General features: G+C 67.5%; 54 protein-coding genes and 1 tRNA gene (2 of these 55 cut by a window edge). 25 read left to right on the forward strand and 30 right to left on the reverse strand.

Annotation, left to right across the window (positions count from 1 at the left end; all coding sequences use genetic code 11):
* The 3 genes in view from NQV17_RS19920 to NQV17_RS19930 are tightly spaced (at most 18 nt apart) and all read left to right on the forward strand, a layout consistent with a single transcriptional unit that may run on beyond the window.
* On the forward strand, window positions 1-821 hold the 3' portion of the coding sequence (locus tag NQV17_RS19920; protein WP_257773564.1) for a heme A synthase. The gene continues 292 nt to the left of window position 1, outside the view; the window shows 821 of its 1113 coding nt (coding positions 293-1113); its start codon lies off the left edge, out of view; the stop codon is at window positions 819-821.
* Between the two features lie 8 nt (window positions 822-829).
* Window positions 830-1732 carry a heme o synthase gene (cyoE, locus tag NQV17_RS19925; RefSeq protein WP_257773565.1) on the forward strand — a complete coding sequence of 301 codons (903 nt, stop codon included), beginning with the start codon at window positions 830-832 and terminating at the stop codon, window positions 1730-1732.
* A gap of 18 nt (window positions 1733-1750) precedes the next feature.
* The gene (locus tag NQV17_RS19930) at window positions 1751-2368 is read left to right on the forward strand and encodes an SCO family protein (protein ID WP_044848210.1); all 618 of its coding nucleotides are present in this window, start codon (window positions 1751-1753) and stop codon (window positions 2366-2368) included.
* Between the two features lie 158 nt (window positions 2369-2526).
* On the opposite strand, the gene NQV17_RS19935 is transcribed toward NQV17_RS19930, so the two are convergent.
* Window positions 2527-2817: a YciI family protein gene (locus NQV17_RS19935; protein WP_044848209.1), complete on the reverse strand. Its 291-nt coding sequence runs from the start codon at window positions 2815-2817 to the stop codon at window positions 2527-2529.
* Between the two features lie 244 nt (window positions 2818-3061).
* Between NQV17_RS19935 and NQV17_RS19940 the strand changes: the two genes are divergently transcribed.
* Entirely contained in the window at window positions 3062-3877 is an 816-nt protein-coding gene (locus NQV17_RS19940; protein WP_257773566.1) for a MetQ/NlpA family ABC transporter substrate-binding protein, read from the forward strand.
* Window positions 3878-3986: 109 nt separating this feature from the next.
* On the opposite strand, the gene NQV17_RS19945 is transcribed toward NQV17_RS19940, so the two are convergent.
* A complete protein-coding gene (locus NQV17_RS19945; RefSeq protein ID WP_257773567.1) occupies window positions 3987-4295 on the reverse strand; it encodes a VF_A0006 family four-cysteine protein in 309 nt (102 codons plus the stop codon).
* Between the two features lie 318 nt (window positions 4296-4613).
* Between NQV17_RS19945 and imuA the strand changes: the two genes are divergently transcribed.
* The 8 genes from imuA to nagE all read left to right on the forward strand — a co-directional run bounded on the left by imuA (window position 4614) and on the right by nagE (window position 17685).
* Window positions 4614-5321: a translesion DNA synthesis-associated protein ImuA gene (imuA, locus tag NQV17_RS19950; protein ID WP_257773568.1), complete on the forward strand. Its 708-nt coding sequence runs from the start codon at window positions 4614-4616 to the stop codon at window positions 5319-5321.
* Window positions 5254-6762 carry a DNA polymerase Y family protein gene (locus NQV17_RS19955; protein ID WP_257773569.1) on the forward strand — a complete coding sequence of 503 codons (1509 nt, stop codon included), beginning with the start codon at window positions 5254-5256 and terminating at the stop codon, window positions 6760-6762. The genes imuA and NQV17_RS19955 overlap by 68 nt, the downstream gene beginning before the upstream one ends.
* Window positions 6763-6768: 6 nt before the next feature.
* Complete coding sequence (locus NQV17_RS19960; protein WP_257773570.1) at window positions 6769-9984, forward strand: error-prone DNA polymerase; 3216 nt, start codon at window positions 6769-6771, stop codon at window positions 9982-9984.
* A 316-nt stretch (window positions 9985-10300) separates the two neighbouring features.
* Window positions 10301-11035: a GntR family transcriptional regulator gene (locus tag NQV17_RS19965; protein WP_124486523.1), complete on the forward strand. Its 735-nt coding sequence runs from the start codon at window positions 10301-10303 to the stop codon at window positions 11033-11035.
* A 97-nt stretch (window positions 11036-11132) separates the two neighbouring features.
* Window positions 11133-12236, forward strand: a complete 1104-nt coding sequence (gene nagA / locus NQV17_RS19970; protein WP_044849197.1) for an N-acetylglucosamine-6-phosphate deacetylase — start codon at window positions 11133-11135, stop codon at window positions 12234-12236.
* Entirely contained in the window at window positions 12229-13236 is a 1008-nt protein-coding gene (locus NQV17_RS19975; protein WP_257773598.1) for an SIS domain-containing protein, read from the forward strand. Before nagA ends, NQV17_RS19975 begins: the two co-directional genes overlap by 8 nt.
* Before the next feature lie 15 nt (window positions 13237-13251).
* Window positions 13252-15834 (forward strand): phosphoenolpyruvate--protein phosphotransferase, encoded by a 2583-nt coding sequence (ptsP, locus tag NQV17_RS19980; RefSeq protein ID WP_257773571.1) that lies wholly within the window; start codon window positions 13252-13254, stop codon window positions 15832-15834.
* 87 nt (window positions 15835-15921) lie between these two features.
* A complete protein-coding gene (nagE, locus tag NQV17_RS19985) occupies window positions 15922-17685 on the forward strand; it encodes an N-acetylglucosamine-specific PTS transporter subunit IIBC (protein WP_257773572.1) in 1764 nt (587 codons plus the stop codon).
* Between the two features lie 259 nt (window positions 17686-17944).
* On the opposite strand, the gene cydX is transcribed toward nagE, so the two are convergent.
* From cydX to rpoH, 5 genes are all read right to left on the reverse strand, one after another.
* Window positions 17945-18067: a cytochrome bd-I oxidase subunit CydX gene (cydX, locus tag NQV17_RS19990; protein WP_006483737.1), complete on the reverse strand. Its 123-nt coding sequence runs from the start codon at window positions 18065-18067 to the stop codon at window positions 17945-17947.
* Between the two features lie 54 nt (window positions 18068-18121).
* Window positions 18122-19258, reverse strand: coding sequence for a cytochrome d ubiquinol oxidase subunit II (cydB, locus tag NQV17_RS19995; RefSeq protein WP_257773573.1), 1137 nt, complete (start codon window positions 19256-19258; stop codon window positions 18122-18124).
* A gap of 31 nt (window positions 19259-19289) precedes the next feature.
* Window positions 19290-20870 (reverse strand): cytochrome ubiquinol oxidase subunit I, encoded by a 1581-nt coding sequence (locus NQV17_RS20000; RefSeq protein WP_257773574.1) that lies wholly within the window; start codon window positions 20868-20870, stop codon window positions 19290-19292.
* Window positions 20860-21135: a cytochrome oxidase putative small subunit CydP gene (gene cydP, locus NQV17_RS20005; protein ID WP_374692732.1), complete on the reverse strand. Its 276-nt coding sequence runs from the start codon at window positions 21133-21135 to the stop codon at window positions 20860-20862. Before cydP ends, NQV17_RS20000 begins: the two co-directional genes overlap by 11 nt.
* 330 nt (window positions 21136-21465) lie before the next feature.
* Window positions 21466-22401 carry an RNA polymerase sigma factor RpoH gene (gene rpoH / locus NQV17_RS20010; protein ID WP_257773575.1) on the reverse strand — a complete coding sequence of 312 codons (936 nt, stop codon included), beginning with the start codon at window positions 22399-22401 and terminating at the stop codon, window positions 21466-21468.
* Between the two features lie 362 nt (window positions 22402-22763).
* Here rpoH and NQV17_RS20015 point away from each other — a divergent pair, with 362 nt between their 5' ends.
* The gene (locus tag NQV17_RS20015; RefSeq protein ID WP_257773600.1) at window positions 22764-23333 is read left to right on the forward strand and encodes an acyloxyacyl hydrolase; all 570 of its coding nucleotides are present in this window, start codon (window positions 22764-22766) and stop codon (window positions 23331-23333) included.
* A 45-nt stretch (window positions 23334-23378) separates the two neighbouring features.
* Window positions 23379-23762, forward strand: a complete 384-nt coding sequence (locus NQV17_RS20020; RefSeq protein ID WP_057926513.1) for a nuclear transport factor 2 family protein — start codon at window positions 23379-23381, stop codon at window positions 23760-23762.
* A 142-nt stretch (window positions 23763-23904) separates the two neighbouring features.
* On the opposite strand, the gene leuA is transcribed toward NQV17_RS20020, so the two are convergent.
* Both leuA and ybiB read right to left on the reverse strand, forming a co-directional pair.
* A complete protein-coding gene (gene leuA / locus NQV17_RS20025) occupies window positions 23905-25551 on the reverse strand; it encodes a 2-isopropylmalate synthase (protein WP_257773576.1) in 1647 nt (548 codons plus the stop codon).
* Window positions 25552-25945: 394 nt separating this feature from the next.
* Window positions 25946-26920, reverse strand: a complete 975-nt coding sequence (gene ybiB / locus NQV17_RS20030) for a DNA-binding protein YbiB (RefSeq protein ID WP_257773577.1) — start codon at window positions 26918-26920, stop codon at window positions 25946-25948.
* A 199-nt stretch (window positions 26921-27119) separates the two neighbouring features.
* Between ybiB and maiA the strand changes: the two genes are divergently transcribed.
* Complete coding sequence (gene maiA / locus NQV17_RS20035; RefSeq protein ID WP_257773578.1) at window positions 27120-27764, forward strand: maleylacetoacetate isomerase; 645 nt, start codon at window positions 27120-27122, stop codon at window positions 27762-27764.
* Window positions 27765-27916: 152 nt separating this feature from the next.
* Here the strand turns inward: maiA and ftsY are convergent, their stop codons facing one another.
* Window positions 27917-29077 (reverse strand): signal recognition particle-docking protein FtsY, encoded by a 1161-nt coding sequence (gene ftsY, locus NQV17_RS20040; protein ID WP_257773579.1) that lies wholly within the window; start codon window positions 29075-29077, stop codon window positions 27917-27919.
* A gap of 202 nt (window positions 29078-29279) precedes the next feature.
* Here ftsY and rsmD point away from each other — a divergent pair, with 202 nt between their 5' ends.
* The 3 genes from rsmD to NQV17_RS20055 all read left to right on the forward strand — a co-directional run bounded on the left by rsmD (window position 29280) and on the right by NQV17_RS20055 (window position 30829).
* Window positions 29280-29894, forward strand: a complete 615-nt coding sequence (gene rsmD, locus NQV17_RS20045) for a 16S rRNA (guanine(966)-N(2))-methyltransferase RsmD (protein WP_044847477.1) — start codon at window positions 29280-29282, stop codon at window positions 29892-29894.
* A 111-nt stretch (window positions 29895-30005) separates the two neighbouring features.
* The gene (coaD, locus tag NQV17_RS20050) at window positions 30006-30503 is read left to right on the forward strand and encodes a pantetheine-phosphate adenylyltransferase (RefSeq protein ID WP_044847476.1); all 498 of its coding nucleotides are present in this window, start codon (window positions 30006-30008) and stop codon (window positions 30501-30503) included.
* A gap of 59 nt (window positions 30504-30562) precedes the next feature.
* Window positions 30563-30829 (forward strand): YfhL family 4Fe-4S dicluster ferredoxin, encoded by a 267-nt coding sequence (locus NQV17_RS20055; protein ID WP_044847475.1) that lies wholly within the window; start codon window positions 30563-30565, stop codon window positions 30827-30829.
* A gap of 90 nt (window positions 30830-30919) precedes the next feature.
* Here NQV17_RS20055 and hisC read toward each other — a convergent pair whose 3' ends face one another.
* The 8 genes from hisC to NQV17_RS20095 form a co-directional block, all read right to left on the reverse strand.
* On the reverse strand, window positions 30920-31987 hold the full coding sequence (gene hisC, locus NQV17_RS20060; protein WP_257773580.1) for a histidinol-phosphate transaminase: 1068 nt from the start codon (window positions 31985-31987) through the stop codon (window positions 30920-30922).
* A 130-nt stretch (window positions 31988-32117) separates the two neighbouring features.
* Window positions 32118-32717 (reverse strand): aminoacyl-tRNA hydrolase, encoded by a 600-nt coding sequence (pth, locus tag NQV17_RS20065; protein ID WP_257773581.1) that lies wholly within the window; start codon window positions 32715-32717, stop codon window positions 32118-32120.
* Between the two features lie 119 nt (window positions 32718-32836).
* Window positions 32837-33445 (reverse strand): 50S ribosomal protein L25/general stress protein Ctc, encoded by a 609-nt coding sequence (locus NQV17_RS20070; protein ID WP_044847489.1) that lies wholly within the window; start codon window positions 33443-33445, stop codon window positions 32837-32839.
* 162 nt (window positions 33446-33607) lie between these two features.
* Window positions 33608-34570: a ribose-phosphate pyrophosphokinase gene (locus NQV17_RS20075; protein ID WP_044847472.1), complete on the reverse strand. Its 963-nt coding sequence runs from the start codon at window positions 34568-34570 to the stop codon at window positions 33608-33610.
* A 44-nt stretch (window positions 34571-34614) separates the two neighbouring features.
* Window positions 34615-34691 (reverse strand) — tRNA-Gln (locus NQV17_RS20080).
* A gap of 53 nt (window positions 34692-34744) precedes the next feature.
* Entirely contained in the window at window positions 34745-35626 is an 882-nt protein-coding gene (gene ispE / locus NQV17_RS20085) for a 4-(cytidine 5'-diphospho)-2-C-methyl-D-erythritol kinase (protein ID WP_257773582.1), read from the reverse strand.
* A 27-nt stretch (window positions 35627-35653) separates the two neighbouring features.
* Window positions 35654-36274 carry a lipoprotein insertase outer membrane protein LolB gene (lolB, locus tag NQV17_RS20090; protein ID WP_257773583.1) on the reverse strand — a complete coding sequence of 207 codons (621 nt, stop codon included), beginning with the start codon at window positions 36272-36274 and terminating at the stop codon, window positions 35654-35656.
* Window positions 36274-38097 carry a tetratricopeptide repeat protein gene (locus NQV17_RS20095; RefSeq protein ID WP_257773584.1) on the reverse strand — a complete coding sequence of 608 codons (1824 nt, stop codon included), beginning with the start codon at window positions 38095-38097 and terminating at the stop codon, window positions 36274-36276. Before NQV17_RS20095 ends, lolB begins: the two co-directional genes overlap by 1 nt.
* 86 nt (window positions 38098-38183) lie before the next feature.
* On the opposite strand from NQV17_RS20095, the gene mutM reads away from it, so the two are divergent.
* Both mutM and mutY read left to right on the forward strand, forming a co-directional pair.
* Entirely contained in the window at window positions 38184-39011 is an 828-nt protein-coding gene (mutM, locus tag NQV17_RS20100; protein WP_044847468.1) for a bifunctional DNA-formamidopyrimidine glycosylase/DNA-(apurinic or apyrimidinic site) lyase, read from the forward strand.
* Between the two features lie 37 nt (window positions 39012-39048).
* Window positions 39049-40155 (forward strand): A/G-specific adenine glycosylase, encoded by a 1107-nt coding sequence (gene mutY / locus NQV17_RS20105; RefSeq protein WP_257773585.1) that lies wholly within the window; start codon window positions 39049-39051, stop codon window positions 40153-40155.
* A gap of 118 nt (window positions 40156-40273) precedes the next feature.
* Here mutY and NQV17_RS20110 read toward each other — a convergent pair whose 3' ends face one another.
* The 11 genes from NQV17_RS20110 to kdsD all read right to left on the reverse strand — a co-directional run bounded on the left by NQV17_RS20110 (window position 40274) and on the right by kdsD (window position 49506).
* A complete protein-coding gene (locus tag NQV17_RS20110) occupies window positions 40274-40909 on the reverse strand; it encodes an LON peptidase substrate-binding domain-containing protein (protein ID WP_257773586.1) in 636 nt (211 codons plus the stop codon).
* Window positions 40910-40935: 26 nt separating this feature from the next.
* Entirely contained in the window at window positions 40936-41844 is a 909-nt protein-coding gene (rapZ, locus tag NQV17_RS20115) for an RNase adapter RapZ (protein ID WP_257773587.1), read from the reverse strand.
* A 75-nt stretch (window positions 41845-41919) separates the two neighbouring features.
* Complete coding sequence (hprK, locus tag NQV17_RS20120; protein WP_006483133.1) at window positions 41920-42888, reverse strand: HPr(Ser) kinase/phosphatase; 969 nt, start codon at window positions 42886-42888, stop codon at window positions 41920-41922.
* A gap of 129 nt (window positions 42889-43017) precedes the next feature.
* Window positions 43018-43557 carry a PTS sugar transporter subunit IIA gene (locus NQV17_RS20125; protein ID WP_082664695.1) on the reverse strand — a complete coding sequence of 180 codons (540 nt, stop codon included), beginning with the start codon at window positions 43555-43557 and terminating at the stop codon, window positions 43018-43020.
* Between the two features lie 169 nt (window positions 43558-43726).
* A complete protein-coding gene (hpf, locus tag NQV17_RS20130; protein ID WP_006477786.1) occupies window positions 43727-44086 on the reverse strand; it encodes a ribosome hibernation-promoting factor, HPF/YfiA family in 360 nt (119 codons plus the stop codon).
* A 159-nt stretch (window positions 44087-44245) separates the two neighbouring features.
* The gene (locus NQV17_RS20135) at window positions 44246-45751 is read right to left on the reverse strand and encodes an RNA polymerase factor sigma-54 (protein ID WP_257773588.1); all 1506 of its coding nucleotides are present in this window, start codon (window positions 45749-45751) and stop codon (window positions 44246-44248) included.
* 158 nt (window positions 45752-45909) lie between these two features.
* The gene (gene lptB, locus NQV17_RS20140) at window positions 45910-46686 is read right to left on the reverse strand and encodes an LPS export ABC transporter ATP-binding protein (RefSeq protein ID WP_044847462.1); all 777 of its coding nucleotides are present in this window, start codon (window positions 46684-46686) and stop codon (window positions 45910-45912) included.
* Window positions 46683-47348, reverse strand: coding sequence for a lipopolysaccharide transport periplasmic protein LptA (gene lptA, locus NQV17_RS20145; protein WP_059464489.1), 666 nt, complete (start codon window positions 47346-47348; stop codon window positions 46683-46685). The genes lptB and lptA overlap by 4 nt, the downstream gene beginning before the upstream one ends.
* Window positions 47349-47368: 20 nt before the next feature.
* A complete protein-coding gene (gene lptC, locus NQV17_RS20150) occupies window positions 47369-47983 on the reverse strand; it encodes an LPS export ABC transporter periplasmic protein LptC (protein WP_257773589.1) in 615 nt (204 codons plus the stop codon).
* Between the two features lie 3 nt (window positions 47984-47986).
* Window positions 47987-48523, reverse strand: a complete 537-nt coding sequence (locus NQV17_RS20155) for an HAD family hydrolase (protein ID WP_044847459.1) — start codon at window positions 48521-48523, stop codon at window positions 47987-47989.
* Window positions 48523-49506, reverse strand: a complete 984-nt coding sequence (kdsD, locus tag NQV17_RS20160) for an arabinose 5-phosphate isomerase KdsD (RefSeq protein ID WP_257773590.1) — start codon at window positions 49504-49506, stop codon at window positions 48523-48525. The genes NQV17_RS20155 and kdsD overlap by 1 nt, the downstream gene beginning before the upstream one ends.
* Window positions 49507-49631: 125 nt before the next feature.
* Between kdsD and NQV17_RS20165 the strand changes: the two genes are divergently transcribed.
* The 5 genes from NQV17_RS20165 (at window position 49632) to purU (ending at window position 54794) form a co-directional block, all read left to right on the forward strand.
* The gene (locus NQV17_RS20165) at window positions 49632-51638 is read left to right on the forward strand and encodes a monovalent cation:proton antiporter family protein (protein WP_257773591.1); all 2007 of its coding nucleotides are present in this window, start codon (window positions 49632-49634) and stop codon (window positions 51636-51638) included.
* A gap of 78 nt (window positions 51639-51716) precedes the next feature.
* Window positions 51717-52283 carry an adenine phosphoribosyltransferase gene (locus NQV17_RS20170; protein WP_011657958.1) on the forward strand — a complete coding sequence of 189 codons (567 nt, stop codon included), beginning with the start codon at window positions 51717-51719 and terminating at the stop codon, window positions 52281-52283.
* 33 nt (window positions 52284-52316) lie between these two features.
* Window positions 52317-52931, forward strand: coding sequence for a LysE family translocator (locus NQV17_RS20175; protein ID WP_257773592.1), 615 nt, complete (start codon window positions 52317-52319; stop codon window positions 52929-52931).
* A 5-nt stretch (window positions 52932-52936) separates the two neighbouring features.
* Complete coding sequence (locus NQV17_RS20180; protein ID WP_044847455.1) at window positions 52937-53794, forward strand: NUDIX hydrolase family protein; 858 nt, start codon at window positions 52937-52939, stop codon at window positions 53792-53794.
* Between the two features lie 115 nt (window positions 53795-53909).
* Window positions 53910-54794 (forward strand): formyltetrahydrofolate deformylase, encoded by an 885-nt coding sequence (purU, locus tag NQV17_RS20185; protein WP_257773593.1) that lies wholly within the window; start codon window positions 53910-53912, stop codon window positions 54792-54794.
* Between the two features lie 137 nt (window positions 54795-54931).
* Here purU and NQV17_RS20190 read toward each other — a convergent pair whose 3' ends face one another.
* On the reverse strand, window positions 54932-55752 hold the 3' portion of the coding sequence (locus tag NQV17_RS20190) for an AI-2E family transporter (RefSeq protein ID WP_257773594.1). It continues 262 nt past the right edge of the window; only the last 821 of its 1083 coding nucleotides appear in the window; the start codon falls outside the window, past its right edge; it ends in the stop codon at window positions 54932-54934.

Consider the following 55752-nt stretch of genomic DNA (forward strand, 5'->3'; position numbering starts at 1 on the left):
GGATCGAGATGATCCACCGCTATTTCGCGATGGCGATCGGCGTGCTGATCATCGCGCAGGTCGTGATCGCCTGGTCCGCGCGGCTGCGCCGCCGCCCGCTGCACGTGTCGCCGTGGTGGCCGACGAGCCTCTTGCTGCTGATCGTCGTGCAGGGCGTGTTCGGCGCGTGGACGGTCACGATGAAGCTGCAGCCGGTGATCGTCACGACCCACCTGCTGCTCGGCCTCATGCTGCTCGGCACGCTCGGCTGGCTCGCGGCGCGGCAGACGCCGCTGCCGTCGCATGACCCGGAGGCCGGCCGCTACCGCGCGGCCGCGCTCGCTGCGCTGGTGCTGCTGGTCGTGCAGATCGCGCTCGGCGGCTGGGTGAGCACCAACTACGCGGTGCTCGCGTGTACCGACTTCCCGACCTGCAACGGTCAGTGGATGCCGCCGATGAACTTCGGCCAGGGCTTCCATCTGTGGCGCGCGCTCGGCATGACGAAGGACGGCGACGCGATCACGCAGGATGCGCTGGTCGCGATCCACTGGACCCACCGCACGTTCGCGTTCGTCGTCGTCGCGTACCTGGTCGCGTTCGCGCTGAGGATGCGCCGCTTCGAGTCGCTGCGTCGGCCCGCGAACGGCGTGCTGCTGGTGGTTCTGCTGCAGTTCCTGACGGGCCTGACCAACATCGTGCTGCAGTGGCCGCTGCCGGTCGCCGTCGCGCACAACGGCGGCGCCGCGATCCTGCTGCTGCTCGTCGTCATGTTAAACTTTCGCATCCTTTCAAGCCGCCCCGGCCGTGTCGTGCAGCCCGCGCGCGACGCCGCCCCGGCGTGACCGTCCCCATGCAAAGCACCCTTTCCCAATCGCCCGGTAGCCGGTTCTCGCAGTACATGGCGCTGACGAAGCCGCGTGTCACGCAGCTCGCGGTGTTCTGTGCGGTGATCGGCATGTTTCTCGCGACGCCGGGCATGGTGCCGTGGCATGTGCTGATCGGCGGCACGGTCGGCATCTGGCTGCTGGCCGGCGCCGCGTTCGCGATCAACTGCCTCGTCGAGCAGAAGATCGACGCGATGATGCGCCGTACCGCGTGGCGTCCGTCCGCGCGCGGCGAGATCACGACGCCGCAGATCCTGCTGTTCTCGGCCGTGCTGGGCAGCGTCGGCGCATGGACGCTCTATACCTTCACGAACCCGCTGACGATGTGGCTGACGATCGCGACGTTCGTCGGCTACGCGGTGATCTACACGCTGCTGCTCAAGCCGATGACGCCGCAGAACATCGTGATCGGCGGCGCATCGGGCGCGATGCCGCCGGCGCTCGGCTGGGCCGCGGTCACCGGCGCGGTGCCTGGCGACGCGTGGATCCTCGTGCTGATCATCTTCGTGTGGACGCCGCCGCATTTCTGGGTGCTGGCGCTCTATCGCCGCAAGGACTACGAAAACGCGGGCCTGCCGATGCTGCCCGTCACGCACGGCGAGAAGTTCACGCGGCTGCACATCCTGCTGTACACGGTGATCCTGTTCGCGGTCACGCTGATGCCGTTCATCTCCGGGATGAGCGGCGCCGTCTACCTGGTGAGCGCGGTGCTGCTCGGCGCGGTGTTCCTCGCGTATGCGTGGAAGATCCATCGCGACTATTCGGACGAACTCGCCCGCAAGGCTTTCCGTTACTCGATCGTCTACCTGTCGCTGCTGTTCGCCGCGCTGCTCGTCGATCACTATGCGCGCCCGCTGCTCGGCGTGTAACCGCACGGTTTGAACGCAATGCTCCATTCATGGTTCGGGCGCCGCGCGCGCCAAGGCTGGATGCTCGCGTGCGCATTCGCGGCAGCCACGCTGCTCGCCGGCTGCGACAACGCGCCGAAATTCCAGAATCTCGACATCACCGGCAACACGCAGTTCGGCAGCGATTTCTCGCTGCCGGATACGGCGGGCAAGGTGCGCACGCTCGGCGACTTCAAGGGCCGGGCGGTCGTGGTGTTCTTCGGCTATACGCACTGCCCGGACGTATGCCCGACGACGATGGCCGAACTGTCCGAAGCGCTGAAGCAGCTCGGCCCCGATGCCGCGAAGCGTGTGCAGGTGCTGTTCGTCACCATCGATCCGGAGCGCGACACGCCCGCGCTGCTCGGCCAGTACGTGCCCGCGTTCGATCCGTCGTTCATCGGGCTGCGGCCGGCCGACGAGGCGGCGCTCAAGAAGGTTACAAAGGATTTCCGCGTGTACTACGCGAAGGTGCCCGGCAAGACGCCCGGCAGCTACACGATGGATCACACCGCCGCGAGCTACGTGTTCGATCGCGACGGCAAGCTGCGCCTGTTCGTGCGCGACGGCCAGGGCCCCGGCCCGTGGGTCCACGACCTGAAGCTGCTGGTCGACTGAACGGCGTACGCCGCAGGTTCGCCCGGGCGCTCGCCCGGCGCTACGCGTGACGGCCGCGACGCGCCGTCACGCATTCCTCCTTCTTCCCCTCGATCTGCATGCGCCGCCTCGCGGAGCGGCTGCGTATGAACATTCGTGCGCTGACGCGCTTGCGCGCGTTACGGCAGCGCCGGCACGTTGAAGCCTTGCGCGGCACGCGTGATCCGGAATTCCGTCACGCGATAGGTCGCGAGCCCTTCGGTCACGAACGGATCGGTCTCGAGGATCGCGTCCAGTTCGTCGCGGTCGATGCGGGCCGCGAGGATCACGCCGCCTTCGCGCGGCACCTTCGGCCCCGCCGCGATGAAGATGCCGCGCTCGAACAGCGGCTGCAGATACGCACGGTGGCGTTCGAGTGCATCGTCGATGCGCTCGAGCGATGCGTTGTAGTGGATGTCGATGACGTACATGGATGGCCCTGGAATTGTCGCCGGCGCGTGGTGTGCCGGTCGGCCGGTCTTTTTAGCACAGCGGCCGTTCCGTGTCGTGCCGGCCGTCGTCGCGCATCGTCCACCAGCACCGCCGCGGTGCATACCCATATGAGCGGGATGTATTTCACTTCCGGCCGATCCTGTGACACCATTTGCCCCTTCCTGCGAGTCCGGGGATACCCGTATCGCGCCCTATTTCAGTTAGCAAGAAAGCGAGAAACAGATGAAGCGTCGCAGTCTCCTGAAGGTATTTTCCGTGCTGGCCACCGGTGCCGCGCTGACGCTGTCGGCGGGCGCGCACGCCGAAGACAAGGTCATCAAGGTCGGCACGGTGGCCGGCCCGGATGCGGAAGTGTGGCAGGTCGTGCAGAAGGTCGCGAAGGAGAAGGAAGGCCTGAACGTGAAGGTCATCGAGTTCAACGACTACGTGCAGCCGAACGCGGCGCTCGACTCGGGCGACCTCGACGCGAACAGCTTCCAGCACCAGCCCTACCTCGACAGCCAGGTGAAGCAGCGCGGCTACAAGATCGTCAGCGCGGGCCTGACCTACATCTCGCCGATCGGCGTGTACTCGAAGAAGTTCAAGGCGCTGAAGGACCTGCCGCAAGGCGCGAAGCTCGCGGTCCCGAACGATCCGTCGAACGAGAACCGCGCGCTGCTGCTGCTGCAGACGCAAGGCGTGATCAAGCTGAAGGCCGGCGCCGGCACGGGCGGCAACAACGCGACGGTGCTCGACATCGCCGAGAACCCGAAGAAGCTGAAGATCTCCGAACTCGACGCCGCGCAACTGCCGCGCGTGCTGTCGGACGTCGACGCCGCCGTGATCAACACGAACTACGCGCTCGCCGCGAACCTGCAGCCGACCAAGGACGCGATCGCGCTCGAATCGCTGACGAGCCCGTATGCGAACCTGATCGCCGTGCGCGCGAAGGACAAGGATCAGCCGTGGGTGAAGAAGCTGGTCAAGGCGTACCAGTCGGCGGAAGTGCGGGAATTCATCAAGAAGCAGTTCAAGGGCTCGATGGTTGCGTCGTTCTGAACACCGCACACCGGTCGGACCGTTGAAACGAAGAGGCCTGCATCGCGCAGGCCTTTTTCGTTGGTGCGGCCGGCAGACCATTGCGCGGCGCGCGGCGTTCAGCGCGGGCTCACATCTCGCCGCGCCGCGAGCAGATCGCCATGATCTGCTGGATCGCGTAGTTGTCGCGCACGCCCGGCAGCGACTGCACGATGCACTCGTGGAAGCGCCGCTCGCGCGGCAGCAGCATCGCGTTGTTGCGGTACAGCGCGTCGCACGAGCGCTGGATCAGCTGCGCGGCCACGCCGCTGCGGCTCTCGCGCAGCGCGCCCAGCATGCAGTCGTCGTATTGCGCGTAGCCGTCGGTCAGCGCGAATGCCGCACCCGGCAGCGCCAGCGCGACGGCCGCGCATGCGATCGCACGGATCCCCCGTTTCATAGGCCCTCCGATGGTGTGGATCGGGTCGGCGGACAGCATAACGTAAAGCGGCAAGGCGGCTGACGCGTTGCGCCGGGAGCGGCGCGCCGGCGTCGCTTCGGAGCCGGGTTGCCGCGGGCGGTCGTTCCGCCCCGTCGGGTCGCGCGGTGGAAGCGGGCGACACGCGCCAGCCACGCCCGGGGCGGCGCGCCGTCACATGACGGGAGCGCCGGCTTTTCCCGCGCTTTTCATCTGATGAAAAAGCCGGTTTCGTACTAGTACTGTGCGACATGAACGCATTGCCATATACTGTATATCCATACAGTTGTGGGTGGCGTCATGCTCGCATCCTCCATTTCTCCCGAATCCCTTCATCCATCCCTCTGGCGCGGCTCGCAGCTCGCGCGCGGCGGTTCGCGCACGATCGACACGGGTTTCGCGTCGCTGTCCGCCGAGCTGCCGGGCGGCGGCTGGCCGGTCGGCGGGCTCGTCGAACTGCTGGCCGCGCAGCCGGGCTGCGGCGAGATGCGGCTGCTCGCGCCGGCACTCGCGCGCACCGTCAGCGCGCGGCGTCCGCTCGCGCTCGTCGCGCCGCCGCAGTCGCCGCATGCGACCGCGCTGGCCGCGCTCGGTGTGCCGGCCGACGCGCTGCTGTGGCTGCGCGCCGGCAGCCGCACCGATGCGTTGTGGGCCGCCGAGCAGGCGCTCAGGACCGGCTGCTGCGGTGCGCTGCTGCTCTGGCAGGACGCGCGGCCCGATGCGCTGCGCCGCCTGCATCTCGCGGCCGCGCGCACCGGCGACACGCTGTTCGTGATGCTGCGCCCGCTGTCGGCGGCCAAACAGCCGTCGCCGGCCGTGCTGCGCGTCGCGCTGCATCCGGTGCCAGGCGGTGTGTCGCTCGACATCGTCAAGCGTCGCGGGCCCGCGCGCGGCGAGCCGCTCGCGCTCGATTTGCCGTCGCCCATCGTGGAGAGCCGCTATGCGCGTCTTGCTCGGCATCCATCTGCCGCGCCTGCCGCTCGACGTGTGCGCCCCGCCGCCGTCTGACGGCGCGGCGGACGGCGCAAACGGCGCGGCAGACGACGCAGGCTGCGCGGTGCTCGAACAGGGTGTCGTGCTGATTGCCGATGCGCCGGCGCGCCGGCAGGGCGTGCGCGCGGGCATGAAGCGCGGCGGCGTGCTGACGCTTTCGCCCGACACTCGGCTCGTCGAACGCGATCCCGCCCGCGAGGCCGATGCGCTGCGCGCGGTCGCGCTCGCGTTGCTGCGCTTCTCGCCGTGCGTCGCGCTCGACGACGAAGCGACGCTGCTCGTCGACGTCGGCCCGAGCCTGCGCCTGTTCGGCGGCCTGCCGTCGCTGTGCCGCCAGGTGCGCGCGACGCTCGCGGCGCTCGGCTATGCGGCGCGCCTGTCCGCCGCGCCGACCGGGCGCGGCGCGTGGCTGCTCGCGCGCACGTCGGCGCGTGCGCGCAGCCGGCGCCGCGTGGCCGGGCCGGCTTCGCTCGTTCGTACGCTCGATCGTTTGCCGTGCGTGCTGCTGCCCGATGCGCGCCCGTATGCGGGCTGGTTCGACGGCCTCGGCTGCCGCACGCTCGCCGATCTGCGCCGCCTGCCGCGCGCGGGGCTGCAGCGGCGCTGCGGTCCCGCGCTGCTGGCCGCGCTCGATCGTGCGTACGGCGATGCGGTCGAGCCGCTCGCGTGGATGGCGGTGCCGCCCGTGTTCGACGTGCGGCTCGAATTGCCGGAGCGCGTCGAATACGCGGAAGCCGTGCTGTTCGCCGCGCGGCGGCTCGTCGTGCAGCTCTGCGGGTGGCTGGCCGCGCGGCAGCTGTCGCTGGCCGCGATGACGTTCGATCTCGAGCACGAGCGCGGCCGCCAGGCCGTGCCGCCGACGCCGCTCGAACTCGCGTTCGCCGCGCCCGTGCGCGAGGAGACGCACTTCATGCGGCTGCTCGGCGAGCGGCTCGCGCGCGTCGAGTTGCCGGCCGCGGTGATCGCGGTGCGGCTGAAGGCCACGCGCGTCGAATCGGTCGCACCGCCGGCCGACGATCTCTTCCCCGAGCCGGGCGGCACGCGCGAGACGCGCGCGCGGCTGTTCGAACTGCTGGTCGCGCGGCTCGGCGCGGATAACGTGCTGCGCGCGGCGCCGGTGGCCGACTATCGGCCCGAGGCCGCGAACCGCTGGCTGCCGCTCGATGCGCTGGCGGGCAAGCCGGCTGATGGACTGCCGGCTGCGCCGCCGCGTCCCGCGTGGTTGCTGGCCGAACCGTTGCCGCTGTTGATGCGCGGGGAGCGGCCGATATTTCATACGCCGCTGCGAATGATGTCGTCGCCCGAACGGATCGAGGCAGGGTGGTTCGACGGTCAGCACGTGGCGCGCGATTATTGCGTCGCGCAGGACGAAGAGGGCGCGTGCTATTGGGTGTTCAGGGAGCGGTCGGGGAGCGAGTCCGAACCGCACTGGTTCCTGCACGGCCTGTTCGGGTGAGCGGCGATGGTTGCGGAATTCGGTTTGCTGCCCGATTACGCGGAGTTGTTCTGCCGCTCGAACTTCTCGTTCCTGCATGGCGCGTCGCATGCGGAGGAACTGGTCGAGCGCGCGGTGGAACTCGGCTATCGAGGGATCGCGATCACCGACGAATGCTCGCTCGCCGGCGCACCGCGCATGCATGTCGCGGCAAAAGCGCAAGGGCTGCCGCTCGTCATCGGTTCGTATTTCGACGTCACGCCGGATGAAGTCGCACCGGGTCACGATCCGGGCCCCGGTGCGTTCGGACTCGTGTTGCTGGCGCAGAACCGCGAGGGCTACGGCAACCTGTCCGAGCTGATTTCATGGCGGCGGATGGAGGCGCCGAAGGGAACCTACCGGCTGACGTCGAGAATGTTGTCGAGGCCGCCCGAGGCTTTCGCTCATCTGCGCGGCATGCCCGACTGTTTCGCGATTCTCGTGCCCGCGTATCCGGTGCGTGCGGAGGTACTCGATGCGCAGGTCGCATGGTTTCGCGCGACCTTCGGCGAGCGTGCGCGGCTCGGGCTCGTGCAGTTGCAGCGCGCGCTGGACGGCCCGCAGCGCGACGAGATTCGGGACGCAGGCGAGCGGCGCGGCGTACCTGTCGTCGCGCTCGGCGACGTGACGATGCATCGGCGCTCATGCAAGCCGCTGCAGGACGTGATGACGGCGATCCGCGTCGGGATGCCGGTGTCGGAATGCGGCTATGCGCTCGCGCCGAATGCGGAGCAGCATCTGCGTGCGCGCGGGCGGATCGCGAAGCTGTTTGCGCCGGACGAGATCGCGGAGACCTGTGCGATGCTCGACGCGTGCGATTTCGACCTCGGCTCGCTGCGCTACGAGTATCCCGACGAGATCGTGCCGCAGGGGCTGACGCCGACGCGCTATCTGGAACAGGAAACCTTCGCAGGAGCGGCCGATCGCTATCCGCAGGGCATTCCGGAGAAGGTCGCCAAGCAGATCCGCCATGAACTCGATCTGATCGCGCGGCTCAGCTACGAACCGTTCTTCCTGACCGTCTACGACATCGTCAAATACGCGCGCAGCCAGAACATCCTGTGCCAGGGCCGCGGCTCGGCCGCGAACTCGGTCGTCTGCTACTGCCTCGGCATCACCGAGGTCGATCCCGACCAGAGCACGATGCTGTTCGAGCGCTTCATCAGCGAGGAGCGCGGCGAGCCGCCGGACATCGACGTCGATTTCGAGCATCAGCGCCGGGAAGAGGTGATCCAGCATATCTACGAAAAATACGGCAAGGATCGCGCCGCGCTCGCGGCGGCCGTCTCGACGTATCGTCCGCGCGGCGTGCTGCGCGAAACCGGCAAGGCGCTCGGCGTCGATCCGATGCTGGTCGACCGCGTCGCGAAGGGGCATCGCTGGTTCGACGGCAGCCGCGACCTGCTGCAGCAATTCGCGACGACCGGGCTCGACCCGGCCACGCCGATCATTCGCGCATGGGCCGAACTCGCGGGGCGCTTGCTCAACTTTCCGCGTCACCTGTCGCAGCATTCGGGCGGTTTCGTGATCAGCCGCGGCAAGCTCACGCGGCTCGTGCCGGTCGAGAACGCGGCGATGGACGGGCGGCGCGTGATCCAGTGGGACAAGGACGATCTCGAGGCGCTCGGGCTGATGAAGGTCGACGTGCTCGCGCTCGGCATGCTATCCGCGCTGCATCGCGCGTTCGACATGCGCACCGCATGGCGCGGGCTGGAGAAGGACGGCAAGCCGTTCACGCTGAAGCACATTCCGCAGGATGACGAAGCAACCTACGACATGATCTGCCGCGCCGATACGGTCGGCGTGTTCCAGATCGAATCGCGCGCGCAGATGTCGATGCTGCCGCGGCTGAAGCCGCGCAATTACTACGACCTCGTCGTGCAGGTGTCGATCGTGCGGCCCGGGCCGATCCAGGGCGGTGCCGTGCATCCGTATCTGAAGCGGCGCAGGATCGTGGCAGGCGAGGAGGACGGCGAAGTCACGTATCCGAGCGAGGCGCTCGAACAGGTGCTCGAACGCACGCTCGGCGTGCCGATCTTCCAGGAACAGGTGATGCAGATCGCGATCGTCGCGGCGGGCTTCACGCCCGGCGAGGCCGACGAGCTGCGCCGCGCGATGGCCGCGTGGAAGCGCAAGGGCAACCTCGAGAAGTATCACGACAAGATCATCGACGGCATGCTCGAGCGCAACTACACGCGCGAATTCGCCGAGCAGATCTTCGAGCAGATCAAGGGCTTCGGCGAGTACGGCTTCCCCGAGAGCCACGCGGCCAGCTTCGCGAAACTCGCGTACGCGAGCAGCTGGCTCAAATGCCACGAACCCGCGATCTTCGTCGCGTCGCTGCTGAACAGCCAGCCGATGGGGTTCTACGCGCCCGCGCAGCTCGTGCAGGACGCGAAGCGCCACGGCGTGAAGGTGTTTCCGGCCGACGTCACGCGCAGCGGCTGGGAAGCGTCGCTCGAAGCGCTGCCCGGCCAGCCGCCGCCGCAGAGCCAGCCCGCGGTGCGGCTCGGCCTGTCGCTCGTGCGCGGTCTCGGCGAGGCCGCCGCGCGGCGCATCGAGGCCGCGCGCGCGGCCGGCCCGTTCGAGAACGTCGACGCGCTCGCGCGCCGCGCGCAGCTCGAACGGCGCGATCTCGAAGCGCTCGCCGCCGCGAACGCGCTCGCGACGCTCGCCGGCCATCGCCGCGATGCATTATGGCAAGCCGTCGCCGCAGCCCCCGAACGCGACCTGCTCGCCGCCGCGCCGATCGACGAAACGGAGCAGCCCGTGCTCGGCGCGCCGTCGGAAGCCGACGACATCCTCGCCGACTATCACACCACGGGCCTCACGCTGAACCGCCACCCGGTCGCGCTGCTGCGGCCCGCGTTGCGCGCGCAGCGGCTGTCGTCCGCGGCCGAGTTGCGCGACCGTCCCGACGGCCGGCTCGCGCGCGCGTGCGGGCTCGTGATCGCGCGGCAGATGCCGGGCACCGCGAAGGGCGTGATGTTCATGACGCTCGAGGACGAGACGGGCTGCGTGAACGTGATCGTGAGGCCCGAACTGCTCGCGCGGCAGCGCCGCGAAACGCTCGATTCGCGGCTGCTCGCGGCGTCGGGCGTGTGGCAGGTCGTCAGCGACGTGCGGCACCTCGTCGCGCAGCATTTCGAGGACCTGACGCCGCTGCTCGGCGGCCTGCGCACGTCGAGCCGCGAGTTCCACTGACGCGGCGCGCCGGCACGCCGCCCGCTGCCGCCGGATGCATACCAGTCGACCGAACTGGTTCTATATAGGTATCGATTCCAGCTCTCCAAATCCGGCAAATCCGGCACCGCAACTGTCCCCTTGCATACCAATCCGGGTAAATACCTATCTCGCATCACATTGTAAACAAAGGCTTTCCCGCTACTAAACCGCTTGCCTGGCAAGGCTTCCGGCGATTTTCACCTCTCTAATACCAGTTCGTTGACTGGTATTATGGTGGTTATATAATGCGTTCACTTTCGACGGTCCGAGATCGTCGTCCGACACCCGGAGGCACATGGAAACCGGCTGGTCCGAACTGGCGCCCGATCCTCTCGACGACACGCCGCTGTATCTGCAGCTCGCCCGCAACCTGGCGCGCGCGATTCACGCCGGCGCGTGGCGCGCCGGCGAGGCGCTGCCGTCGGAGCGGCTGCTGTCGGGGTCGGTCGGCGTGTCGCGGATCACGGCGCGCCGTGCGCTCGCGCTGCTGGTGGAGCAGGGGCTGATCAAGCGGGTGCGCGGAGCGGGCAGCTTCATCACGCCGCGCGTCGCCGATCCGCTGTCGCGTCTCGTCGGCTTCACCGCGAAGATGCAGCAGCGCGGTTTCGTGCCCGATTCGGTGTGGCTGTCGCGCACGCTGCGCGCCGCGCGCCGCGACGAGATCACGCGTCTCGGCCTCGCGCCGGGCGCGACGGTCGCGCGGCTGGAGCGGTTGCGCCGCGCGGACGGCATCGTGATGGCCGTCGAGCATTCGACGCTGCCGGCCGCGGCGGTGCCGGATCCGCAGGCACTCGGCGCGTCGCTGTACGAATACCTCGACGCCCGCGGGATGACCGTCGTGCGCGCGCTGCAGCACTTTCGCGCGTCGAACGCGACGCACGACATCGCGAAGTGGATGGCGGTGAAGCCGGGCTCGGCCCTGCTCGTGATCACGCGCATCGGCTACGGCGTCGACCAGCGCGCGATCGAAGTGACCGAAACGTATTGCCGCGACGACTATTACGACTTCGTCGCCGAACTGAAACGCTGACGCGCGAGACTGCCCGCGCGCCACGTGCAATGAAGCACAACGCATTTGCAAATCGCGACGCGGATGTCCGCGTCACCAGATCATCAAGAGAAACGTCATGCTGACTGGAAACATCCTCACCCCCGACGGCTGGATTCACGGCTCGCTCGACAGCGAGAACGGCCGCATCACCACGCTCGACGGCACGCCCGCCGATCCCGCGAAGAACGACGCGCCGTACATCCTGCCCGGCTTCATCGACCTGCACGTGCACGGCGGCGGCGGCGCCGACGTGATGGAAGGCGGCGACGCGATCGAGACGATCGCGCGCACGCACGCGCAGTTCGGCACGACGAGCCTGCTCGCGACGACGATGACCGCGCCGCGCGACGAACTGATGCAGGTCGTCGCGAACCTCGGCACCGTCGCCCGCACCCGCACGCAGGGTGGCGCGCGCGTGCTCGGCGTGCACCTCGAAGGGCCGTACATCAACCCCGGCAAGCTCGGCGCGCAGCCGGACGCGGCCGTGTCGGCCGTGCTCGACGAAGTGCTGAAGTACCTGTCGATCGCGCCGATCCGCGTCGTCACGCTCGCGCCGGAGATCGCCGGCCACATCGAGATCATCGGCGAGATGGCCGCGCGCGGCGTGCGCGTGCAGCTCGGCCACTCGCTCGCGACCTACGACGACGCCGTCGCCGCGCTCAAGCACGGCGCGTGTGGTTTCACGCACCTGTTCAACGCGATGTCGCCGCTGCATCACCGCAACCCGGGCCTGGTCGGCGCCGCGCTCGCGCATGCCGAGTACGCGGAAATCATCCCCGACCTGCTGCACGTGCATCCGGGCGCGATTCGTGCCGCGCTGCGCGCGATTCCGCGCCTGTACGTCGTGACCGACAGCACGTCCGCCACCGGCATGCCGGACGGCGAATACCGGCTCGGCAGCCAGCACGTGACGAAATGCCTCGGCGGCGTGCGGCTCGCCGACGGCACGCTCGCCGGCTCCACGCTGACGATGGACCAGGCGCTGCGCAACCTCGTGTCGCTCGGCCTGCCGATCGCCGACGTGTCGAACCGGATGTCGCGCTATGCGGCCGACTACCTCGGCGTCACCGATCGCGGCCGCCTCGAGCGCGGCGCATGGGCCGACCTCGTCGTGTTCGATCGCGACCTGAACCTCACCGCGACCTACGTCGAAGGAGAATCGATTGTCGAATATGCTTAAGGAAGCGCGCGAGTCCGCCCAGGTCGTCGCCGCGCAACTCGCCGACACGACGCGCGTTGAAACGCTCGCCGCGCAACTGCTCGATCACCCGCCGGCCGTCGCGCTGACGGTCGCGCGCGGCAGCTCGGATCACGCCGCCAGCTATTTCGCGAGCCTGACGATGAGCCGCCTCGGCGTGCCGGTCGCGTCGCTGCCGATGTCGGTCGCGACGCTGCAGCAGGCGCCGCTGAAGGTGCAGGACCAGCTCGCGTTCGCATTCTCCCAGTCGGGCAAGAGCCCCGATCTCGTCAACACGATGGCCGCGCTGCGCGAAGCCGGCGCGCGCACCGTCGCCGCCGTCAACGTGCTGCCGTCGCCGCTCGCCGACGCGTGCGAGCACCAGTTGCCGCTGCTGGCCGGCCCCGAACTGTCGGTCGCCGCGACCAAGAGCTACATCGCGATGCTGTCGCTGTCCGCGCAGATCGTCGCGTACTGGCAGCGCGACGCCGCGCTGATGACGGCATTGCGCGGCCTGCCGGACGTGCTCGCGCAAGCCGGCCGCCTCGACTGGTCGCCGGCCGTCGCCGCGCTCGCGGGCATCGAACGGATGATCGTGATCGGCCGCGGCCTGGGCCTTGCGATCGCGCAGGAAGCCGCGCTGAAGCTGAAGGAAACCTCCGGCATCCAGGCCGAGGCATTCTCGAGCGCCGAAGTCCGTCACGGCCCGATGGAGCTGATCGACCGCGACTATCCGCTGCTCGTGTTCGCGCCGCCGGGGCCCGAGCAGGCCGGGCTGCTGCAGCTCGCGCAGGACATGCGCGCACGCGGCGCGGCCGTGTTGCTCGCGGCGCCCGCCGGCACGCCCGGCGCGACCTTGCCGCTCGCGCAGTCCGCCCATTCGGCGCTCGACCCGATCGCCGCCATTCTTTCGTTCTACGTGATGGCGGCGGAGCTCGCCGTCGCGCGCGGCCGCAATCCCGACACGCCGCGCCACCTGAACAAAGTCACCGAAACGCACTGATAGCCGAGACAGCCGATGAGACGCGCCGAGGAGTCCCAGTTGAAGAGTTCCACCCATGATCAGATCGTCCTGCTCAGCCCCCTGACCGGGCCGATCGTCGCGCTGGCCGATGTGCCCGATCCGGTGTTCTCCGGCGGGATGTTCGGCGACGGCATCGGCATCGACCCGCTCGCAGGCCAGCTCGTCGCGCCGTGCGCCGGCGTCGTGTCGCATCTCGCGCGCACCGGGCATGCGGTGACGATCACGACGCCGCAAGGCGCGGAAGTGCTGCTGCACATCGGCATCGACACCGTCGAGCTGAACGGGCAGGGTTTCACCGCCCACGTCGAGGCCGGTGCGCGCGTCGACGCGGGCGACCTGCTGATCGAGTTCGACCAGGACGCGGTCGCGCGCAGCGCGCATTCGCTGGTCTCGGTGATCGCGATCGCGAACTCCGACGCGTTCGACGTCGTCGAGCGCGCGAGCGGTTTCGCGACGGCCGGCGAGACGCCGCTCCTGACGCTGCGCGGCAAGGGCGAAGCGGCCGCGCAGGCGGCGCAGGCCGGCGCCGCGGCGATGAACGAAGTGCGTCGCGAACTCGTGCTGACGCAGCCGGGCGGCCTGCATGCCCGCCCGGCCGCACGCGCACGCGAATCCGTGCGCGGCTTCGACGCGACGGTCGACGTGCAGTTCGACGGCCGCAAGGCGTCGATCGCGAGCGTCGTGGGCCTGCTCGCCCTCGGTGCCGGCGAAGGCGCGACGATCGAGCTGATCGGCCGCGGCGCGCACGCGCAGCAGGCCGTCGACGCGGTCGAGCACGAGCTGCTGCGCGAAGCGCACGGCGAAGTCGAGGAGAAGCCGGCGCGGCTGCGTTCGCCCGCACCGCAGCCGATCGTGCACGACACCGGCGCGACACTCGATCCGAACACGCTCGCGGGCGTGTGCGCGGCGCCCGGCATCGCGGTCGGCACGCTGGTGCGTCTCGACGATGCGGACATCGTGCCGCCCGAACAGGCAACCGGCACGCCGGCATCGGAAAGCCGCCGGCTCGACCAGGCGCTGACGGCGGTCGACGCCGAACTCGACGAAACGGTGCGCAACGCATCGGCGCGCGGCGCGGTCGGCGAAGCGGGGATCTTCGCGGTGCATCGCGTGCTGCTCGAAGACCCGACGCTGGTCGACGCGGCGCGCGACCAGATCAGCCTCGGCAAGAGCGCGGGCTTCGCGTGGCGCGCGACGATCCGCGCGCAGATCGACACGCTGTCGAAGCTCGACGATGCGCTGCTCGCCGAGCGCGCGGCCGACCTGCGCGACATCGAGAAGCGCGTGCTGCGCGCGCTCGGCCACACGAGCGGCGCGACCCGCACGCTGCCCGCCGAGGCCGTGCTCGCCGCCGAGGAATTCACGCCGTCGGACCTGTCGTCGCTCGATCGCCAGCGCGTGACCGCGCTCGTGATGGCGCGCGGCGGCGCGACGTCGCATGCGGCGATCATCGCGCGCCAGCTCGGCATTCCGGCGCTCGTCGCGGTCGGCGACGCGCTGTATGCGATTCCCGACGGCACGCAGGTCGTCCTCGATGCGAGCGCGGGCCGTCTCGAACACGCACCGACCGCGCTCGACGTCGAACGCGCGCGCCACGAGCGCCAGCGCCTGGACGGCGTGCGCGAAGCGAACCGGCAGCTGGCCGGCGCCGCCGCCGCGACGGTCGACGGCCGCGCGATCGAGGTCGCCGCGAACATCGCGACGCTCGACGACGCGAACACCGCGGTCGACAACGGCGCGGACGCGGTCGGCCTGCTGCGCACCGAGCTGATGTTCATCCATCGCCAGGCCGCGCCGAGCGTCGTCGAGCACCAGCAGAGCTACCAGTCGATCGTCGATGCGCTGCAGGGCCGCACGGCGATCATCCGCACGCTCGACGTCGGCGCCGACAAGGAAGTCGACTACCTGACGCTGCCGCCCGAGCCGAACCCGGCGCTCGGCCTGCGCGGCATCCGCCTCGCGCAGGTGCGCCCCGATCTGCTCGACGATCAGCTGCAGGGCCTGCTCGCGGTGAAGCCGTTCGGCGCGGTGCGCATCCTGCTGCCGATGGTGACGGATGCCGGGGAGCTCGTGCGGCTGCGCCAGCGCATCGACGAATTCGCGCGGGCGCAGGGCCGCACCGAGCCGATCGAGGTCGGCGCGATGATCGAGGTGCCGTCGGCGGCGCTGCTCGCCGACCAGCTCGCGCAGCACGCGGATTTCCTGTCGATCGGCACCAACGACCTGACGCAGTACACGCTCGCGATGGACCGCTGCCAGGCCGATCTGGCCGCGCAGTCCGACGGCCTGCATCCGGCCGTGCTGCGCCTGATCGACATCGCGGTGCGCGGCGCCGCGAAGCACGGCAAGTGGGTCGGCGTGTGCGGCGCGCTGGGCGGCGATCCGCTCGCGGTGCCGATCCTCGTCGGTCTCGGCGTGACCGAACTGTCGGTCGACCCGGTGTCGGTGCCGGGCATCAAGGCGCGCGTGCGCCGTCTCGATTACCAGCTGTGTCGCCAGCGTGCGCAGGATCTGCTCGCACTCGACTCGGCACAGGCGGTAAGGGCAGCAAGCCGCGAGGTCTGGCCGCTCGACTGAACGTCGACGGCGGGCGCGCGACCCGTTTCACTACGCAAGCAATTAGGTCAACGACGCTTAATGACGAGACATGGATTGGAGGATTGAATGGGCGGGAATCCGTTTCTGAAGATACAGGGCCTGGGCCGGGCGCTGATGCTGCCGATCGCGGTGTTGCCGGTCGCCGGCATCCTGCTGCGGCTCGGGCAGCCGGACGTGTTCAACATCAAGACGATCGCCGACGCCGGCGGCGCGATCTTCGACAACCTGCCGCTCCTGTTCGCGATCGGCGTGGCGGTCGGTTTCGCGAAGGACAACAACGGAGTGGCGGCACTCGCGGGCGCGATCGGCTACCTGATCGAAACCGCGATCATGAAGGACATCGATCCCAAGCTGAACATGGGCGTACTGTCCGGGATCATCGCGGGTGTCGTTGCGGGCTTGCTGTACAACCGCTACAAGGACATCAAGCTGCCCGACTACCTCGCGTTCTTCGGCGGCAAGCGATTCGTGCCGATCATCACCGGGCTCGTGTGCGTGGTACTCGGCATCGTGTTCGGATACGTGTGGCAGCCGGTCCAGCATCTGATCGACGCGGCCGGCCAGTGGCTGACGACGGCGGGCGCGATCGGTGCGTTCGTGTTCGGCTTCCTGAACCGCCTGCTGCTCGTCACGGGCCTGCACCACATCATCAACTCGCTCGCGTGGTTCGTGTTCGGCAACTTCACGCCGCCGGCCGGCGGCGAGCTGGTGCACGGCGACCTGCACCGCTTCTTCGCGGGCGATCCGACCGCGGGCACCTTCATGGCCGGCTTCTTCCCGATCATGATGTTCGGCCTGCCGGCCGCGTGTCTCGCGATGCTGCACGAAGCGCCGAAGGAGCGCCGCGCGATGGTCGGCGGCCTGCTGTTCTCGATGGCGCTCACGTCGTTCCTGACCGGCGTGACCGAGCCGATCGAATTCAGCTTCATGTTCCTCGCGCCGGTGCTGTACGTGATCCACGCGGTGCTCACCGGGCTGTCGCTCGCGATCTGCCAGATCCTCGGCGTGAAGCTCGGCTTCACGTTCTCGGCCGGCGCGATCGACTACGTGCTGAACTACGGGCTGTCGACGAAGGGCTGGATCGCGGTGCCGCTCGGCATTGCGTACGGCGTCGCGTACTACGGGCTGTTCCGTTTCTTCATCCGCAAGTTCAACATGGCGACGCCCGGTCGCGAGCCGGCCTCGGCCGACGCAGCAACCGAGTCGTTCGCCTCGGGCGGCTTCGTCGCACCGGCGGCCGGTGCCGCGGCGGCAGCGCCGCGTGCGCAGCGCTACATCGCCGCGCTCGGCGGCGCGGGCAACCTGACGGTCGTCGACGCCTGCACGACGCGCCTGCGCCTGAGCGTCGTCGATCCGGAGAAGGTGTCGGAGCCGGAACTGAAGTCGATCGGCGCGCGCGGCGTGCTCAAGCGCGGCGGCAACAGCGTGCAGGTGATCATCGGGCCGGAGGCGGACATCATCGCCGACGAGATCCGTTCGGCAATCGGCAGCGGTGCGGCCGGTGCCGCGGCGGCGGCCCCGGTCACGGGCGCGCAGCCGGTCACGGGCGCGGCGGCCGGTCCGCTCGACCCCGATCCGCTGCGCTGGCTTGCGGTGTTCGGCGGTGCGACCAACGTCGCGTCGCTCGACGCGATCGCGACCACGCGCCTGCGCGTCGTCGTGCGCGATGCAGCGGCGGTCGATCGCGATCGGCTCGGCGCGCTCGATGTCGCATGGGTTACGCCGGACACGTTCCACATCGTCTGCGGCAACGCGGCGGCGCGCTATGCGGAACAGCTCGGCGCGCGCCTGACGTCGACGGGCGGCGGTGCGGCTCCGCAACCGGCATGATGCGATGAGACCGGCCCGATCCGCCTCGCGGATGCGGCCGCCGGTCGGTAAAACGGAAACGGCTTGCGACGCGTGTGTCGCAAGCCGTTTTTCTTTGGCGGCGCGCGGTTGCGATGCGTGCATCGGCATCGCGCTCGATTGGCATCGACGTGCCGCGCGTGCCGAACGAATGACCCGGACGAAAAAAAACCTCGCACGTAGCGAGGTTCGTTCCCGACGGCGGGCGGCGGGGCGATCAGCCGCCGCCGCGTATGAGCGGTCAGTCGCGGCGTGCGCGTACCGGCGCTTCCTGCGGCTTCTGCCGCGCTTCGAGCCACATCGCGTTGACGATGCCGAACGACAGCGCGACGCCGATACCGAGAATCCAGCTGAAGTACCACATGATCCGACTCCTTGCGAAACGGTGGGCGAGGGCGCGTGCGCGCCCCGGCCGGGTTCAATACATCGAGTGCTTGTTCTCTTCGAGCGACTGGTGCGTGACCTTGCCGCGCATCACGCGGTACACCCAGCTCGTATAGAGCAGGACGATCGGCAGGAACACGATCACCGCGAACAGCATCACCTGCAGCGTCATGTGGCTCGACGTCGAATCCCACACGGTCAGGCTGCTGCGCGGGTCGAGCGACGACGGCATGATGAACGGGAACATCGAGAAACCCGCGGTCAGGATCACGCCGGCGATCATCAGGCCGGTGCAGAGGAACGCCGTCTTTTCCTGCTTCGAGCCGGCGAGCAGCAGCGCGAGCAGGCCGCCCGCGATCCCGACGACCGGCGCCGCGATCATCCACGGATACTCGCCGTAATTCGCGAGCCACAGGCCCGAGCCGGCCGCCACGTCCTTCAGCAGCGGGTTCGCGACCGTGTCGGTCGGCGCGGCGTGCGTGATGTGGAAGCCGCCGATGGTCGACGCGATCAGCACGCCGGCCAGCACGAACAGCACGACCGCGACGAGCGCCGACACCCGTAGTGCGATCGACGCGCGGCGTGCGATCACGCCGTCGGTCTTCATCTTGATGAATGCCGCGCCGTGCGCGATCAGCATCGTGAGGCTGACGAGCCCGCAGAGCAGCGCGAACGGGTTCAGCAGCGCCCAGAAGCCGCCGTAGTAGGTGACGCGCAGGTCGCTGTCGAACTTGAACGGCACGCCCTGCAGCAGGTTGCCGAACGCGACGCCGAACACCAGCGCCGGCACGAAACCGCCGACGAACAGGCCCCAGTCCCAGCCCGCGCGCCAGCGCGGGTCGGGCCGCTTGCTGCGATAGTCGAAGCCGACCGGCCGGAAGAACAGCGCGAACAGCACGAGCAGCATCGCGAAGTAGAAGCCGGAGAACGACGCGGCATAGACGAGCGGCCAGGCGGCGAACATCGCGCCGCCGGCCGTGATCAGCCACACCTGGTTGCCTTCCCACGTCGCGCCGACCGTGTTGACGATGATGCGGCGTTCCTCGTCGGTCTTGCCGAGGAACGGCAGCAGCGCGGTCGCGCCCATGTCGAAGCCGTCGGTGACGGCGAAGCCGATCAGCAGCACGCCGACGAGCAGCCACCAGATCAGCTTGAGAGTTGCATAGTCCATAGCGATTCCTTGTTCCGTTGCGGGGGCGTGCTCAAACCGCGGCACGCTCGCCGGCTGCGGCGAGTTCGTGGTGATAGCGGCCGGTATGCAGCGACGACGGGCCGAGGCGCGCGTACTTGAACATCAGCTTGATCTCGATGACGAACAGTGCCGTGTAGAACGCGATGAAACCGGCGAGGCTCAGGTACAGGTCCGTCGACGTCAGGCTGGACGCGGACAGATGCGTCGGCAGGATGCCCGCGATCGTCCACGGCTGGCGGCCGAGCTCGGCGACGACCCAGCCGAATTCCGCGGCGAGCCACGGCAGCGGGATCGCCCACACCGCATAGCGCAGGAACCAGCGGCGGTTGTCCTGCAGCAGCTCGCGGCGCGCGCAGAACCAGAACGCGGCGACGAAGGTCGCGAGGAACAGGAAGCCGAGGAACACCATGATCCGGAACGAGAAGAACACGGGCGCGACCGGCGGAATGGTCTTCTTCGCGGCGGCCTGGATCTGCTCCGGCGTCGCGTCAATCACGTTCGGCGTGAACTGCTTGAGCATCAGCCCGTAGCCGAGATACTGCTTGTGCTGGTCGAACAATGCGCGGGTCGCGTCGCTCGTGTCGCCCTGCTTGATCTTCTGCAATGCGCCGTACGCGATCATCCCGCTCTGGATGTGCTCCTCGCTGCGCTTCGCGAGCTCGCGCAGGCCGACCACCGGTTCGTCGATCGAGCGCGTCGCGATCAGGCCGAGCGCGTACGGGATCTTGATCGCGTAGTCGGTGCGCTCTTCCTTCTGGTTCGGAATGCCGATCAGCGTGAACGACGCCGGCGCCGGCTGGGTTTCCCATTCCGATTCGATCGCGGCGAGCTTCATCTTCTGCACTTCGCCGGTCGTATAGCCCGACTCGTCGCCGAGCACGATCACGCAAAGCGTCGACGCGAGACCGAAGCCGGCCGCGACCGCGAACGAGCGCAGCGCGAAGTCGGTGTCGCGCTTCTTCAGCAGATACCACGACGAGATGCCGAGCACGAACATCGCGGCCGTCACGTAGCCGGCCGACACGGTGTGCACGAACTTCACCTGCGCGACCGGGTTGAACAGCACGTCGAACAGGTTCGTCAACTCCATGCGCATCGTCTGGTAGTTGAACTCGGCGCCGACCGGGTTGTTCATCCAGCCGTTCGCGACGAGGATCCACAGCGCGGACAGGTTCGAGCCCAGCGCGACGAGGAACGTGACCATCAGGTGCTTGACCTTCGACAGGCGGTTCCAGCCGAAGAAGAACAGGCCGACGAACGTCGATTCTAGGAAGAACGCCATCAGGCCCTCGACCGCGAGCGGCACGCCGAAGATGTCGCCGACATAGTGCGAGTAGTACGACCAGTTCGTGCCGAACTGGAATTCGAGCGTGATGCCGGTCGTCACGCCCATCGCGAAGTTGATCCCGAACAACTTGCCCCAGAACTGCGTCATGTCCTTGTAGACCTGTTTGCCGGTCATCACGTAGACGGCTTCCATGATGACGAGCAGCCAGGACAGGCCGAGCGTCAGCGGCACGAACAGGAAGTGGTAGAGCGCCGTGATGCCGAACTGCAGACGCGACAGATCGACGACTTCGCTACTTATCATGGTGGTCTCCCTCGGTAGATGCAGGCGCCGGCACCGAGAGCAGCTTCTCGGCGACGACGGCAGGCGGCAGCGACATGTGCTCGGCCTGCGGATGATTGAAGAATGCGTATTTGAGCGACATCAGGAGGATCAGCTTGACGATCAGCACCAGCGTGATGTCGCGCATGAGGGTCGGCCCGCGCGCCCACGCGGCGATGCGTGCGCGCCAGCCGCTGCATGCGGCCTGCGGGGGACGCGGCGCAGGCGCTTTATTGATCGAGATCAAGGTGATTATCCTGAATCGATTTACATCGGTTTTGGGGCGACTTTACGTCGGATTTATGACGGCAGTTAAGCTGTTTTAATCCTTTTGAGCCGACATGCCAATTTTAAAATGCCGGCTTTCCGATGCCGAGTGCGGCGATGCGGCAGACCGTCGCGAAGCGCGTGTCGAAACTTGAGGCAGATCAAGGTTATGCGGAAGGGGCCGGGATTCGCCCGATACCCGATCCACAAGGTCGATTAATCAGACACGATCGAGGCTAAAAACGACAGACGAAAAAAAACCGCTGCCGGTCGGGCAGCGGTTTTAGGTGAAGCGCTCTAAATCGCGGATTCAGGCGTATTCGGCAAGTGCGGTGCGCATCTTCTTCATGGCGCTCGCTTCGATCTGGCGGATGCGTTCCGCCGATACGCCGAACTCGGCCGCGAGATCGTGCAGCGTCGAGCCGCCCGAGCCGTCGTCGTCGACGTTCAGCCAGCGCGCCTCGATGATCCGGCGGCTGCGTGCGTCGAGCGCCTCGAGCGCCTGCGCGATGCCGTCCGTCTGCAGCATGTCGCGCTGACGCGCGGCGAGCACCGCGGTCGGCTCGTTGTGCGAATCGGCCAGGTAGGCGATCGGCGCGTACGACTCCTCGCCGTCTTCCACTTGGCCCTCGAGGGCGATGTCGCCGCCCGACAGGCGCGTTTCCATCTCGGTCACGTCTTCGCGCTTGACGTTGAGCTCCTGCGCGAGGCCGTCGATTTCCTCGGGCGTCATCGCCTGCATGCTCTTCTTGTGGCTGCGCAGGTTGAAGAACAGCTTGCGCTGCGCCTTCGTCGTCGCGACCTTCACCATCCGCCAGTTGCGCAGGATGTACTCGTGGATCTCGGCCTTGATCCAGTGGATCGCGTACGACACCAGACGCACGTTTTGCGCCGGGTCGAAACGCTTCACCGCCTTCATCAGGCCGATGTTGCCTTCCTGGATCAGGTCGCCGTGCGGCAGGCCGTAGCCGAGATAGTTGCGCGCGATCGACACGACGAGTCGCAGGTGCGACAGCACGAGGCGGCGTGCCGAGTCGAGGTTGTTGTCTTCGCGGAATTCGGTCGCGTATCGGCGTTCCTCTTCGGCGGTCAGCAGCGGGATCCGGTTGACGGCCTGGATATACGCGTCGATGTTGCCAAGCTGGCCCGGCAACATCGATTGAGTTGCGAGCGCCAGCGAGCCTGCCGATTCGGCCTTGGCCGGCGTCGGGCTCAGGGTGTTCGGAAGGGTCAGGGCGTGGCTCACTAAAAAACTCCTTTGGAATCAGGGACAAACCCCTAGTCTCGGATGAGATTCCGGGGCCCATCTTAGCACTCCCGTAATCCGAGTGCTAATTCCTTAGAGGGCACGGGGGCATCCGAGTTCCCGGTTTTCTATCGAACTTGTCGAGTCGATAGTCTAATTTGCGACCGGGCTGGCGGGGGGGAAGTTCCGTAAGCCATTGTTTCTGATGGTAATCAGTAGACGATTTCGATTTTTGTAGTTTTGGAAGCAAACAATTTCGCTTCGTGATGCCGATCCGAAAAGTCCTTTACCATACCATTCAGTTCGCTCGGGCCCGGCCGCTGCGGCAAGGCTCCATTCAACCCACAAAGTTGGAGTGTCAGATGAACAATAAGAAGAATCGCCGGCCCCATAGTCGGCTTGCGCTGCACGCGCTGCTGGCGGCGTCGCTGCTGGGCGGATCGGGTGCCGCGTTCGCGGATCGATGGGGAATCCAGGCCGGCGGCGGGTTTTCCGATCGCCACGGGATCGACAAGGGCGATCTCGGCGTCGTGTGGGATCCGGGCTGGAACTGGTGGGAAATCGGCGGCTGGCACTTCGCGTTCGTGGTGGAAGGGCACGCCGGCTACTGGCACACGGGCGGCAATGTTCATGGCAGCATCGGCGAATTCGGCGCGCAGCCGATGTTCCGCTTCATCAAGAGCGCGGGCCAGGTGCGTCCGTTCATCGAGGCCGGTGCCGGCATCCGCTTCCTGACTTCCCCGACGATCTCCAACAATCTGTCGCTGGCGACGTCGTTCCAGTTCGTGGACATCGCCGGCGTTGGCGCCCAGTTCGGAGAACGGCAACAGTATCAGGTCGGTTACCGTTTTCAACATGTGTCTAACGCGGGTATCAAAGAGCCGAATCCTGGTATAAATTTCCACCAGTTCTACGTGCAGTACAACTTCTGATCCGCACGCCGGCGCATGGCGGGCGCGTTGCCGAGGAGTCAGGCGATGGCGAAGGTGGTCGATGCGATTCGCGCACTCGAGCGCGATCGGTTCCGGGCGATGGTCGACGGAGACGGCGAGGCGCTCGATGCGCAATTGTCGGACAAGGTGTTCTTCGTGCACACCAACGGCAAACGCGAAACCAAGCAGCAGTTCATCGACGCCATCGTCGCCGGCCGCCGCCGCTATCGCCAGATCGAAATCCAGTCGCAGGACCTGCTGCCCGTCGGCGACGCGACCTGCGTCGTCACCGGGCGCGCGTTGATCGAGATGGAAACGAACAACGGCGGGCTGGTGTTTCCGATCGCCTATACGGCCGTCCACACGCATGAGCAGGGCCACTGGCGCCTGCTCGCGTGGCAGGCGACGCGGTGCGCGACCGAGACATGAGCGCGCCTGGCGCTCCTTTTCATGTCCCGACCGAAGCGGCCTTCTGGGCCGCTTTTCATTGGCCCGTGCGGCGCGGATCGCGCGGCGCACGGGCGGTCACGCACCGCTCGCTGACGTTCGAACCCTGAAGCGAAACCAGCCGTCAGGCCGCCGCACGGCGGTCGGCGCAATGCCAGGCCGAGCGGTTGATCGCGCTGACGACCGCATCGAGCGCGGCGCTCGCCGCGTCGTCGTGCACCCCGACACCATGCCGCAGCGGCGCGTCGCCGACCCGGCAGCCGACCGATACCGCGATCCGGCCGTCCGTCGTGCGCGCGTGCTCGCACGAGGCGACGTCGATCGTCACGCCGGCTGCCGTCGCGAAGGCCGCGGCCATGCGCTGCACGGCGTCTTCGGGCGTCGCATCGGCCGGCGGCGCGCTCGCGATGTCGCGGTTCTGCCAGCGCGCCCCGTTGCCGTGGCGCGCGGCCGGGCCGTCGGTCTCGAAGAATTCGCGCGCGAACAGCGCACAGATCGCGTCGCCGGTCACTTCCTCGCCGGATGCGTCGGCGAGCGTCTGCACCGCGTGGCTGAATTCGATCTGCACGCGGCGCGTCGGCGTGAAGCCCATCCCGCGTTCGAGCAGGAACGTCGCGCCGCCCTTGCCGGACTGGCTGTTCACGCGGATCACCGCGTCATAGCTGCGGCCGAGGTCGGCCGGGTCGATCGGCAGGTACGGCACTTCCCACACCGCGTCGGGGCGCTGCTGCGCGAAGCCCTTGCGGATCGCGTCCTGGTGCGAGCCGGAGAACGCGGTGAACACGAGGTCGCCCGCGTACGGATGGCGCGGATGCACCGGAATCTGGTTGCAGCGCTCGACCACGCGGCGCACCGCGTCGATGTCGGAGAAATCGAGGCCCGGGTCGATGCCCTGCGTATAGAGGTTCAGCGCGAGCGTGACGAGGTCGACGTTGCCGGTGCGCTCGCCGTTGCCGAACAGGCAGCCCTCGATGCGGTCGGCGCCCGCGAGCAGCGCGAGTTCGGCGGCGGCGACCGCGGTGCCGCGATCGTTGTGCGGATGCACGGACAGCACGATGCTGTCGCGATACGCGAGGTTGCGGTCCATCCACTCGATCTGGTCGGCGAACACGTTCGGGCTCGCGGCTTCGACGGTCGCCGGCAGGTTGACGATCATCTTGTGATCGCGGGTCGGACGCCACGCCTGCGCGACCGCGTCGCATACTTCGCGCGCGAACGTCAGCTCGGTCATGCTGAAGGTTTCAGGAGAGTACTGATAGGTCCAGTGCGTGTCCGGGCGGGCCGCCGCGTGTTCCTTGATGAGTCGCGTGCCGTCGACCGCGAGCGCCTTCACGTCGTCCTTCGACATCCCGAACACGATGCGCCGGAACGACGGGCAGATCGCGTTGTACAGGTGCACGATCGCGCGCGGCACGCCTTCGAGCGCGTCGAAGGTGCGCGCGATCAGGTCTTCGCGCGACTGCACGAGCACTTCGATCGTCACGTCGTCGGGGATCCGCTTCTCGTCGATCAGCTTGCGGACGAAATCGAAGTCGGTTTGCGACGCCGACGGAAAACCGACTTCGATCTCCTTGAAACCGATCGCGACCAGCATGTCGAAGAACTCCAGCTTCTGTTCGATGCTCATCGGCTCGATCAGCGACTGGTTGCCGTCGCGCAGGTCGGTGCTCATCCAGACCGGCGCACGCTCGATGGTGCGGGTCGGCCAGCGGCGGCCATTGATGCGGACGGGTTCGAACGGACGATACTTGTCTTGCGGGTTGCGCTTCATCTTCTGGACCTCGGGTCTCAAGTCGCGAGCGAAGACGGGCGGCATGGGCGACGGTAGGCGCTGCCTCGCACCGTGGCGCCGGAAACGCGCTGCGGATGCGGATGATCTTCGCGAATCGACCGACGGATAGACGGACGAATGCTGACGACTTCGGGTTGTAAAAACTGCGAGAAGGGTGCTGCGAGGAACTGCAGGGAGGGACCGTGCGGACAGCACACGGCGCTAAGACAGCCTTAGGCTAGTCGTAGCGATAGCGACCGCGCTAGGCGGCCGGAGGTAATTCGGAGGGTGTTCGGAAAGGAACGCATGGCGACCACTCTATGCCAGGATGCGGGTGCGTGTCAAATGGTCGGTTGAAAGGCCGGCGCGACAGCACGCCGGCCCGGGATGCCGGTCACGGTGCGATCCGGGTGATCCGCACGATCGTGTCGACCTGCCGCGCAAGCGCGTCGGGCACCGGAATTTCGCCGCGCAGCACGGCGTCCGTCCACGCGGCCGTGGTCGCTGCATCGCGCGATTCGGGCAGCGCGACGGGCGGTGCGTCGCTCGACGAGCGCTCGGGCTCGATCAGCGTGTCGCACACGCCGTCGTGCAGCCAGTCGACCTGCACCTGGCGCCGCGTGTCGGCCACCGCTTCGCCTTCGGTGCCGCGCGCGAGCAGCGCACCGCCGCGCGCGGCGTGCGGATGATCGCGGAACAGTTGCGCGAGGCTGTCGCGGTACGGCGGATGCGTGTAGTTGACGAGCCGCAGCCCGGCCGGTGCGAACGGCTGCAGGATCTTCACGAGCGTGTGCGTGGAGTTGCGCACGCCGAGCACGCCGCGCAGCGCCAGCAGACGCGCGATGCGCGGCGCCAGCGCGTCGATCGGCGCGAACGCGACCCGGCGCTCGGCGAGCATGTCCTCGATCGCGTCGTGCGACTTCGACGGCGCGATCGACAGCGCCGAGAAGATCTCTGCGCTCGTCACGCGGCCCGGATCGCGCTCGACGCCGTGCACGAGCACCGGCACGCCTTCGCGCGCGAGCAGCAGCGCGAGCAGCGGCACCAGGTTCGGCTGCTTGCGCGCGCCGTTGTAGCTCGGGATCGACACAGGGCGGAAGGCGGCATCCTGCACGTGCACGGGTTCGAACGACGCCTGCGCGGCGGCGAGCATCGCGGACAGTTCGTCGGCGCTTTCGCCCTTCAGGCGATACGCGATCAGGATCGCGCCGAGTTCGACGTCCGACACGCGTGCATCGAGCATCGCGCGATAGAGCTCGAACGTGTCTTCGGCGGACAGCGCGCGTGCGCCGTTCGGGCCGCGGCCGATTTCCTTGATGAAGCGGGCGCAAGGGAACGACGAGGTGGCGGAGTCGTGGGGAGCGGTCATCGGGGCGTGGGGCGGGCGGCCGGCATCGGGCCGCGCGGTGAGCGGTAAGGAATGCCCCGAGTATCGCATGGGCGCGGCTCGCCCAAGCGCGGCTGCGCGCGCCGCCGCCGCGCGGCGCGCTAAACTCGGGTTCCCGGCGGTGCCGTGCGTGCGCTGCAGGCGCCGTTACCGGCCGAATACGACCCACAGAGAGACACCCATGAAGCTTTACAGCTATTTCCGCAGTTCCGCGTCGTACCGCGTGCGGATCGCCCTGAACCTGAAGCAGCTGCCGTTCGACACGGTCCCCGTGCACATGCTGCGCGACGGCGGCGAGCAACTGAAGGACGCGTATCGCGCGGTGAATCCGGATGCCGTCGTGCCGACGCTGATCGACGGCGATGCCACGCTGCAGCAATCGCTCGCGATCATCGAATATCTCGAGGAAACGCATCCCGAACCCGCGCTGCTGCCGAAGGCGCCGGTCGACCGTGCGTATGTGCGGGCGATCGCGCTGCAGGTCGCGTGCGAGATTCATCCGCTGAACAACCTGCGCGTGCTGAAGTACCTGAAGCACACGCTGAAGGTGCCGGAGGAAGCGAAGAACGAATGGTACCGGCACTGGATCGAGGCAGGTTTCGCGTCGCTCGAGACGCGCCTCGCGAACGATCCGCGCACCGGCAAGCTGTGCTTCGGCGACACGCCGACGCTCGCCGATATCTGCATCGTGCCGCAGGTGTTCAACGCGAACCGGTTCTCGATCGATACGACACGCTTTCCGACGATCCAGCGGATCGCCGATCATGCGTCGACGCTCGATGCGTTCAAGGCCGCCGAGCCTGGCGTGCAGCCCGACGCGGAGTGAGGTTGAACGACGCGACCGGCAGCGGGCGATCGGCAGCGGGCGACGGGCAGCCGGCGACGGGCGACGGGCGAAGGACCGCGGGCTGACGGCTTCCGGCCGCGCATGAAAAAAGGGCGCCCGGAGGCGCCCCGTGCGATGCGGGCCGGCGGCGTTCAGCCGAGCAGCGCGTCCGCGAATTCCACCGCGTTAAACGGCTGCAGGTCCTCGACCTTCTCGCCGACGCCGATGAAGTAGACGGGTACCGGGCGCTGCCGCGCGATCGCGGCGAGGATCCCGCCCTTGGCGGTGCCGTCGAGCTTCGTGACGATCAGGCCCGTGAGGCCGAGCGCATCGTCGAAGGCCTTCACCTGCGTGAGCGCGTTCTGGCCCGTGTTCGCGTCGATCACGAGCAGCACCTCGTGCGGCGCGCCGTCGTGCGCCTTCGAGATCACGCGCTTCACCTTCTTCAGCTCTTCCATCAGGTGCAGCTGCGTCGGCAGGCGGCCGGCCGTGTCGGCCATCATCACGTCGATCTTGCGCGCGCGCGCGGCGCTGACCGCGTCGAAGATCACCGCGGCCGGATCGCCGCTTTCCTGCTGGACGACCGTCACGTTGTTGCGCTCGCCCCAGACCGCCAGCTGTTCGCGCGCGGCCGCGCGGAACGTGTCGCCCGCGGCCAGCAGCACCGACTGGTCGAAGCTCTGCAGGTGCTTCGCGAGCTTGCCGATGCTGGTGGTCTTGCCCGCGCCGTTCACGCCCGTGATCATCATCACGAGCGGTTGCGCGCGACCGAGCATCAGCGACTTCTCGAGCGGTGTCAGCAGTTCGACGAGCAGGTCGTGCAGTGCGCCCTTCACCTGCTGCGGATCGGTCAGCCGGCCCGCGCGCACCTTCTCGCGCAGCGCGTCGAGCAGGTACTCGGTCGCGTCGACGCCGGCGTCGGACATCAGCAGCGCGGCTTCGAGCTCCTCGTACAGATCCTCGTCGATCTTCGTGTTGACGAACACGCCGGTGATGCTCGAGCCCGTCTTCGCGAGCCCCGACTTCAGGCGCGCGAGCCACGACTTCTTCGCGGACGCGTCCTGCGTCGGCGGCGGCACGATCTCGACCGCTTCGACGACTTCGTCGCTGCCGTCGTTGGTCGGCGTGACCGTCATCACGACGGCCGGCGCGGCCTGTCGCGGTTGCGCGGGCGCTTGCGGTGCGTCGACCGCCTCGCGGGGGGCGACGGCGGGCGCGTCGGACGGCTCGTCCGGTTGCGGCGCGTCGGCTGATTGCGATTCCGCGGAGTCGGGCTCCTGCGTTTTCTTGAATCGTTTGAAGAAGCTGAACATGGTCTGACGTCGGGAAGAGGGCGGGGCGCCGCCAGGGCGGAGCGCCGGAGAGGCCGGCGCGCGTGCGCACGACGGCCGAAACCGTGCATTTTATCAGTGCGGCGAGGCACTCGCGTCAGTCGGTGCCGCCGCTGTGGTAACGTGCGCCTGTTTGGCGGTGCGCCCGCGTGCGCACCCGTTCCCTCCGTTGTCGATATTCCGTATGTCCCGTTCCTCTTCCGGCCGCCCGGCGGCCCCCGCCGGCCGCGGCAAGCCGCACACGATCCGCATCATCGGCGGTGACTGGAAACGCACGCCGCTCGCCGTGCTCGATCTCGACGGCCTGCGGCCGACCCCCGATCGCGTGCGCGAGACCCTGTTCAACTGGCTCGGCCAGGATCTCGAAGGCCGGCGCTGCCTCGACCTGTTCGCGGGCACCGGCGCACTCGGCTTCGAGGCCGCGTCGCGCGGCGCGACGAGCGTCGTGATGGTCGAGCGCCACCCGCGCGCGGCGCAGCAGCTGCGCACGATCAAGGACAAGCTCGGCGCACGCTCGGTCGAGGTCGCGGAAGCCGACGCGCTGCGGCTCGCGGCTGGGCTGACCCCGGGCGCGTTCGACGTCGTGTTCCTCGATCCGCCGTTCGGCGAGCCGGCCGTGCTCGATCGCGCGATCGCGCTGGCGGCGCCGCTCGTCTCGCCGGATGGGGCGCTGTACGTCGAAACGGGAGCGGAGCTCGACCCGGCCGCGCACGACGCACTGGCCGGCTGGCAGGTGGTGAAGCACGGCAAGGCCGGTGCGGTTCACTATCATTTGCTGCGGCGCGAAAATGATGAATAATGCGCGTTCCATACGAGGCGGCGCGCGGCAAAGGCGACGCATGCCCATCTCGGCAGTGGCGTGCGCGTCGCACGGCTGCCACCCCGTTTGCGTGATGACAGGAGGAGCGACATGGTAGTCGCCGTGTATCCCGGTACGTTCGATCCGCTGACGCGCGGGCACGAAGACCTCGTGCGGCGTGCGTCGAGCATTTTTGATACGCTGGTGGTGGGTGTCGCCGACAGCCGCGCGAAGAAGCCGTTCTTCTCGCTCGAAGAACGTCTGACGATTGCGAACGAGGTGCTCGGCCATTATCCGAACGTGAAGGTCATGAGTTTCACGGGCCTGCTGAAGGATTTCGTCCGCATCAACAACGCGCGCGTGATCGTGCGCGGCCTGCGTGCCGTGTCCGATTTCGAATACGAGTTCCAGATGGCGGGGATGAACCGCTATCTGTTGCCCGACGTCGAGACGATGTTCATGACGCCGTCCGATCAGTACCAGTTCATCTCGGGGACGATCGTGCGCGAAATCGCGCAGTTGGGCGGCGATGTCAGCAAGTTCGTGTTCCCGTCCGTCGAGAAGTGGCTGACCGAGAAGGTCACTGCGATGGGAGGCCCGGCCGCGTGACGCGGCGCCGGCCGGTTTCGTCGTGAAGCCGGCCGCCGGCCTGAAGAAGTGAGATCAGTATGTCTTTGATGATTACCGACGAGTGCATCAATTGCGACGTGTGCGAGCCCGAGTGCCCGAACGGCGCGATTTCGATGGGCCCGGATATCTACGTGATCGACCCGAACAAGTGCACCGAGTGCGTCGGCCATTTCGACGAGCCGCAGTGCCAGCAGGTGTGTCCGGTCGAATGCATTCCGCGCGATCCGCAGCACGACGAATCGCACGCGCAGTTGATGGCGAAGTATCACGCGTTGACCGCCGCGAAGGGCGACGACGCGCAGTGACGCGCTGGTGACGTCGCGCGCGTCTCGACGTCACGATTTCCTTGGCCGGCGCCGTTCGGCGCCGGTTCCGTTTCAGCTTTCGCTACCGTTTCAGCCGATCAGCTCGCGCAATGCCGCGACGAGCGCGTCGCATTCGGCGTCGGTGCCGACGGTGATGCGCAAGTGCTGGTCGATGCGCGGCGCCCGGAAGTGCCGCACGAAAATTTCCCGGTCCTTTAGCTGTGCCGCGATCGTGCCCGCATCGTGCGCGGGATGGCGCGCGAACACGAAATTCGCGGCCGACGGCACGACCTCGAAACCGAGCGCCTCGAGCGCGTGCGTGAGCCGCGTGCGGCTGTCGATCACGCGCCGGCAGGTCGCGCCGAAATAGTCGGTGTCTTCGTATGCCGCCTGCGCCGCGGCCTGCGCGAGCCGGTCGAGCGGATAGGAATTGAAGCTGTCCTTCACGCGGTTCAGTGCGTCGATCAACGCGGCATCGCCGAACGCAAAGCCGACGCGCATGCCCGCGAGCGAGCGCGCCTTCGACGTCGTGTGCACGACGAGCAGGTTCGGATGGCGGTCGATCAGCGTGATCGCGGATTGCGCGCCGAAATCGACATACGCCTCGTCGATCAGCACGACCGACGACGGGTTCGCGGCCGCGATCCGCTCGATGTCCGCGAGCGGCAGCGCGCGCCCGGTCGGCGCGTTCGGGTTCGGGAACAGCACGCCGCCCGCGTCGTCGAGATAGTCTTCGACCCGGATCGAGAAGTCGTCCGCGAGCGGCACGATCGAAGTCTCTACGCCATACAGGCGCGCGTAGGTCGGGTAGAAGCTGTACGAGATGTCGGGAAAGCGCAGCGGCCGGTCATGCTTGAGCAGTGCCTGGAATGCATGCGCGAGCACTTCGTCGGAGCCGTTGCCGACGAAGACCTGTTCGGGCTTGATGCGGTGATGGGCCGCGACCGTCTCGCGCAGTGCGCGCGCGAGCGGATCGGGATAGCGGCGCAGCGTGTCGCCGGTATCGCCGAGTTCGCGTGCGATCGCCGCGACGACGCGCGGCGAAGGCGGATAGGGATTCTCGTTGGTGTTCAGCTTGACGGGGTGTGCGAGCGCGGGCTGTTCGCCCGGCACGTAAGGCACGAGTTGCTGAACGACGTCGCTCCAGTAACGGCTCACCGCTTGGCTCCTGACGGGCAAAAGCGACCAGATTACCGCATGTGGGCGTTGCAGTGCGCAATTGCGCGGCAGGGCGGGGCTGCCCGGCGCAACCGGGCGGCACATTGCACCGCGCCGGTGCAGCGCGGGTTCAGTTGCGATGCAGCTGCATCGTCGCGCGGTCGAGTTCGCCCTTGACGACCATCGGCATCACGGCGAGCGCGCGTTCGATCGATGCGTCGATCACGTCCTGCTCCTCGCGGCGCGGCGGCTTCAGCACGAAGTTCGCGACGTCGGGTTTCGCGCCGGCGCGCGCGCCTTCCGGGATCAGGTCGCGCGGATGGCCGATGCCGATGCGCAGGCGCCAGTACTGTTGCGACGACAGATGCGCGGAGATGTCCTTCAGGCCGTTGTGGCCGCCGCTGCCGCCGCCGAGCTTCAGCTTCACGGTGCCGGGCGGCAGATCGAGTTCGTCGTGGGCGACGAGGATCTGGTCGGGCAGGATCTTGAAGAAATTCGCGAGCGCGACGACCGACTGGCCGGAGCGGTTCATGTAGGTTTGCGGCTCGAGCAGGTGGACTTCCTCGCCGTGCAGGCGCGCTTTTGCGTAGAAGCCGTGAAAGCGGCGCTCGTCGCGCAGCGTCGCGCCGGCTTCGCGGGCGAGCTGGTCGATCAGCCAGAAGCCGGCGTTGTGGCGCGTCGCGGTGTATTCCGCCCCGGGATTGCCGAGGCCGACGATCAGTTTGATCATGACGTTTCGTAGGCGGCAGCGCCCGCCTGGGCGCAGAAAAAGAAAAACCCGCCGGGCAAGCCGCGGCGGGTTGCGTCGACCGTTTCGTGAAACGGATCGAATGGCGCGTGGGCAGCCGCTTAGGCAGCCGGCGTTTCGCCTTCGCCTGCTGCGTCCGACACGGCACCAGCCGGGACCGTCGCCGATGCGACAACCGGGTTTTCCGCGTCGACGTGCGCGACCAGCGTCACGCCCTTCGGCAGTGCGATGTCCTTCGCGTGCAGCGACTGACCTGCTTCGATCTTCGACAGATCGACTTCGAGGAATTCCGGCAGGGCCGACGGCAGGCACTCGACTTCGATTTCCGTCGCGACGTGCGAGACGATTGCGCTCGACAGCTTCACTGCCGGGCTGACTTCAGCGTTCAGGAAGTGCAGCGGTACCTTCGTGTGCAGCTTCTTCTTCGCGTCGACGCGCTGGAAGTCCACGTGCAGCACGAGTTGCTTGAACGGGTGGTATTGCACGTCGCGCAGCAGAACCTGTTGCGACTGGCCAGCGACTTCCAGGTCGAGGATCGACGAGTGGAAGGCTTCCTTCTTCAGGGCGTGCCACAGCGCGTTGTGATCCAGTTCGATCTTTTGCGGGGCTGCTTCGCCACCGTAGACGATACCCGTGGTCTTACCGGCGTTGCGCAGGCGGCGGCTCGCACCCGTACCTTGCTGTTGGCGCTCGAAAGCGACGACTTTCATGTGATTCTCCATTTGCTGCCCGCGACCAGGCAGTAAAACGGGGCCGGCGAAATGGCGGCCCCCGATGAAACGGACGGGGTTTCGTCTATCCCGTCCGATTGTGCAAAAAGCGAAGCGTTGCCGCTTCGCTTTCTGCGCATGCTATATCGTGTCGTTCCGCGATCAGGATTCCGCGAACAGCGACATCACCGAGTCGCCGCGGCGAATCCGCGAGAACGTTTCGGCCAGCAGGCTCGCGCTCGTCAGCGAGCGGATCTTCGAGCAGGACAGCGATTCGGCCGACAGCGGGATCGTATCGGTGACGACCAGCTCGTCGAGTGCCGATGCGGCGATACGCTCGGCGGCGCCACCCGACAGAACCGGGTGCGTCGCGTATGCGAACACCTGCTTCGCACCGCGATCCTTCAGCACTTGCGCGGCCTTGCAGAGCGTGCCGGCCGTATCGACCATGTCGTCCATGATCACGCAGGTGCGGCCTTCGACTTCACCGATGATGTTCATCACTTCGGCGACGTTCGCCTTCGGGCGACGCTTGTCGATGATCGCGAGATCGCAGTTGAGCTGCTTCGCGAGCGCCCGGGCGCGGACCACGCCGCCGACGTCCGGCGACACGACGAGCAGATCCGAGTAGTTCTGCTTGCGCAGGTCACCCAGCAGGATCGGCGTTGCGTAGATGTTGTCGACCGGGATGTCGAAGAAGCCTTGAATCTGGTCGGCGTGCAGATCCATCGTGATGATCCGCTCGACGCCGGCGATTTCCAGCATGTTCGCGACGATCTTCGCCGAGATCGCGACGCGCGCCGAACGCGGGCGGCGGTCCTGGCGGGCATAGCCGAAGTAGGGGATGGCAGCGGTGATCCGGCCGGCGGATGCGCGCTTGAGCGCATCGACCATGATCATCAGTTCCATCAGGTTGTCGTTTGCCGGCGCGCACGTGGATTGCAGGACGAAGACGTCCTTGCCGCGCACGTTTTCCTGGATCTCGACCTGGATCTCACCGTCGGAGAAACGGCTGACCATTGCTTTGCCGAGGGGGATTCCAAGGATATTGACGACTTCCTGGGCGAGCGCGGGATTCGCGTTGCCAGTAAAGACCATCAAGCCATCATGGCTGTGGCTGCTCATCGTGCACCTGCTTCAGGCTTAGGCGGGAAATGCGGGAAAATTTTTGGCAGGGGAGGAAGGACTCGAACCCTCGCATGCCGGAATCAAAATCCGGTGCCTTGACCAACTTGGCGACTCCCCTACACTCAACTGATAACTTCACCGGACTTGTAGGCCATCCGGCAAAGCAAAACTTCATGACGCGAAAGCGAAGAGCGGATGCTCGTTCAGGCTCTCGGCAACTGCACCGTTCCAACCGGTGGGCAGCTTGGCTTGCGCCGCTTCTGCCTCGTGCTTGCTATGAAACGCTGCAAACACGCCTGCTCCGGAGCCGGTCATCCTCGCGGGGGTCACATTATACAACCATTTGACCACCTGCGCAACTTCCGCGTACTTACTTGTCACAACTTGCTGCATATCGTTCCGGCCGAAGCTGTCTGGCCATCCCGCATCGCTGTTTTGCTGTGCAAGAAAGTCTGTAATTGTGACTCGCTTTGTATCTCTTGTCAACAACTCGTCTGAAAAAATTTCAGCGGTGGGGACATGAACTCGCGGCGTCACAACCAAAAACCAGCGAGTCGGCAATTCTACCTCAGCTAATTCTTCTCCGATACCCTCTGCGAACGCATTTTTTCCAAAAACAAAAAACGGAACATCGGCACCGAGTTTCACCGCGAGCGACTGCAGTTCCGCGCGCGGCAGGTTCAGTTGCCACAGGCGGTTCAGCGCGAGCAGCGTCGTTGCCGCATCCGAGCTGCCGCCGCCGAGGCCCGCGCCCATCGGCAGGCGCTTGTCGATCTCGATGTCGACGCCGGCCGCGGTGCCCGTGTGCGTTTTCAGCAGGTTGGCCGCGCGCACGACGAGATCGCTTTCCTCGGGCACGCCCGGCACGTCGGTGACGCGTGCGACGCGACCGTCGTCGCGCAGCGTGAAATGCAGCGTGTCGCCCCAGTTCAGCAGCTGGAACACGCTCTGCAGATCGTGATAGCCGTTCGGGCGGCGGCCGGTGATGTGCAGGAACAGGTTGAGTTTCGCGGGCGCAAGGCAGTTGCGCAGCGAGCGGGTCGAATCGGTCATGCGTATGTCGGGGCTAGGTTCACGTGCTTACTGGTCGAGCACGAGCTTGATGTCGAGCGGCGGTGTCGCGCGCACGAGGTTGACGCGTTTGACGCCCGTGGCCGGTGCGTCCGCGTAGGCGAGATAGTCGATCGTCCAGCCGTCCTGGCGGATCTGCTTGACGTGCGTCGTGTCGGCCGGGTCGCGCACCGTCTGCGCGGGCGTCGCGGGTGCGGGTGTCGGCAGCAGCCAGTAGCGCAGGCCCGCCAGCGGCAGCGAGAAGCCGAGCGTGTTCTGCATCAGCTCGCCGACGTCCGTCGCGTATTGCGGCTGGCGGTTCGGCAGTTCGAGCGACGCGGCCTGCGGTGTCGATTTCACGACGGCGAGCGTCTGGCCGAGCGGGCTGCGCAGCTCCAGCGACACGTCGTCGCCGTGCTCCTGCCAGTCGAAGTTGCCGTACACGTTCTGCGGTCGGCCGAGACGATCGTTGTACTGCACCGCGAAACGGCCGTGGTACGCGTGCGTCGCGGCCGTCTGCAGCACGGCGCCGGCCGGCGCATTCGCCGACGGCGGCGTGCTCGCGCAGCCGGCGAGCGCGAGCGCGGCGCCGGCCGCGGCCAGCGTGCGCAGCGCGCGGGAAGACAGGGAAAGCATCGGGAACATCCGCATCAGAGGCCGTTGATCTGCAGGCGCTTGAGCGTCTGCACGAGCGTGTCGTTGTCGGGCTCGAGCTTCTGCGCGGCACGCCACGCGGTGCGCGCGTCGTCCTGCGCGCCGCTCTTCCACAGCACTTCGCCGAGGTGCGCGCCGATCTCGGCGTTCGGCTGAAGCTCGTACGCGCGCCGCAGCACCTTCGCCGCGCCGGCCGCGTCGCCCATCCGGTACTTCACCCAGCCGAGGCTGTCCATGATGTACGCATCGTTCGGCGCGAGCGACAGTGCCTTGTCGATCAGCTTGCTGGCTTCGGGCAGGCGCTGGTTGCGATCGGCCAGCGAATAGCCGAGCGCGTTGTACGCCTGCGGGTTGTCGGGCTGCGTGCGCATCAGCTCGCGCAGCTGCTTTTCCATTGCCGCGTAGTGGCCCGTTTTCTCGGCTGCCATCGCGTAGTCGTAGCGCAGGTCGGGATCGTCCGGGAAGTCCTGGACTGCCTGCGCGAGTCGCGCCTCGGCTTCCGGATAGCGCTTCGCGGTGAACAGGATCGACGCGTCGGTGCGTGCGACCACGGCCGCATCGCGCGGATCGCTGATCGGCAGGTTGTCGAGCACCTTGCGGGCCTCGTCGGTCTTGCCCTGTTTCTGCAGCAGCTGCGCGCGCGTGATCTGCGCGGGCAGGTAGTGCTGGCTCGTCTGGTCGACCTTGTCGAGCCATTGCGACGCCTGCGCGTCATTGCCCTGTTCGATCGAGATCTGCGCGAGGTAGATGTAGCCCTGGCCGACGTCGAGGTTCGGCTGCTTGTCGCCGAGCTGTACGTACTGTTTCAGGTACGCGTTCGCGTCGTCGAGTTTCTTCTGCTGAATCTTGATCAGCGCGAGCGCCATCAGCGGCGTCGGGTCCTTCGCGTCGAGCTTGCGCATCGTCTCGAACTGCTTCTGCGCGTCGTCGAGGCGGTCGTCGGCGAGGTAGAGCTGCGACAGTGCGAGGCGCGCATCGCGCGACTTCGGATTCTGCTGAACATATTTCTCGAACGACGTGATGCCGGCCGCGCGCTCGGCAGGCCCCATCTGCGACAGCATCAGCGCCGCCGGCAGATAGTCGGGGCGGATCTGCAGCGCCCGCTTCAGCGACTGCGCGGCGCCTTCCTTGTCGTCGACCGCGAGCTGCTGCCGCGCGATCGCGAGCTGCGCCTCGGGACGGTTCATGTCGTTCTTCAGCATGTCCTTCAGCACCGCGAGGCCGCCGACGCGGTCCGCGCCGCGCACCAGCAGCGCCTGCAGCGCGAGGATCGCGGGGCCGCGCGTCTCGCCGCTCGCGCGGGCCAGTTCGCGCGCGAGCATCGGCTGCGCGTCGGCCGGCTTGCCGGCGAGCACCAGCAGCGCGGCGTCGACTTGCGATGCGCGGTTCGAATCCGGTGCGTACTGGCGCCAGAGATTGGCCGCGGACAGCGCGTCGGCCGGGCTTTGCGCGCCGAGCGCGATCTCGGTCGCACGCTGCGCCATGCGCGGATCGCGCGTGTCGCGGGCGAGCGCGAGGTAGGTCTGGTAGGCCGGCGCCGGCTGGTTGCGCTGAAGCGCGACCTCGGCGGCCAGTACCTGGTAGACGATCTGGCTCGTCAGCGGGACGCCCGGGAGATTCTTCTGCTCGTCCGGCATCACGTGCTCGAACGCGCCCTGCGGCTCCGCGTCGTCCGATGCCGGATCCTGCGCGTGAGCCGGGAAGGCGGTGAGGGTCCAGGCGGCGAACAGCGCGGCGCCGAGCGCACGGCGGACCGGGAAGGCACGCACACCGCGCTCGGCGGCGGGGCGCTTCAGAAGCAGCTTCGAGGGCAGGGTCATGGAAATCCGTTCGATGTTTCAACCGATTGTAACGCGCTCGCTACAATACACGCACGATCGTGAATCCAGTCTCAGACCCGTAGAACATGCCAGAGTTGCCAGAAGTCGAAGTCACGCGCCGGGGCATCGAGCCCTTTGTCGCGGGCCGCCGCGTCGAGCGTGTCGACGTCCGTACCGCGATGCTGCGCTGGCCCGTGCCGGCGGGGCTCGCCGAGCAGTTGCGCGCGCGCGAGGTGCTCGCCGTCGAGCGTCGCGGCAAGTATCTGCTGTTCGAGGTCGACGCGGGCTGGTTCATCGTCCATCTCGGGATGACGGGCACGCTGCGCGTGCTGCCCGCGGCCGGCGTGCCGGTGGCCGCGAAACACGACCACATCGACTGGATCTTCGACGAATTCGTGCTGCGGTTCCGTGATCCGCGCCGTTTCGGCGCCGTGCTGTGGCACCCGCGCGAAGCCGGCGACGTGCATGCGCATCCGCTGCTCGCGAGTCTCGGCGTCGAGCCGTTCTCGCCGGCGTTCACCGGCGCGCTGCTGCACGCGCGCACGCGCGGCCGCACGGTGTCGGTCAAGCAGGCGCTGCTCGCGGGCGACATGGTCGTCGGCGTCGGCAACATCTATGCGTCGGAGAGCCTGTTTCGCGCGGGCATCCGGCCGACGACCGCCGCCGGCAAGGTGTCGCTGCCGCGCTATGAGCGGCTGGCCGACGCGGTGCGCGCGACGCTCGCCGACGCGATCGAGCGCGGCGGCAGCACGCTGCGCGATTTCGTCGGCAGCAACGGCGAAAGCGGCTATTTCCAGCTCGACTGCTTCGTCTACGATCGTGCGGGGCTGCCGTGCCGCGTCTGCGGCACGCCGATCCGCCAGATCGTGCAGGGTCAGCGTTCGACCTATTACTGCCCGACCTGCCAGCGTTGAGCCCCGCGTTGTAACCTTTTTCCAAAGATTCGAACACTTGAAGCCGCCCCGCATCGCTCCCGCTCCGTTCCCCGTCACGCCGCTGCATCGCACGTTCGCCACGCGCCTGATCGCGTGGCAGCGCGAGCACGGCCGCCACGACCTGCCGTGGCAGAACACCCGCGATCCCTACTGGATCTGGCTGTCGGAAATCATGCTGCAGCAGACGCAGGTCTCGACCGTCGTGCCGTATTACACGCGCTTTCTCGAGCGCTTTCCCGACGTCGCCGCGCTCGCGGCCGCGCCGTCCGACGACGTGATGGCGCTGTGGGCCGGGCTCGGCTACTACTCGCGCGCGCGCAATCTGCACCGCTGCGCGCAGGTCGTCGTCGCCGAACATGGCGGCGTATTCCCGTCGACGCCGGAAGCGCTCGCCGAACTGCCCGGCATCGGCCGTTCGACGGCCGCGGCGATCGCGTCGTTCGCATACGGTGCGCGCGCGACGATCCTCGACGGCAACGTGAAGCGCGTGCTGGCGCGCGTGTTCGGCGTCGAAGGCTTTCCGGGCGAGAAGCGCGTCGAGAACGACTTGTGGGCGCTGGCCGAATCGCTGCTGCCGGATGCCGCGAACGCGGCCGACGTGAGTGCCTATACGCAGGGGCTGATGGATCTCGGCGCGACACTGTGCGTGCGCGGCAAGCCGGATTGCGCGCGCTGTCCGTTCGCGGGCGACTGCGTCGCGCAATCGACGGGCCGCCAGCGCGAACTGCCGGCCGCGCGGCCGAAGAAGGCCGTGCCGACGCGCAAGACCTGGATGCTCGTGCTGCGCGACGGCGACGCCGTGCTGCTCGAACGGCGTCCGCCGGCCGGCATCTGGGGCGGCCTGTGGTGCCTGCCGCAGGCGGACGGCGATGTGGCGCTCGCGGAACTCGCACGTGGCTTCGGCGGCGGCGGCCCGGTGCCGCTCGCGCCGTTCACGCACACGTTCACGCATTTCCGGCTCGAGATCGAGCCGCGGCTGAGCGACATGACAAGCGGCGGGCTGCCGCTCGCGCACGCACAGGATGCCGAGACGGCGTGGGTGCCGCTCGCCGGGCTCGATGCGTACGGCGTGCCGGCGCCCGTGCGCAAGCTGCTCGATGCGCTGAGCGGGCCGCTGCTGTAACGAAGGGGAAGGGGCGCGGGGCGTGCCTACGGAAGTGCCGGGCCGATGCGGTCGGCTCGCCCGCAGGATGATCCGCCCGGCGACGCCGGTGCGACGCGGCTGGCCGGCCGCGGCTTACTTACAGCCAGCCGTGTCGGTCGAGCACGTGGTGCACGGCGTCGATCCGCGCGCCGACATCCGGAAACTCCATCAGCTTCTGCCGTGCGCGCAGGTCGAGCGGCAGCAGTTCCGCGAGGCGGTTCGACACCCAGCTCGGGTCGTCGAGGCGGAACGGTTCGGCGAACGGCATCTTGTCCGGTTCGGATTTCTTCAGCGCTTCGATGATGCGCTCGAGCACCTCGGCGCACGAGCCGAATTGCGCGAGCGCCTGTTCGCCTTCGAGCGGGATGTCGTCGGGCAGCGGTTCCGCGATCCCGACCAGCAGCCCGTTGCTTTCGACGCGATACGACAGCAATTCGAATCGCTGCGTGCCGATCGCCTGCAGGTACAGCATCCCGAATTCGCCGGTGTCGCACTCGGTGATGCGCGCCATGCAGCCGATCGTCTCGGGCACCGACACGGCGCCGTCCTGCGCGACTTCGGGCCCGCTCTTCAGGAGGCACACGCCGAACGGCGCGTCGTCGCGCAGGCACGCGCGCGACATGTCGAGATAGCGCGCCTCGAACACCTTGAGCGGCAGCAAGCCACCGGGGAACAGCACCGTATGCAGCGGAAACAGCGGCAGGTCGATCAGGGTGGTCGATAGGGTGGACATGGCGCGCCGGAGAGAGGGCGGTGTCGCTAAGGTCGTTCGACCTCGGTGACGAGCCGCGACGACGCGTCGACATCCACCGGCGCGTCACGATGCCGCACGATCACGTTCGCATCGTGCGCGAGGCGCGCGGCGAGCGTTTCCGCGATGAACACCGAGCGATGCTGACCGCCCGTGCAGCCGATGGCGACGGTCAGGTAGCTGCGGTTGTCTTCACGAAAGTGCGGCAGCCATTTCATCAGGAACGCATGGATGTCGTCGATCATCTGGTGGACGATCGGCAGTGCGTCGAGAAAGGCGATGACCGGCTGGTCCAGCCCGGTGAGCGGGCGCAGCTCATGGTCGTAGTACGGGTTCGGCAGCGCGCGCACGTCGAACATCAGGTCGGCATCGAGCGGCACGCCGCGCTTGAAGCCGAATGACTCGAACATCACCATCAGGTCGTTGTTCTTCTGCTCGATGAAGCGCTTGACCCACGTGCGCAGCACGTTCGCGCGCAGCGTGCTCGTATCGATCTGGTGGCCGAATTCGGCGAGCGGCGCGACCAGGTCGCGTTCGCGCTCGATCGCTTCCTCGAGCGACGACAGCAGCCCGACGTTCGCGTCGTGCGACGGCGAGCCGGACAGCGGATGGCGCCGGCGCGTTTCGGAGAAGCGCTGGATCAGCGCCTGCGTGCTTGCGTTGAGAAATAGCACGCGGACATCGTGCTCGAGCGACAGCGAGCGGATCAGGCCGGGCATTTCGTCCAGCGATGCGCTCGAACGCGCATCGATCGCGACCGCGAGCCGATGCTGGCCGCCGTCGGCCAGGTAGCGGGCGAGTTCGGGGAGCACGTGCGGCGGCAGGTTGTCGACGCAGTAGTAGCCTGCGTCTTCGAGCGCGTTCAGCGCGACGGACTTGCCTGAGCCGGAGATGCCGGTGATGAGGACGATGCGCATGGGAAGCAGAGAATCCTGACGTTTCATCATAGCACCGGCTCGACGCGTCGGCGCTGCGAGGCCGGCGCGGGGCGGTTACACGAGCTTGCCGGGGAACTGGCTGTCGGGATCCTGCATCGCGAGTCGTTGCCGATCCATGAAATCGCGCAACGTGTCGATGCCGCGCAACTGCAGGATCGTGTTCCGCACGGCCGCCTCGACCAGCACCGCGAGGTTGCGGCCGGCCGCGACCTGGATCGTGACCTTGCTGATCGGCAAACCGAGCACGTCGACCGTCTGGCTTTCCAGCGGCAGCCGCTGGAATTCGCCGTCCGGGCGGCGCACGAGCTGGACGATCAGCTTCAGCTTCATTTTCCGGCGCACCGCGGTTTCACCGAAGATCGTCTTGATGTCGAGCAGGCCGAGGCCGCGCACTTCGAGCAGGTTCTGCAGCAGCGGCGGGCAGCGGCCTTCGACGAAATCGGGGCCAAGTCGGACGAAGTCGACGGCGTCGTCGGCGACGAGGCCGTGGCCGCGACTGATGAGTTCGAGGCCGAGTTCGCTCTTGCCGAGCCCGGAGTCGCCGGTGAGCAGCACGCCCATCCCGAGGATGTCGAGGAATACGCCGTGCAGGGTCGCGCGCGGCGCGAGGATGCGCGACATGTAGAGCCGCAGGCTGTCGATCACCGCGGCGGCCGACATCGGCGTCGTGAACAGCGGCGTGGACGAGCGCGTGCAGCGCAGCACGAGCTCGGGCGGCGCGGCGGCGCCGCCGGCGACGACGAGGAACGGCGGTTCGAGCGCGATCAGCTCGGCCATGTGGCGCGAACGGTCTTCGTCGGTCTGCCGCTGGTAGTAGTCGATTTCGGCTTCGCCGAGCACCTGGATCCGGTTCGGGTGGATCAGGTTCAGGTGGCCGACGAGGTCGGCGCTCGACGTCGCGTTGCCGACGGTGTCGGCCGAAAAACCGCGCTCCCAGCCTTCATGCCCCGTCAGCCAGCTCAGTTTCAGCGTGGCCGCGTTGTCGTCGAAGATGCTCTGGGCGTTGATGCTGGACGTATCCATGACTCTCGTCACTCCAATGAGCCGGTGCATGCGCGCGGCGACGGGCGTCGCCATGCCGGACCGGCGCCGGGCGGCCCTGGTCGGCGGCGTGTGCCGCCTCGTTCGGGAAAATAATCCGCCCGGATCAACTCAAGGTTGCCACTGAGTGAGCAGGCGATGCAACTCGGCGAGATCCGTTTCGTTGTGCAGACGCTCTCGCGCGTCGCGATCGGACAGCAGTTGCGCGATTTCCGACAGGATCTCGAGGTGCTGCTGGGTGGCTTGCTCGGGGACGAGCAGGAAAATCAGGAGACCGACCGGCTGGCCGTCGGGCGCTTCGAACGGGATCGCGTCGGCGAGCCGCACGAAGGCGGCGAGCGGATGCTTGAGCCCCTTGATGCGCCCGTGCGGAATCGCGACGCCTTCGCCGAGCCCGGTCGAGCCGAGGCGCTCGCGCGCGAACAGGTTGTCCGTGACGGTGCTGCGGGCGATGCCGTTCTGATTCTCGAAGATCAGCCCGGCTTGTTCGAAGACGCGTTTCTTGCTGGTGACGGAGAGGTCGATGACGACGTTCTCTATGGGCAGGATTTTGGCTAGGCGATTCATGTTGGCAGGCGATTGGGCGGCCTGGGGTCTCCTTGCGGCGGCAGACTGATTTTCCATGTTCGGCGATATCAAGGCGTTCGGCATCGGAAACCTGCACGACAGCTACCGCACCCAACGCCCCCCGGCGATAACCGGAACATTATAGAGCACAGCCGCGTGCGTGGCGCGGCATGGACGGACCGGTCGCACCACTGCCGCTTGGACACAAAAAAAACGCCCGGCGAACCGGGCGGCGTGTGTGTTGCGGTGAACGTTATTGCGGCGGCAGTTCGATCTGGTCGATCGACGGCTGCAGCTTGATCGGGTCGTGCGCATGGGTCTGCAGACGCTCCATGTGCTTGACGACCTGGCGATCCAGCTTGTCGATCAGCAGATCGATCGCAGCGTACAGGTTGCCGTTTGCGCTTTCGACGAAGATGTCCTTGCCCTTCAGGTGCAGGTTGATTTCCGCGCGCTGCTGCTTGTCCTTTTCCTTGTGATTGTCGACCGAGAGGATCACAGTGCCATCGATCACCTGATCGCTATGCCGTAGCACCCGGTCCAGCTTGGTGATCACGTATTCGCGAATTGCAGGCGTGACTTCGAGATGATGTCCACTGATCTTCAGGTTCATAGTGCTTCTCCAAGCGAGTGACCACGCGGCCGCATCGAGGCGGCGCTCCGGTCGACTTGCCCCTGCCGCATGGCGCGGCAAATTCGCGGACAAGTCGCCCGGCCTGTTCCCCGAATGCGCGGTGGCCGGAACACGCCTGCCGCCGGGCAGGCAGCAGGCTTAAAGAGACTTGCGCAGATTCACTGCCGGGATTTTGAGGGCTTCGCGATACTTGGCGACCGTGCGGCGCGCAACCACGAATCCCTGTTCTGCCAGCAGCTCGGCAATGCGGCTGTCCGAAAGTGGCGATTTTGGGTCTTCAGCTCCTATCAGTTGCTTGATCAGGGCTCGGATGGCGGTCGACGATGCGGCGCCTCCGGTGTCGGTCGAAACGTGTGATCCGAAGAAGTACTTGAATTCCAGCGTCCCGAACGGGGTCAGCATGTACTTCCCGGTTGTCACACGGCTGACAGTCGACTCGTGTAGGCCCAGCGTATCAGCTATTTCCCGCAAAACCAAGGGGCGCATGGCAATTTCGCCATGCGCAAAGAAGTTCTTCTGACGTTCGACAATAGCCTGCGCGACACGCAGGATCGTGTCGAATCGCTGCTGGATGTTCTTGATCAGCCAGCGTGCTTCCTGGAGCTGTTGTTTCAACGATCCGGCCGACGGATCGCCGCGGCTGTTGCGCAGGATGTTCGCGTACAGGTTGTTGATCCGCAGGCGCGGCATCACTTCCGGATTGAGTTCCGCGAGCCAGTTCTGGCCGGCCTTCTTCACGATGATGTCGGGCACGACGTAGTCGGCCTCGGCCTTGCCGTAGGCAGCGCCGGGGAACGGCTCCAGCGAGCGGATCAGCGCGTGCGCGTCGCGCAGCGCGTCGTCGGTCGCCTTCAGCTGCTTGCGCAGCCGCGTGAAGTCGCGCGCGGCGAGCAGTTCGAGGTGCTGCGACACGATCTCCAGCGCGAGCGTGCGGGTGGGGGACGGATCGAGGCGCAGCAACTGCAGCTTCAGGCATTCGGACGCCGAGCGGGCCCCGACCCCGGCCGGATCGAAACTGTGCAGCAGCGCGAGCGCCGCATTCAGTTCGTCGCAGTCGATTTCCAGTTCGGGCGGCAGGTCGGCGAGCACTTCGTCGAGCGTGGCGGTCAGGTAGCCGTCGTCGTCGAGCGATTCGATCAGGAACATCACGAGCGCGCGGTCGCGCGGCCCGGCCTGCGTGACGCGCAATTGCGCGGACAGGTGGTCGCGCAGCGACGTCGCGGCTTCCTGCACCTGCAGCGGCGGGAGGTCGTCATCGTCCGAGGCACCGCTCGAGCGGCCGAACTCGTCGAGATTCCACTGCGGGCCGTCGCCGGCGTCGCCCGATGCGTAGCCGTCGTATTCGTCGGCGCCGGCCGGCTCGTCGCGCTCGGCGCGTTCGCTCGACTGGCTGCTGCCGTTCGTGATGCCCGGTTCGGTGTTCTGTCCGGGCGGCGTCTGCGCGATCAGCGATCCGTCCGCCGCGACGCGCAGCGGGCTCGCGATCCATTCGTCGTCGTTCTCGAGCAGCGGATTCTGCGCGACGGCCATCGCGACTTCCTGCTGCAGTTCGAGCGTCGACAGCTGCAGGAGCCGGATCGACTGCTGCAGTTGCGGTGTCAGCGCCAGGTGTTGCGACAGGCGGAGTTGAAGGCTGGCTTTCATGGCAGAGAGGGAGTCATACCGGCAGTTTGCCACGACCCAGGCGCCTTGAGCCATCCGCGATTACGCGCGGCGCGGCGCCCGGCCGCGGCAGGGCCGCAGGGCACGCGGGCGCGCCCCGCGCGGCGATGCCGGGCGGGGGCGGCCAGCCACGGGGGAATTTACATGCGGAAGTGTTCGCCGAGGTACACGCGGCGCACGCTTTCGTTTTCGATGATTTCGCTCGGCGCGCCAGCGGCGAGCACCGAACCGTCGCTGATGATGTAAGCGTGGTCGCAGATGCCGAGCGTTTCCCGGACGTTGTGATCGGTAATCAACACGCCGATGTTGCGCTGCTTCAGGAACTTGACGATCTTCTGGATCTCGAGCACCGCGATCGGGTCGACGCCGGCGAACGGCTCGTCGAGCAGGATGAAGTTCGGATTGGTCGCGAGTGCGCGCGCGATCTCGACGCGACGGCGTTCGCCGCCCGACAGCGACAGCGCCGGGTTCTCGCGCAGGTGGCCGATCTGCAGTTCGTCGAGCAGCGCCTCGGTGCGCGACGCGATCGCGTCCTTCGACAGGCGCTTGCCGTCTTCGCCGTGCTGCAGCTCGAGCACCGCGCGGATGTTTTCCTCGACGGTCAGCTTGCGGAACACCGACGCTTCCTGCGGCAGGTACGACAGGCCGAGCGACGCGCGCTTGTGGATCGGCAGCAGGCTGATCGAGCTGCCGTTCAGCGAGATTTCGCCGGCATCCGTCGGCACGAGGCCGACGATCATGTAGAACGACGTCGTCTTGCCGGCACCGTTCGGGCCGAGCAGGCCGACGACCTCGCCGCTCTTCACGTCGAGCGACACGTCCTTGACGACGGTGCGCGAGCCGTAGCGTTTCTTCAGGTTGCGCACGACGAGCGAGCTCGTCGTGCCGGCCGGCTGGCGGTTCGGAAGCGCGTTCATTGGCCCGGCGCTCCCTGGATCGTGGTCGACGGCGACAGCTTCGCCGGCGCGCCGTTCAGCTGCCCGGGGCCGCCGTTCTTCGGCGACAGCATCGCGCGCACGCGGCCGTTCGGGTTGCCCGGCGCCGCGACGTCCTTGCCGCCCTTCGCGGTGTAGAAGTCGCGCTGGCCGTCGTACGTGATCACGCTGCCGTGCACGGTGTCGGCGATCGTCGACGTGCCCTGCAGGCGGCGCACGGTCGCGGCGGTCGTCAGCGTCGTCAGGTCCTGCTTGCCGTCGTAGTCGATGCGCTCGGCGTCGCCGTCGATGTATTCGTCGAGGCCTTCGCGCTTCTGGCGGAACGTCGCGTGCTTCTTGCCGCTGCCGAACGACGTCGCGTACTGATAGCCTTCCGGATCCTGGCGCACTTCGACGCGGTCGCCCTTGATGATGATCGTGCCCTTCGTGATCACGACGTTGCCGGTCGCGACCGTCACCTGCTTCAGGTCGTCATAGGTCAGGTTGTCCGCCTCGACGTTGATCGGCTTGTTCTGGTCGGCCTTCTCGGCATGGGCGAGCGGCGCCAGCCCGACGAGCGGGAGCGCCACGAGCGTCGCGGCGAGCGCGGCGCGGACGGCGCGCGCAGCGCCGCCGGAATTCTGTCGAGGGAACGGTTCGTTCATGCAGTCACGTGAGGGATGCGTCACCTGGATTGACCTTTCGAGCCGCCGGACGTGTCCGCCGCGGCGATCGTGCCGCGCACGTTGCCGTAAAGCTCGATGACCCGGGTGACGTTGTTGTACTTCATGCCGTCGGTCGCGTTGACGAGCGACAGGCCGCGCTGAAGTTTAACCGGCTTTTCGGTCTGGATCACATCGTCATTGACGAAGATCCGGAAATGCTGGGAATCGGCCTGCATCTGCGGATCGCCGCCGCCGGCCACGCGCAGGATGCGTGCATCGTCGTACAAGTCGACGATCGACACGTCGCCGTTGACGGTGCCGCGCTTCGCGGTGGTCGTCACGACCGGCTTGCCGGGCTGGAACGCGCGCATGGCCGGATCGGTCAGGTCGCTGTTGTCGGTGTCTTCGTAATGGATCAGCTTCGCGGCCGTCAGCCGGTACTGGGTCGTGCCCGACTGGTCGAGCTCGGTGACCGAGAAGTTGTCCGCGAAATAATCGGGCGTGTGGCGCTTCGGCCGCACGGCGCCCTCGCCGGGCGGCGGCAGCGTCGCCTGCAGCAGCCACCACGTGATGCCCGCGAGCGCGGCCACCGCGACGAGCGGCAGCAGCTGGGTCCAGCGGAAATGCGTGTTCATCCGTCAGGCTCCGCAGGCAGCCGCGAGCAGCGCGTCGTAGCGGCGCTGCGCGCGCAGGATCGCGTCGCAGACCTCGCGCACCGCGCCGTGGCCGCCGCGGGCCTCGGCGACCCAGTGCGCACGCGCGATCACCTCGGGGTGCGCGTTGGCCGGTGCCGTCGCGAAGCCGCAGCGCAGCATCACCGGCAGGTCGGGCCAGTCGTCGCCCATGTAGCCGCAGGCGTCGGCGGTGATGCCGAGCGACGCGATCAGGTCGGCGAACACGGCGAGCTTGTTCTCGACGCCCTGGAACAGGTGCGCGATCTTCATTTCCTTCGCGCGCGCCGCGACGATTTCCGAGCGGCGGCCGGTGATGATCGCGGTCGCGATGCCGGCCTCGCCGAGCAGCTTCACGCCGTGGCCGTCGAGCGAATTGAACGACTTCATCGCGTCGCCGGCCGCGGTAAACAGCAGGCCGCCGTCGGTCAGCACGCCGTCGACGTCGAAAATCATCAGCTTCACGCGGCTCGCGCGTTCGGCCGCAGTCAGCGCTGCGCTCATCAGATCACCTTCTTCGAAAACAGGTCGTGCATGTTCAGCGCGCCGATCAGCGCGCCGTCGGCATCGACCACCAGCATCTGGTTGATCCGGTGGCGCTCCATCAGTTCCACGGCCTCGACCGCGAGATGGTCGGGGCCGATCGTGCGCGGCTCGCGCGTCATCACGTCGACGATCGGCAGCGTGCGGAAATCGCCGTCGCGCGCGAGCACGCGGCGCAGGTCGCCGTCGGTGAAGATGCCGGCCACGCGGCCGTCGGGCTCGACCACGGCGGTCATGCCCAGCCGCTTCGCGGTGATCTGGAACAGGGCGTCCGACAGCGTCGCGTCGAGCCCGACGCGCGGCACGTCGTCGCCCGAGCGCATCACGTCGCGCACGTGGGTGAGCAGGCGCCGGCCGAGCGCGCCGCCCGGATGCGAGCGCGCGAAATCCTCGGAGCCGAAGCCGCGCGCGTCGAGCACCGCGACGGCGAGCGCGTCGCCGAGCGCGAGCGCGGCGGTCGTGCTCGCGGTGGGGGCGAGGTTCAGCGGGCAGGCTTCCTTCGACACCGCCGCGTTCAGGTTCACGTCGGCGAGCGTGCCGAGGCTCGATTCCGCACGGCCCGTGATCGCGATCAGCTTCGCGCCGATCCGCTTCACGAGCGGCAGGATCGCGACGAGCTCTTCCGACTCGCCGGAATAGGAGATGCCGATGAAGACGTCGTCCGACGTGACCATGCCGAGGTCGCCGTGGCTGGCCTCGGCCGGGTGGACGAAGAAGGCCGGCGTGCCGGTGCTGGCGAGCGTGGCCGCGATCTTGCGGGCGATATGCCCCGATTTGCCGATGCCGGATACCACGACGCGGCCGCGGCAGCCGAGCAGCAGCGCGACGGCCTGAACGAAGTCGCCGTCGAGCTGGTCGCGCAGCGCGCGCACGGCGTCCGCCTCGATGGCGAGCACGTCGCGGGCGAGCGCGAGCGCCCGATCATCATTGATTTTCGCTATCATGCGCGGAGTATAGCAAAGGCGTTTGTTCGCCGCGCCGCGCCTTCGGACTCGTCCGATGCCGCTTGCCTACCGCCACCACCCGCGCCCGCCTTGCCGTGGCCCCGACGAACGAGGACGCTTCGCCCGTGATTTCCCCGCTCGAAATGACCCTGCTGCTGCTGCTGGCCTCGGTAGTGGGTGTCGTCGTATTTCGCTCGTTGAACCTGCCGCCGATGCTCGGCTACCTGACCGTCGGCATCCTGGTCGGCCCGCATGCGTTCGGCGTCGCCGCGGACCTCGAACGGGCCGAGCATCTCGCGGAATTCGGCGTGGTGTTCCTGATGTTCTCGATCGGCCTCGAATTCTCGCTCGCGAAGCTGCGGGCGATGCAGCGGCTCGTGTTCGGGCTCGGGCTGCTGCAGGTGGTCGCGACCCTCGCGCTCGCGGTCGTGCTCGGCGCGCTGTTCGAGCGCTGGGTGCACATCACGTGGCAGGGCAGCGTCGCGCTCGGCGGCGCGCTCGCGATGTCGTCGACGGCGATCGTGTCGAAGATGCTCGCCGAGCGGCTCGAGATCGAGACCGCGCACGGCCGCAACATCTTCGGCGTGCTGCTGTTCCAGGATCTCGCGGTGGTGCCGCTGCTGATCGTGATCGCCGCGTTCGGCGCCGAGTCGTCGAAGGATCTCGCGCTCACGCTCGGGTTCGCGGCCGTCAAGATCGTGATCGCGCTCGCGCTGCTGCTGATCGTGGGCCAGCGTTTCATGACGCGCTGGCTCAACGTCGTCGCGCGGCGCCGCTCGCAGGAACTGTTCGTGCTGAACCTGCTGCTCGTCACGCTTGGCGCCGCGTTCATCACCGACCGCTTCGGCCTGTCGCTCGCGCTCGGCGCGTTCATCGCGGGGATGCTGATCTCCGAGACGCCGTTCCGGCATCAGGTGGAAGAGGACATCAAGCCGTTCCGCGACGTGCTGCTCGGCCTGTTCTTCGTGACGACCGGGATGCTGCTCGATCCGCGCGTGATCTGGGAGCATCCGCTGCTGGTGCTCGGCTTCTTCGTCGGGCAGATCCTGTTCAAGGGGACGATGATCGCGGGGCTCGCGCGACTGTTCGGCGCGACGCCGGGCGTCGCGATGCGCACCGGCATCGGCCTCGCGCAGGCCGGCGAATTCGGCTTCGTGCTGCTGAACCTGATCCTCGACCGGCATCTCGTCGATTCGACGCTGCTGCAGGCGATCCTCGCGTCGATGCTGCTGTCGATGCTCGCCGCGCCGTTCCTGATCCAGAACGCCGACCGGATCGTGATGCGGCTGTCGTCGACGGAATGGATGCAGCAGTCGCTGCAGATGACGCGGATCGCGACGCAAAGCCTCAAGCAGCGCGGCCACGTGATCATCTGCGGCTACGGCCGCGCGGGGCAGAACCTCGCGCGCATGCTCGAGCAGGAAGGCATTTCGTACGTCGCGCTCGACCTCGACCCCGATCGCGTGAGCGCGGCCGCGACGGCCGGTGAATCGGTCGTGTTCGGCGACGCGGCGCGCCGCGAGTCGCTGCTCGCGGCCGGTATCCATCGCGCGGCGGCCGTCGCGATCACGTACGCGAACACGCCGTCGGCGCTGCGCGTGCTGCACCACGTGCACGAGCTCGAGCCGACGCTGCCGGCGATCGTGCGCACGGTCGACGATGCCGATCTCGAGAAACTGCTCGCGGCGGGCGCGACCGAGGTGATTCCGGAGATCGTCGAGGGCAGCCTGATGCTCGCGTCGCACACGCTGGTGCTGGTCGGCGTGCCGATGCGCAAGGTCGTGCGGCGCGTCGAGGAGATGCGCGACGAGCGCTACAGCCTGCTGCGCGGCTATTTCCGCGGTGCCGACGACACGGACGACGACGATCACGAGCAGGTGCGGCTACAATCGGTGCCGGTCGATGCGCGCGCGGATGCGGTCGGGCGCTCGCTGGAGGAGCTCGGGCTGTATGCGCTCGGGCTGGAAGTCACGGCGATCCGCCGGCACGGCATCCGCGGCGTCGAACCCGACCCGCAGACCAAGCTGCGCGCGAGCGACATCGTCGTGCTGCGCGGGCTGCCCGAAGCGCTCGCGCTCGCGGAGGAGCGGCTGTCGCGCCATCGGCGCGAGCCGCCGGCCGCGCTCGCCTGAGTCGCGCTTCGATAACCCGACCCGTATTTGTTCGAAACGGTGCCCGATCTTCGCGCACCGTTTTTTTCGGAGAGTTTCATGCCGCATTCGTCGCCGGGCGCACCGCTCGATCCGGTCGCCTTCATCCACAGCCAGATCCGCACCGTGCCCGACTGGCCGCAGCCGGGCGTGCAGTTCCGCGACATCACGACGCTGCTGCAGAGCCCGAAGGCGCTGCGCATCCTCGTCGACCTGTTCGTCGAACGCTATGTCGATGCGAAGCTCGACTACGTCGCGGGGCTCGACGCGCGCGGCTTCATCATCGCGCCGATCGTCGCGTACGAGCTGAGCGTCGGCTTCGTGCCGATCCGCAAGGTCGGCAAGCTGCCGTACAAGACGCGCTCGGAATCGTACGACCTCGAATACGGCAGCGCGACCGTCGAGATCCATGAAGACGCGTGCCGCCCCGGCGACCGCGTGATCATCATGGACGACCTGATCGCGACCGGCGGCACGATGATGGCGGGGCGCAACCTGCTGCAGCGGCTCGGCGCGGTCGTCGTCGAAGGCGCGGCGATCATCGACCTGCCCGATCTCGGCGGCTCGACGCTGCTGCGCAACGCGGGGCTGCCCGTCTATACCGTCACCGAATTCGCCGGCCACTGAACCACCGGAGCCGGCCCACGCCGCGAGGTCACGATGCCCAACTTCATGCTGTTTCTCGCCACGTCGATCGCGATCACGTTCGCGCCGGGTCCCGACAACCTGCAGGTGCTCGCGCGCGGCATCTCGCAGGGCCGCGCGGCCGGCTTCGTCGCCGCGCTCGGCTTCACGGCCGGGATCCTGTTCCATACGACGCTCGCGGCGCTCGGCGTCGCGGCGGTGCTGCGCTCGTCGCCGGTCGCGTTCCAGACGCTGAAGCTCGCGGGCGCCGCGTACCTCGTGTGGATCGGCATCAAGGCGTTGCGCAGCCAGGGCCTCGCGAACGCGCACGAGCGCCCGCCGCAGCCGCTTGGCGCGATCTTCCGGCAGAGCGTGATCGGCAACCTGATGAACCCGAAGGTCACGTTGTTCTTCGTCGTGTTCCTGCCGCAGTTCGTCGATCCGCACGGCGTGCAGGGCGTGACGCTGCAGATGTTCGAACTCGGCGCGCTGTTCATGCTGCAGACGGCTGCGATCTTCTCGCTGTTCGGCATCGGCGCGGGCGCGATCGGCACATGGCTGAAGCGCCGCCCGAAGGCCGGTGTGTGGCTCGACCGGATCGCCGGCGCGACCTTCATCGCGATCGGCATCCGCGTCGCGCTGAAGGACTGAGCCCGATGACGTTTCCGTGCATTGCGGCCGCGCGCCGCTTCGATCCGGCCGCGCACCTGCGTTTCGAGATCGCCGGCGTGGCCGTAGGCTGGGTGCGCCGCCAGGACATCGCGAAGCTCGCCCGCTGGCCCGACGTGTTCGAGCTGACGGACGCGCGCGTCGTGCTGTCGGCGCGCTATGACACGGTCGACGCGCGCAGCATGGCGCTCGCGAGCGCGATCGGCGCGCTGGCGGCCGAAGGCGCGATTCCCGGCTGGCGCGACGAGATCTATGCGATCCGCAACCGCTTCGACGATCCGCCGCTCGCGTACATCGAGCGCGCCGCGTCGCGCTTCTTCGGCACGCAGACTTATGCGGTGCACCTGAACGGCATCGTAGAATATGCGGCTGCGCCGGGTTCGCCCGCCGCGCCGCAGATGTGGCTCGGCCGCCGCAGCGCGACCAAGGCCACCGACCCAGGCATGCTCGACAACGTCGTCGCGGGCGGCATCGGCTGGGGCCTGGGCGTTCACGAGACGCTCACGAAGGAATGCTGGGAAGAGGCCGGCATGCCTGCCGAACTGGCGGCGCGTGCGATCGCGGGCCGCGCGGTGCAGGTACTGTGTTCGCTGCCGGAAGGCACGCAGTCCGAACTGATCTTCGTGTACGACCTGCCGCTGCCGCGCGACTTCGCGCCGCACAACCAGGACGGCGAAGTGGCCGAGCACCTGCTGGCCGGCGTGCCCGAGGTGATCGGCTGGCTGCGCGAAGGCCGCGCGACGATGGATGCGAGCCTCGCGATGCTCGACACGCTGCTGCGCCACCGCTGGCTATCGGCGGCGGACGCCGCGGGCATCGACGCGCTGTTCGCGCCGGCCGCCTGACGCGCCACCTGGCGAGCCACCTGAAGGCGCCGCCTGCCTGCCCGGGCTTGGGCCCCAGGGTGAGGCCGGACGAACGGCCTATTTGACGAATACCGAAACGAAGGGAGTAGCGGTCATGTCGACCGATCACAGCTTTATCTTGAAACTGTCGTGCCCCGACCGGCATGGCATCGTCCACGCGGTCTCGGGCTTCCTGTTCGAGCGCGCCAACAACATCCTCGATTCGGCGCAGTTCGGCGACAGCCGCACCGGCGAGTTCTTCATGCGCGTGCACTTCGTGCAGGACGGCGACGGCGCGGATGCCGCGTCGGCGCTCGATACGCTTCGCAAGGAATTCGCGCCGCTCGCCGAGCAATTCGGGATGCGCTGGGAAATGCACGACGCGGCCGTGAAGCCGCGCGTGGTGATCATGGTGTCGAAGATCGGCCACTGCCTGAACGACCTGCTGTTCCGCTACCGCACCGGCCAGCTGCCGATCGAGATTCCGGCGATCGTGTCGAACCACAAGGAGTTCTACCAGCTCGCCGCGAGCTACAACATCCCGTTCCATCATTTCCCGCTCGTCGGCGGTTCGTCCGATGCGGCGAAGGCCGCGCAGGAAGCGCGGGTGCTGGAAGTGATCGATGAACACCAGGCCGATCTCGTCGTGCTCGCGCGCTACATGCAGATCCTGTCGCCGAACATGTGCCAGCAGCTCGCCGGCCGCGCGATCAACATCCACCATTCGTTCCTGCCGAGCTTCAAGGGCGCGAAGCCGTACTACCAGGCGTTCGACCGCGGCGTGAAGCTGATCGGCGCGACCGCGCACTACGTGACGACCGACCTCGACGAAGGCCCGATCATCGAGCAGGAAGTCGAGCGCGTCGACCACAGCATGACGCCCGACCAGCTCACCGCGATCGGCCGCGACGTCGAGTGCGTGACGCTCGCGCGTGCGGTGAAGTGGCACGTCGAGCACCGGATCGTGCTGAACGGGACGAAGACCGTCGTGTTCCGCTGATCGGCTGATCGGTGATGCGCGCCGGCCTGCCTGCGCCGGCCGGCGGTTGCCGCAAACAAGAACGCCGCGCCCTTGACGGGGCGCGGCGTTTTTTTTCGCGTGATGCGCGGGGATCGGGTTGCGTCGGGTACGGCGCGTCAGATCAGCCGCAGCATGCACAGCTCGCGCTTCATGTACGCATAGAAGATCGGCGCGGCGATCACGCCCGGCAGCCCGAACGCGGCTTCCATGATCAGCATCGCGAGCAGCAGCTCCCACGCGCGCGACTCGATCTGGCCGCCGATGATCTTCGCGTTCAGGAAGTATTCGAGCTTGTGGATCACGACGAGGAACGCGAGCGACGCGATCGCGGTGCCCATGCTGACCGACAGCGACACCGCGACGATCAGCGTGTTCGAGATCAGGTTGCCGATCACGGGCAGCAGGCCGACGATGAACGTGACGAGCACCAGTGTTTTCGACAGCGGCAGCCGCTGGTGGAAGATCGGCAGCGCGACGAGCAGGTAGATGCCGGTAAAGGTCGCGTTGATCGCCGAGATCTTGATCTGCGCGAACACGATCCGGCGGAACGATTCGGCGAAGCGCGACACGCGCGTGACGAGCGCGGTCGACAGCGGCCGGCGCACCTTGCCGTGCTCGACGCCGATCGCGATCATCGCGCCGATGATCATCCCGAACACCACGTGGCCGAAGCCGCGCGCGACGCTCTTGCCGCCTTGCTGGAGCTGGTCCATGTGCGAGTGCATCAGCAGCGCCGCCTTGGTCTTCATCTGTTCGACGTCGACCGGCAGCAGGTTCGCGATCCAGGCCGGCGTGCGGGCGCGCGTCTGCTCGACGATCTGCATCAGCTGGCCAAGGAGGCTCTGCAGGTTCGGCACCGTGTGCTCGAAGTGGTCGATGATGCCGATCGTGAGGCCCGTGAGCCCGCCGACGATCGCGATCGACAGCAGCACGACGG

Origin of the sequence: Burkholderia sp. SCN-KJ (genome assembly GCF_024656005.1) — a bacterium.
Lineage (GTDB): Bacteria > Pseudomonadota > Gammaproteobacteria > Burkholderiales > Burkholderiaceae > Burkholderia.

What these genes read in the sequence shown, in the direction of transcription:
- cyoE (WP_257773565.1), top strand. Translation starts at nt 830, where the DNA reads ATGCAAAGCACCCTTTCCCAATCGCCCGGTAGCCGGTTCTCGCAGTAC.
- NQV17_RS19930 (WP_044848210.1), top strand. Translation starts at nt 1,751, where the DNA reads ATGCTCCATTCATGGTTCGGGCGCCGCGCGCGCCAAGGCTGGATGCTC.
- NQV17_RS19935 (WP_044848209.1), bottom strand. Translation starts at nt 2,817, where the DNA reads ATGTACGTCATCGACATCCACTACAACGCATCGCTCGAGCGCATCGAC.
- NQV17_RS19940 (WP_257773566.1), top strand. Translation starts at nt 3,062, where the DNA reads ATGAAGCGTCGCAGTCTCCTGAAGGTATTTTCCGTGCTGGCCACCGGT.
- NQV17_RS19945 (WP_257773567.1), bottom strand. Translation starts at nt 4,295, where the DNA reads ATGAAACGGGGGATCCGTGCGATCGCATGCGCGGCCGTCGCGCTGGCG.
- imuA (WP_257773568.1), top strand. Translation starts at nt 4,614, where the DNA reads ATGCTCGCATCCTCCATTTCTCCCGAATCCCTTCATCCATCCCTCTGG.
- NQV17_RS19955 (WP_257773569.1), top strand. Translation starts at nt 5,254, where the DNA reads ATGCGCGTCTTGCTCGGCATCCATCTGCCGCGCCTGCCGCTCGACGTG.
- NQV17_RS19960 (WP_257773570.1), top strand. Translation starts at nt 6,769, where the DNA reads ATGGTTGCGGAATTCGGTTTGCTGCCCGATTACGCGGAGTTGTTCTGC.
- NQV17_RS19965 (WP_124486523.1), top strand. Translation starts at nt 10,301, where the DNA reads ATGGAAACCGGCTGGTCCGAACTGGCGCCCGATCCTCTCGACGACACG.
- nagA (WP_044849197.1), top strand. Translation starts at nt 11,133, where the DNA reads ATGCTGACTGGAAACATCCTCACCCCCGACGGCTGGATTCACGGCTCG.
- NQV17_RS19975 (WP_257773598.1), top strand. Translation starts at nt 12,229, where the DNA reads ATGCTTAAGGAAGCGCGCGAGTCCGCCCAGGTCGTCGCCGCGCAACTC.
- ptsP (WP_257773571.1), top strand. Translation starts at nt 13,252, where the DNA reads ATGAGACGCGCCGAGGAGTCCCAGTTGAAGAGTTCCACCCATGATCAG.
- nagE (WP_257773572.1), top strand. Translation starts at nt 15,922, where the DNA reads ATGGGCGGGAATCCGTTTCTGAAGATACAGGGCCTGGGCCGGGCGCTG.
- cydX (WP_006483737.1), bottom strand. Translation starts at nt 18,067, where the DNA reads ATGTGGTACTTCAGCTGGATTCTCGGTATCGGCGTCGCGCTGTCGTTC.
- cydB (WP_257773573.1), bottom strand. Translation starts at nt 19,258, where the DNA reads ATGGACTATGCAACTCTCAAGCTGATCTGGTGGCTGCTCGTCGGCGTG.
- NQV17_RS20000 (WP_257773574.1), bottom strand. Translation starts at nt 20,870, where the DNA reads ATGATAAGTAGCGAAGTCGTCGATCTGTCGCGTCTGCAGTTCGGCATC.
- NQV17_RS20015 (WP_257773600.1), top strand. Translation starts at nt 22,764, where the DNA reads ATGAACAATAAGAAGAATCGCCGGCCCCATAGTCGGCTTGCGCTGCAC.
- NQV17_RS20020 (WP_057926513.1), top strand. Translation starts at nt 23,379, where the DNA reads ATGGCGAAGGTGGTCGATGCGATTCGCGCACTCGAGCGCGATCGGTTC.
- leuA (WP_257773576.1), bottom strand. Translation starts at nt 25,551, where the DNA reads ATGAAGCGCAACCCGCAAGACAAGTATCGTCCGTTCGAACCCGTCCGC.
- ybiB (WP_257773577.1), bottom strand. Translation starts at nt 26,920, where the DNA reads ATGACCGCTCCCCACGACTCCGCCACCTCGTCGTTCCCTTGCGCCCGC.
- maiA (WP_257773578.1), top strand. Translation starts at nt 27,120, where the DNA reads ATGAAGCTTTACAGCTATTTCCGCAGTTCCGCGTCGTACCGCGTGCGG.
- ftsY (WP_257773579.1), bottom strand. Translation starts at nt 29,077, where the DNA reads ATGTTCAGCTTCTTCAAACGATTCAAGAAAACGCAGGAGCCCGACTCC.
- rsmD (WP_044847477.1), top strand. Translation starts at nt 29,280, where the DNA reads ATGTCCCGTTCCTCTTCCGGCCGCCCGGCGGCCCCCGCCGGCCGCGGC.
- coaD (WP_044847476.1), top strand. Translation starts at nt 30,006, where the DNA reads ATGGTAGTCGCCGTGTATCCCGGTACGTTCGATCCGCTGACGCGCGGG.
- NQV17_RS20055 (WP_044847475.1), top strand. Translation starts at nt 30,563, where the DNA reads ATGTCTTTGATGATTACCGACGAGTGCATCAATTGCGACGTGTGCGAG.
- pth (WP_257773581.1), bottom strand. Translation starts at nt 32,717, where the DNA reads ATGATCAAACTGATCGTCGGCCTCGGCAATCCCGGGGCGGAATACACC.
- NQV17_RS20070 (WP_044847489.1), bottom strand. Translation starts at nt 33,445, where the DNA reads ATGAAAGTCGTCGCTTTCGAGCGCCAACAGCAAGGTACGGGTGCGAGC.
- NQV17_RS20075 (WP_044847472.1), bottom strand. Translation starts at nt 34,570, where the DNA reads ATGAGCAGCCACAGCCATGATGGCTTGATGGTCTTTACTGGCAACGCG.
- ispE (WP_257773582.1), bottom strand. Translation starts at nt 35,626, where the DNA reads ATGACCGATTCGACCCGCTCGCTGCGCAACTGCCTTGCGCCCGCGAAA.
- lolB (WP_257773583.1), bottom strand. Translation starts at nt 36,274, where the DNA reads ATGCGGATGTTCCCGATGCTTTCCCTGTCTTCCCGCGCGCTGCGCACG.
- NQV17_RS20095 (WP_257773584.1), bottom strand. Translation starts at nt 38,097, where the DNA reads ATGACCCTGCCCTCGAAGCTGCTTCTGAAGCGCCCCGCCGCCGAGCGC.
- mutM (WP_044847468.1), top strand. Translation starts at nt 38,184, where the DNA reads ATGCCAGAGTTGCCAGAAGTCGAAGTCACGCGCCGGGGCATCGAGCCC.
- NQV17_RS20110 (WP_257773586.1), bottom strand. Translation starts at nt 40,909, where the DNA reads ATGTCCACCCTATCGACCACCCTGATCGACCTGCCGCTGTTTCCGCTG.
- rapZ (WP_257773587.1), bottom strand. Translation starts at nt 41,844, where the DNA reads ATGCGCATCGTCCTCATCACCGGCATCTCCGGCTCAGGCAAGTCCGTC.
- hprK (WP_006483133.1), bottom strand. Translation starts at nt 42,888, where the DNA reads ATGGATACGTCCAGCATCAACGCCCAGAGCATCTTCGACGACAACGCG.
- NQV17_RS20125 (WP_082664695.1), bottom strand. Translation starts at nt 43,557, where the DNA reads ATGCCGAACGCCTTGATATCGCCGAACATGGAAAATCAGTCTGCCGCC.
- hpf (WP_006477786.1), bottom strand. Translation starts at nt 44,086, where the DNA reads ATGAACCTGAAGATCAGTGGACATCATCTCGAAGTCACGCCTGCAATT.
- NQV17_RS20135 (WP_257773588.1), bottom strand. Translation starts at nt 45,751, where the DNA reads ATGAAAGCCAGCCTTCAACTCCGCCTGTCGCAACACCTGGCGCTGACA.
- lptB (WP_044847462.1), bottom strand. Translation starts at nt 46,686, where the DNA reads ATGAACGCGCTTCCGAACCGCCAGCCGGCCGGCACGACGAGCTCGCTC.
- lptA (WP_059464489.1), bottom strand. Translation starts at nt 47,348, where the DNA reads ATGAACGAACCGTTCCCTCGACAGAATTCCGGCGGCGCTGCGCGCGCC.
- lptC (WP_257773589.1), bottom strand. Translation starts at nt 47,983, where the DNA reads ATGAACACGCATTTCCGCTGGACCCAGCTGCTGCCGCTCGTCGCGGTG.
- NQV17_RS20155 (WP_044847459.1), bottom strand. Translation starts at nt 48,523, where the DNA reads ATGAGCGCAGCGCTGACTGCGGCCGAACGCGCGAGCCGCGTGAAGCTG.
- kdsD (WP_257773590.1), bottom strand. Translation starts at nt 49,506, where the DNA reads ATGATAGCGAAAATCAATGATGATCGGGCGCTCGCGCTCGCCCGCGAC.
- NQV17_RS20170 (WP_011657958.1), top strand. Translation starts at nt 51,717, where the DNA reads ATGCCGCATTCGTCGCCGGGCGCACCGCTCGATCCGGTCGCCTTCATC.
- NQV17_RS20175 (WP_257773592.1), top strand. Translation starts at nt 52,317, where the DNA reads ATGCCCAACTTCATGCTGTTTCTCGCCACGTCGATCGCGATCACGTTC.
- NQV17_RS20180 (WP_044847455.1), top strand. Translation starts at nt 52,937, where the DNA reads ATGACGTTTCCGTGCATTGCGGCCGCGCGCCGCTTCGATCCGGCCGCG.
- purU (WP_257773593.1), top strand. Translation starts at nt 53,910, where the DNA reads ATGTCGACCGATCACAGCTTTATCTTGAAACTGTCGTGCCCCGACCGG.